56 protein-coding genes (2 of these 56 running past the window's edge) are annotated in these 56,391 nt (G+C 61.2%); 41 read left to right on the top strand and 15 right to left on the bottom strand.

Annotation, left to right across the window (positions count from 1 at the left end; genetic code table 11):
- From ileS to J5J10_RS14120, 3 genes are all read left to right on the top strand, one after another.
- On the top strand, positions 1–1,196 hold the end of the coding sequence (ileS, locus tag J5J10_RS14130) for an isoleucine--tRNA ligase (protein ID WP_211930362.1). Its footprint begins 1,723 nt before the window's first position; 1,196 of the gene's 2,919 nt are visible here — the last part of the coding sequence; its start codon lies off the left edge, out of view; it ends in the stop codon at positions 1,194–1,196.
- A 130-nt stretch (positions 1,197–1,326) separates the two neighbouring features.
- A complete protein-coding gene (locus J5J10_RS14125; RefSeq protein ID WP_208548520.1) occupies positions 1,327–1,959 on the top strand; it encodes a hypothetical protein in 633 nt (210 codons plus the stop codon).
- A 61-nt stretch (positions 1,960–2,020) separates the two neighbouring features.
- Positions 2,021–2,500: a GNAT family N-acetyltransferase gene (locus J5J10_RS14120; protein WP_211930361.1), complete on the top strand. Its 480-nt coding sequence runs from the start codon at positions 2,021–2,023 to the stop codon at positions 2,498–2,500.
- Positions 2,501–2,511: 11 nt separating this feature from the next.
- Here J5J10_RS14120 and J5J10_RS14115 read toward each other — a convergent pair whose 3' ends face one another.
- Both J5J10_RS14115 and J5J10_RS14110 read right to left on the bottom strand, forming a co-directional pair.
- A complete protein-coding gene (locus tag J5J10_RS14115) occupies positions 2,512–2,826 on the bottom strand; it encodes a hypothetical protein (RefSeq protein ID WP_211930360.1) in 315 nt (104 codons plus the stop codon).
- Positions 2,823–3,281 carry a nucleoside deaminase gene (locus J5J10_RS14110; protein WP_211930359.1) on the bottom strand — a complete coding sequence of 153 codons (459 nt, stop codon included), beginning with the start codon at positions 3,279–3,281 and terminating at the stop codon, positions 2,823–2,825. Before J5J10_RS14110 ends, J5J10_RS14115 begins: the two co-directional genes overlap by 4 nt.
- Before the next feature lie 70 nt (positions 3,282–3,351).
- On the opposite strand from J5J10_RS14110, the gene J5J10_RS14105 reads away from it, so the two are divergent.
- Genes J5J10_RS14105 through J5J10_RS14095 form a run of 3 tightly spaced genes read left to right on the top strand, consistent with a single transcriptional unit; the run spans position 3,352 to position 6,624 of the window.
- Complete coding sequence (locus J5J10_RS14105) at positions 3,352–5,145, top strand: pseudouridine synthase (RefSeq protein ID WP_211930358.1); 1,794 nt, start codon at positions 3,352–3,354, stop codon at positions 5,143–5,145.
- Positions 5,146–5,151: 6 nt separating this feature from the next.
- Positions 5,152–5,712, top strand: coding sequence for a 16S rRNA (guanine(966)-N(2))-methyltransferase RsmD (rsmD, locus tag J5J10_RS14100; RefSeq protein WP_211930357.1), 561 nt, complete (start codon positions 5,152–5,154; stop codon positions 5,710–5,712).
- A 39-nt stretch (positions 5,713–5,751) separates the two neighbouring features.
- Positions 5,752–6,624: a patatin-like phospholipase family protein gene (locus J5J10_RS14095; RefSeq protein ID WP_211930356.1), complete on the top strand. Its 873-nt coding sequence runs from the start codon at positions 5,752–5,754 to the stop codon at positions 6,622–6,624.
- Here the strand turns inward: J5J10_RS14095 and J5J10_RS14090 are convergent.
- The gene (locus J5J10_RS14090) at positions 6,621–8,441 is read right to left on the bottom strand and encodes a monovalent cation:proton antiporter-2 (CPA2) family protein (RefSeq protein ID WP_211930355.1); all 1,821 of its coding nucleotides are present in this window, start codon (positions 8,439–8,441) and stop codon (positions 6,621–6,623) included. The genes J5J10_RS14095 and J5J10_RS14090 overlap by 4 nt on opposite strands.
- 124 nt (positions 8,442–8,565) lie before the next feature.
- On the opposite strand from J5J10_RS14090, the gene J5J10_RS14085 reads away from it, so the two are divergent.
- The 6 genes from J5J10_RS14085 (at position 8,566) to lpxK (ending at position 14,385) form a co-directional block, all read left to right on the top strand.
- Positions 8,566–9,912, top strand: a complete 1,347-nt coding sequence (locus J5J10_RS14085) for a TldD/PmbA family protein (RefSeq protein WP_211930354.1) — start codon at positions 8,566–8,568, stop codon at positions 9,910–9,912.
- A gap of 26 nt (positions 9,913–9,938) precedes the next feature.
- Complete coding sequence (locus J5J10_RS14080) at positions 9,939–10,745, top strand: 3'(2'),5'-bisphosphate nucleotidase CysQ (protein ID WP_211930353.1); 807 nt, start codon at positions 9,939–9,941, stop codon at positions 10,743–10,745.
- A 62-nt stretch (positions 10,746–10,807) separates the two neighbouring features.
- A complete protein-coding gene (locus J5J10_RS14075; RefSeq protein ID WP_208548530.1) occupies positions 10,808–11,047 on the top strand; it encodes a DUF4170 domain-containing protein in 240 nt (79 codons plus the stop codon).
- Positions 11,048–11,176: 129 nt separating this feature from the next.
- On the top strand, positions 11,177–12,490 hold the full coding sequence (waaA, locus tag J5J10_RS14070; protein WP_208548531.1) for a lipid IV(A) 3-deoxy-D-manno-octulosonic acid transferase: 1,314 nt from the start codon (positions 11,177–11,179) through the stop codon (positions 12,488–12,490).
- A complete protein-coding gene (locus J5J10_RS14065; protein ID WP_208548532.1) occupies positions 12,490–13,248 on the top strand; it encodes an HAD family hydrolase in 759 nt (252 codons plus the stop codon). The genes waaA and J5J10_RS14065 overlap by 1 nt, the downstream gene beginning before the upstream one ends.
- Before the next feature lie 87 nt (positions 13,249–13,335).
- A complete protein-coding gene (gene lpxK, locus J5J10_RS14060) occupies positions 13,336–14,385 on the top strand; it encodes a tetraacyldisaccharide 4'-kinase (protein ID WP_211930352.1) in 1,050 nt (349 codons plus the stop codon).
- Here the strand turns inward: lpxK and J5J10_RS14055 are convergent, their stop codons facing one another.
- Both J5J10_RS14055 and mutL read right to left on the bottom strand, forming a co-directional pair.
- Complete coding sequence (locus J5J10_RS14055) at positions 14,386–14,616, bottom strand: DUF2093 domain-containing protein (RefSeq protein ID WP_211930351.1); 231 nt, start codon at positions 14,614–14,616, stop codon at positions 14,386–14,388. It lies immediately after the preceding gene.
- 80 nt (positions 14,617–14,696) lie between these two features.
- Positions 14,697–16,502 (bottom strand): DNA mismatch repair endonuclease MutL, encoded by a 1,806-nt coding sequence (mutL, locus tag J5J10_RS14050; protein WP_211930350.1) that lies wholly within the window; start codon positions 16,500–16,502, stop codon positions 14,697–14,699.
- A 276-nt stretch (positions 16,503–16,778) separates the two neighbouring features.
- Between mutL and J5J10_RS14045 the strand changes: the two genes are divergently transcribed.
- Positions 16,779–18,470 carry a response regulator gene (locus tag J5J10_RS14045; RefSeq protein WP_211930349.1) on the top strand — a complete coding sequence of 564 codons (1,692 nt, stop codon included), beginning with the start codon at positions 16,779–16,781 and terminating at the stop codon, positions 18,468–18,470.
- Positions 18,471–18,601: 131 nt separating this feature from the next.
- Positions 18,602–19,957 carry an EAL domain-containing protein gene (locus tag J5J10_RS14040; protein WP_211930348.1) on the top strand — a complete coding sequence of 452 codons (1,356 nt, stop codon included), beginning with the start codon at positions 18,602–18,604 and terminating at the stop codon, positions 19,955–19,957.
- A 23-nt stretch (positions 19,958–19,980) separates the two neighbouring features.
- On the opposite strand, the gene J5J10_RS14035 is transcribed toward J5J10_RS14040, so the two are convergent.
- Positions 19,981–20,892 (bottom strand): LysR substrate-binding domain-containing protein, encoded by a 912-nt coding sequence (locus J5J10_RS14035; protein WP_211930347.1) that lies wholly within the window; start codon positions 20,890–20,892, stop codon positions 19,981–19,983.
- A 96-nt stretch (positions 20,893–20,988) separates the two neighbouring features.
- Between J5J10_RS14035 and J5J10_RS14030 the strand changes: the two genes are divergently transcribed.
- The gene (locus tag J5J10_RS14030) at positions 20,989–22,533 is read left to right on the top strand and encodes a trimethylamine methyltransferase family protein (RefSeq protein WP_211931247.1); all 1,545 of its coding nucleotides are present in this window, start codon (positions 20,989–20,991) and stop codon (positions 22,531–22,533) included.
- A gap of 18 nt (positions 22,534–22,551) precedes the next feature.
- Positions 22,552–24,597, top strand: a complete 2,046-nt coding sequence (locus J5J10_RS14025; RefSeq protein WP_211930346.1) for an NADH:flavin oxidoreductase — start codon at positions 22,552–22,554, stop codon at positions 24,595–24,597.
- Between the two features lie 83 nt (positions 24,598–24,680).
- Here the strand turns inward: J5J10_RS14025 and J5J10_RS14020 are convergent, their stop codons facing one another.
- Together J5J10_RS14020 and J5J10_RS14015 are read right to left on the bottom strand one after the other, a co-directional pair.
- The gene (locus tag J5J10_RS14020) at positions 24,681–25,238 is read right to left on the bottom strand and encodes a PRC-barrel domain-containing protein (protein WP_211930345.1); all 558 of its coding nucleotides are present in this window, start codon (positions 25,236–25,238) and stop codon (positions 24,681–24,683) included.
- Positions 25,239–25,419: 181 nt separating this feature from the next.
- Positions 25,420–26,298 carry an SMP-30/gluconolactonase/LRE family protein gene (locus J5J10_RS14015; protein ID WP_211930344.1) on the bottom strand — a complete coding sequence of 293 codons (879 nt, stop codon included), beginning with the start codon at positions 26,296–26,298 and terminating at the stop codon, positions 25,420–25,422.
- Positions 26,299–26,697: 399 nt separating this feature from the next.
- On the opposite strand from J5J10_RS14015, the gene J5J10_RS14010 reads away from it, so the two are divergent.
- The 11 genes from J5J10_RS14010 (at position 26,698) to J5J10_RS13960 (ending at position 36,831) form a co-directional block, all read left to right on the top strand.
- On the top strand, positions 26,698–27,441 hold the full coding sequence (locus J5J10_RS14010) for an autoinducer binding domain-containing protein (protein WP_208548542.1): 744 nt from the start codon (positions 26,698–26,700) through the stop codon (positions 27,439–27,441).
- 349 nt (positions 27,442–27,790) lie between these two features.
- Positions 27,791–28,927 carry an iron-sulfur cluster carrier protein ApbC gene (gene apbC, locus J5J10_RS14005; RefSeq protein ID WP_211930343.1) on the top strand — a complete coding sequence of 379 codons (1,137 nt, stop codon included), beginning with the start codon at positions 27,791–27,793 and terminating at the stop codon, positions 28,925–28,927.
- A gap of 78 nt (positions 28,928–29,005) precedes the next feature.
- Positions 29,006–29,983, top strand: a complete 978-nt coding sequence (locus J5J10_RS14000; protein ID WP_211930342.1) for a magnesium transporter CorA family protein — start codon at positions 29,006–29,008, stop codon at positions 29,981–29,983.
- A gap of 15 nt (positions 29,984–29,998) precedes the next feature.
- Complete coding sequence (locus J5J10_RS13995; RefSeq protein WP_208548545.1) at positions 29,999–31,900, top strand: potassium transporter Kup; 1,902 nt, start codon at positions 29,999–30,001, stop codon at positions 31,898–31,900.
- A 161-nt stretch (positions 31,901–32,061) separates the two neighbouring features.
- Positions 32,062–33,213, top strand: a complete 1,152-nt coding sequence (locus J5J10_RS13990) for a cell wall hydrolase (RefSeq protein WP_249116742.1) — start codon at positions 32,062–32,064, stop codon at positions 33,211–33,213.
- 300 nt (positions 33,214–33,513) lie between these two features.
- Positions 33,514–33,870, top strand: coding sequence for an AtpZ/AtpI family protein (locus J5J10_RS13985; protein ID WP_208548546.1), 357 nt, complete (start codon positions 33,514–33,516; stop codon positions 33,868–33,870).
- 71 nt (positions 33,871–33,941) lie between these two features.
- Positions 33,942–34,694, top strand: a complete 753-nt coding sequence (locus tag J5J10_RS13980) for a F0F1 ATP synthase subunit A (protein ID WP_208548547.1) — start codon at positions 33,942–33,944, stop codon at positions 34,692–34,694.
- Positions 34,695–34,762: 68 nt separating this feature from the next.
- Entirely contained in the window at positions 34,763–34,990 is a 228-nt protein-coding gene (locus J5J10_RS13975; protein ID WP_028750571.1) for a F0F1 ATP synthase subunit C, read from the top strand.
- Positions 34,991–35,071: 81 nt separating this feature from the next.
- On the top strand, positions 35,072–35,659 hold the full coding sequence (locus J5J10_RS13970) for a F0F1 ATP synthase subunit B (protein WP_208548548.1): 588 nt from the start codon (positions 35,072–35,074) through the stop codon (positions 35,657–35,659).
- 4 nt (positions 35,660–35,663) lie between these two features.
- Positions 35,664–36,149, top strand: a complete 486-nt coding sequence (locus J5J10_RS13965) for a F0F1 ATP synthase subunit B (protein ID WP_208548549.1) — start codon at positions 35,664–35,666, stop codon at positions 36,147–36,149.
- A gap of 82 nt (positions 36,150–36,231) precedes the next feature.
- Positions 36,232–36,831: an SH3 domain-containing protein gene (locus tag J5J10_RS13960; RefSeq protein WP_208548550.1), complete on the top strand. Its 600-nt coding sequence runs from the start codon at positions 36,232–36,234 to the stop codon at positions 36,829–36,831.
- An 11-nt stretch (positions 36,832–36,842) separates the two neighbouring features.
- Here the strand turns inward: J5J10_RS13960 and J5J10_RS13955 are convergent, their stop codons facing one another.
- Entirely contained in the window at positions 36,843–37,496 is a 654-nt protein-coding gene (locus J5J10_RS13955; protein WP_208548551.1) for a ribonuclease HII, read from the bottom strand.
- Positions 37,497–37,661: 165 nt separating this feature from the next.
- On the bottom strand, positions 37,662–38,819 hold the full coding sequence (locus tag J5J10_RS13950; protein WP_211930341.1) for a PA0069 family radical SAM protein: 1,158 nt from the start codon (positions 38,817–38,819) through the stop codon (positions 37,662–37,664).
- Positions 38,820–38,950: 131 nt separating this feature from the next.
- Between J5J10_RS13950 and J5J10_RS13945 the strand changes: the two genes are divergently transcribed.
- A complete protein-coding gene (locus J5J10_RS13945) occupies positions 38,951–39,496 on the top strand; it encodes a glycosyl transferase (protein ID WP_208548553.1) in 546 nt (181 codons plus the stop codon).
- On the opposite strand, the gene J5J10_RS13940 is transcribed toward J5J10_RS13945, so the two are convergent.
- The 5 genes from J5J10_RS13940 to J5J10_RS13920 form a co-directional block, all read right to left on the bottom strand.
- The gene (locus J5J10_RS13940) at positions 39,486–40,532 is read right to left on the bottom strand and encodes a calcium-binding protein (protein ID WP_211930340.1); all 1,047 of its coding nucleotides are present in this window, start codon (positions 40,530–40,532) and stop codon (positions 39,486–39,488) included. The two genes, J5J10_RS13945 and J5J10_RS13940, sit on opposite strands and share 11 nt — an antisense overlap.
- 116 nt (positions 40,533–40,648) lie before the next feature.
- Positions 40,649–41,194, bottom strand: a complete 546-nt coding sequence (gene moaB / locus J5J10_RS13935; RefSeq protein WP_211930339.1) for a molybdenum cofactor biosynthesis protein B — start codon at positions 41,192–41,194, stop codon at positions 40,649–40,651.
- The gene (locus tag J5J10_RS13930) at positions 41,191–42,096 is read right to left on the bottom strand and encodes a 4-(cytidine 5'-diphospho)-2-C-methyl-D-erythritol kinase (RefSeq protein ID WP_211930338.1); all 906 of its coding nucleotides are present in this window, start codon (positions 42,094–42,096) and stop codon (positions 41,191–41,193) included. The genes moaB and J5J10_RS13930 overlap by 4 nt, the downstream gene beginning before the upstream one ends.
- 4 nt (positions 42,097–42,100) lie before the next feature.
- Positions 42,101–43,921: a tetratricopeptide repeat protein gene (locus J5J10_RS13925; RefSeq protein ID WP_211930337.1), complete on the bottom strand. Its 1,821-nt coding sequence runs from the start codon at positions 43,919–43,921 to the stop codon at positions 42,101–42,103.
- Positions 43,922–44,048: 127 nt separating this feature from the next.
- Entirely contained in the window at positions 44,049–45,065 is a 1,017-nt protein-coding gene (locus J5J10_RS13920; RefSeq protein ID WP_208548558.1) for a polyprenyl synthetase family protein, read from the bottom strand.
- Between the two features lie 108 nt (positions 45,066–45,173).
- Between J5J10_RS13920 and J5J10_RS13915 the strand changes: the two genes are divergently transcribed.
- From J5J10_RS13915 to J5J10_RS13855, 13 genes are all read left to right on the top strand, one after another.
- Positions 45,174–45,401: a DUF2007 domain-containing protein gene (locus J5J10_RS13915; protein ID WP_208548559.1), complete on the top strand. Its 228-nt coding sequence runs from the start codon at positions 45,174–45,176 to the stop codon at positions 45,399–45,401.
- Between the two features lie 4 nt (positions 45,402–45,405).
- On the top strand, positions 45,406–46,197 hold the full coding sequence (locus J5J10_RS13910) for a tRNA1(Val) (adenine(37)-N6)-methyltransferase (protein WP_211930336.1): 792 nt from the start codon (positions 45,406–45,408) through the stop codon (positions 46,195–46,197).
- Positions 46,198–46,280: 83 nt separating this feature from the next.
- Positions 46,281–47,138, top strand: a complete 858-nt coding sequence (locus tag J5J10_RS13905) for a S49 family peptidase (RefSeq protein ID WP_211931245.1) — start codon at positions 46,281–46,283, stop codon at positions 47,136–47,138.
- 17 nt (positions 47,139–47,155) lie between these two features.
- A complete protein-coding gene (locus J5J10_RS13900; RefSeq protein ID WP_208548561.1) occupies positions 47,156–47,347 on the top strand; it encodes a hypothetical protein in 192 nt (63 codons plus the stop codon).
- 130 nt (positions 47,348–47,477) lie between these two features.
- Positions 47,478–48,410 (top strand): glycine--tRNA ligase subunit alpha, encoded by a 933-nt coding sequence (locus J5J10_RS13895; RefSeq protein ID WP_211931244.1) that lies wholly within the window; start codon positions 47,478–47,480, stop codon positions 48,408–48,410.
- 10 nt (positions 48,411–48,420) lie between these two features.
- Complete coding sequence (locus J5J10_RS13890) at positions 48,421–49,134, top strand: DUF4328 domain-containing protein (protein WP_211930335.1); 714 nt, start codon at positions 48,421–48,423, stop codon at positions 49,132–49,134.
- 35 nt (positions 49,135–49,169) lie between these two features.
- Complete coding sequence (locus tag J5J10_RS13885; protein WP_208548563.1) at positions 49,170–49,721, top strand: LemA family protein; 552 nt, start codon at positions 49,170–49,172, stop codon at positions 49,719–49,721.
- A 28-nt stretch (positions 49,722–49,749) separates the two neighbouring features.
- Entirely contained in the window at positions 49,750–51,000 is a 1,251-nt protein-coding gene (locus J5J10_RS13880; RefSeq protein ID WP_211930334.1) for a 3-phosphoshikimate 1-carboxyvinyltransferase, read from the top strand.
- Positions 51,001–51,087: 87 nt separating this feature from the next.
- Positions 51,088–51,237, top strand: coding sequence for a hypothetical protein (locus tag J5J10_RS13875; RefSeq protein ID WP_211930333.1), 150 nt, complete (start codon positions 51,088–51,090; stop codon positions 51,235–51,237).
- 112 nt (positions 51,238–51,349) lie between these two features.
- Positions 51,350–53,275 carry a DUF2207 domain-containing protein gene (locus J5J10_RS13870; RefSeq protein WP_211930332.1) on the top strand — a complete coding sequence of 642 codons (1,926 nt, stop codon included), beginning with the start codon at positions 51,350–51,352 and terminating at the stop codon, positions 53,273–53,275.
- A 10-nt stretch (positions 53,276–53,285) separates the two neighbouring features.
- Entirely contained in the window at positions 53,286–53,846 is a 561-nt protein-coding gene (locus J5J10_RS13865) for a hypothetical protein (protein ID WP_211930331.1), read from the top strand.
- Positions 53,847–53,950: 104 nt separating this feature from the next.
- Positions 53,951–56,104, top strand: a complete 2,154-nt coding sequence (gene glyS, locus J5J10_RS13860) for a glycine--tRNA ligase subunit beta (protein ID WP_211930330.1) — start codon at positions 53,951–53,953, stop codon at positions 56,102–56,104.
- Positions 56,105–56,209: 105 nt separating this feature from the next.
- Positions 56,210–56,391 carry the 5' portion of a type II toxin-antitoxin system ParD family antitoxin gene (locus tag J5J10_RS13855; RefSeq protein WP_211930329.1) on the top strand. It continues 70 nt past the right edge of the window, so the window shows 182 of its 252 coding nt (coding positions 1–182); its start codon is at positions 56,210–56,212; its stop codon lies off the right edge, out of view.

Genomic DNA, 56,391 nt, shown 5'->3' with positions numbered 1-56,391 from the left:
TCCTCGATGTCTGGTTCGACTCGGGCTCCACCCACGCCTTCACGCTCGAAGACCGACCGGACCTCAAGTGGCCGGCCGACGTCTATCTCGAAGGCTCCGACCAGCATCGCGGCTGGTTCCATTCGTCCCTGCTCGAAAGCTGCGGCACGCGCGGCCGCGCACCTTACAACGCCGTCATCACCCATGGCTTCACCATGGCGGAAGACGGCCGCAAGATGTCGAAGTCGCTCGGCAACCAGGTCTTCCCGCAGGACGTGATGAAGGAGTCGGGCGCCGATATCCTGCGTCTCTGGGTCATGACCACTGACTACTGGGAAGACCAGCGTCTCGGCAAGTCGATCATCCAGACCAATATCGACGCCTATCGCAAGCTCAGGAACACCATCCGCTGGATGCTCGGTACGCTCGCCCACGACAAAGGCGAGGAGATCGACTATGCCGATATGCCCGAGCTCGAAAAGCTGATGCTGCACCGCCTGTCGGAACTCGACGGCCTGGTGCGTGAAGGTTACGACCAGTTCGATTTCAAGAAGATCACCCGCTCTCTGATCGATTTCTCCAACATCGAGCTGTCGGCCTTCTACTTCGACATCCGCAAGGACGCACTCTATTGTGACGCGCCGTCGTCGCTGCGTCGCCGGGCGAGCCTCGCGGTCATCCGCAAGCTGTTCGATTGCCTGGTGACATGGCTCGCGCCGATGCTTCCCTTCACCATGGAAGAGGCCTGGCTGTCGCGTAATCCTGCCGCCGAGTCCGTTCATCTCGAACAGTTCCCGGCCGTTCCCGCCGAATGGCGCAACGACGCGCTGGAAGCGAAGTGGGCCAAGATCCGCGACGTGCGCTATGTGGTCACCGGCGCTCTCGAAATCGAGCGAAAGGACAAGCGCATCGGTTCCTCGCTGGAAGCCGCCCCGGTCGTCCATGTCGCCGATCCGGAACTGCTTGCAGCGCTCAACGGGCAGGACTTCGCCGAGATCTGCATCACCTCCGCTATCACGGTCGTGGGTGACGAAGGTCCGGCGGATGCTTTCCGCCTGCCGGAGGTGGCCAAGGTCTCGGTCGAGCCGAAGCTTGCCGAAGGCAGGAAGTGCGCCCGCTCTTGGCGGATCACCACCGATGTCGGCTCCGATCCCGATTACCCGGATGTGTCGGCGCGCGATGCGGCGGCACTTCGGGAGCTTGCGGCGCAACGTTAAGGAAAAGTCACCGGATGATTTGCGCTTTCGCGGGTCATCCGGTAAATTTGCCTGAAATTGGCCGGAATTTTCCGTCAGGCGGTGGACAAAGGTCGTCTGTACGGCGGGCCGGCAAGGCTGGAAGGTTTTCATGATCAGGGCAGACGCGTTTCGAGTAACCGCTGGTTTGGCGGGCATTTTGCTGGGTTGCGTGGGGCTGACGGGCTGCGTGGGGAGCCCGACCTACGGCACCGACAAGACGGCAATGGAGCAATTGGTCGATGACCTCGGGTCAGCCGTGTCCGTCGGGGCGTCACCGAACAAGAATGCCAACGTCAAATACAATCCACGTCCCGAACTCGTGATGCCGCCGTCTTCGGCGCAGACCGCGCTCGTGGCGCCGCAGCCCTCGGTCGCCAATCGCGAACTGAACCCGGAATGGCTGGAAACGCCGGAAGAAGCGCGCGAACGTCTTCGCAAGGAAGCGGACGAGAACGCCGACAATCCGAATTACAAGTCACCGCTGCTTGAAGGCTACGGCACCAGAGGAACGATGACCGAGAGCCAGAAATGGGAAGCCTTCCGCGAAGCGCGTCAGATCCAGAAGGGCGCCTATCTCGATCAGCGCCGTTTCCTCGCCGACCCGCCGACGCAGTATCGTACGGCGTCGGACCCGGCCGTTCTCGAGGACCTGGGTGAGCCGGAACTCAAGAAGGAGCGGCGCCGCAAGAAGGAAGCCAAGGCCGCGCAGCAGACCAGCCAGTGGTGGATTCCCTTCCAATAAGCTGAATTCCAAAGGTGCTATCATGGGCAGGCCAATGGCCTGCCTTTTTCTTGAGGTGACCATGAATTTTGAGGTGCGCGACGCCACGCCGGCCGATGTAGGCACGATCCTGCGTTTCATCACCGAACTCGCCAACTATGAGAAGGCGGTCGATCAGGTCGAGGCGACGGTGGAGAGCCTGGCCGCCACCCTTTTCGGGCCCGGCGCGGTCACCAGAGCGATGTTGCTGGAGGCCGATGGTGTTCCGGCCGGCTTTGCAGTCTGGTTCTACAGCTATTCGACGTGGCAGGCCAGAAACGGACTCTATCTGGAGGATCTCTACGTCTCGCCCGACTATCGCGGATCTGGTGCCGGCAAACTGCTGCTGCGCCATCTGGCGAAAGTGGCGGTCGAAAGCGGATGCGGACGGTTCGAGTGGAGCGTCCTCGACTGGAACGAGCCGGCGATCCGCGTATACGAGGCGATCGGCGCAGAGCCGCAAACGGAGTGGATACGCTACCGTCTCGCGGGTGACCAACTCCGCGATTTCGCCGCCGGATAGATATGTCTGGCTCAAGACAGGTTTCGGGTCTGTCGTCCGATCAGCGCAATATGCAGAAGGTGTACGACCGGGCCGACCACCGATAAAATCAGCAGCGCGATGTCGCGCTCGGCAAACTCGGTTTCGAGCGCTATCACAAGCAGCATGATGGCCGAGATCAACAGCGGCGTCAGGGAGAGAGCCACCAGCCGCGGCGCGGTCCAGTTGACCCTGCCCGATACGGACCATTGCATCGGCAACCGTCGCATGCCCGGCGCGACGATGAAGTAGGCTGAAGCCGATATCGCTCCCATGCCAAGCACAGCCAGAATGGCGACCAGGATCATCCCACCTCCCTCTTCTCTAGGAAGAATGAGCGAAGCAGTTCCGCTGCCTCGCTTTCGGCCAGCCCAGAATAGACGTCAGGCGCATGGTGGCAAGTCGTCTGGGTATAGAAGCGCCCCCCATTGTCGACACCGCCGCCCTTCGGATCCTCGGCGCCGTAGTAAAGCCGGCGGATACGGGCAAAGGAAATCGCCGCGGCGCACATCGCGCAGGGTTCGAGCGTGACGTAGAGATCGGCGCCTGACAGTCGCTCCTGACCAAGCAGCGCGCTTGCGGCGCGTATGGCCTCGACCTCGGCATGCGCGGTGACGTCGTTCTTCTCCCGTGTCCTGTTTCCGCCTCGCCCGATTATCGTTCCGTCGAGCACCACGACCGCGCCGACCGGCACTTCGCCCCGCTCTGCGGCTGCCTTTGCCTCCGTCAGCGCGGCCTGCATGAACCCGTGCGATTCCGCCATATGACGAATTCCTCTTAACCCCGGCGTCCTGACCTGATAGGAGACGGACAAAGCTCAAGGCAAATATCAAATGACATCCAAAGACAAGCCCAGAAAATCCGCAACCGGGCCATCCGGTCGCGGCGGAAAAGACGCAACACGCAAGCCCGCGCCGGACAAGGCGAAACGGTCGCCAAAGCCCACCGCAATGGCAGCGGCTGCCACTCCTGCCGCCGATGAGGCAAAGCCGGAACGGATATCGAAGCTGTTGGCCCGTGCCGGCGTCGCATCCCGTCGCGACATCGAACGCATGATCATGGACGGCCGCGTGCGGGTTAACGGAAAGGTCCTGGACACGCCGGTGCTCAATGCCACGTTCGCCGATCGCATCGAAGTGGACGGACAGCCGATCCAAGGCATCGAGCGGACGCGTCTCTGGCTTTATCATAAGCCCGCCGGTCTGGTGACCACCAATTCCGATCCGGAAGGTCGTCCGACCGTATTCGAGAACCTGCCGGAAGACTTGCCGCGCGTCATGTCGATTGGCCGCCTCGATATCAACACCGAGGGACTTCTGCTTCTCACCAATGATGGCGGACTGGCGAGGGTGTTGGAACTTCCGACCACCGGCTGGCTCCGGCGCTACCGTGTCCGGGCCCATGGCGAAATCGACCAGGCGGCGCTCGACGCTCTGAAGGATGGCATTGCCGTTGACGGCGTGCTCTATGGATCCATCGACGCTACGCTCGATCGTTCGCAAGGCCGCAACGTCTGGCTCACCATGGGTCTGCGCGAAGGCAAGAACCGCGAGATCAAGAACGTGCTCGGCGCGCTCGGCCTCGATGTAAACCGTCTGATCCGCATCTCTTATGGTCCGTTCCAGCTCGGTGATCTCGGCGAAGGCAAGGTCGTCGAGGTGCGGGGCCGCATGCTGCGCGACCAGCTTGGGCCACGACTGATCGAGGAGGCCAAGGCCAATTTCGAGGCGCCGCTTCACGACCGCAAGGCCGTCGACGCCGAGGATGAGACCGAAAAGCCCGCCAAACGCGCGAAGCCTGCCCGCGAATGGGGGCGTGACGACCGCGAGGCGGCCCGTGACCGTCTCGACACGCGCAAGCCTGAGGGCCCTCGTGGTGACCGGAAGGCCAAGTCCGAAGGCTTCCGTCGCGATGATCGGGACCAAGGACGTGGCGGCGTTGGCGACCGGCCGAAGCGGACGCCCGCGATGAAGAGCCGTACGAGCAATGTCTGGATGGCGCCTGGCGCCCGCCCCGTCGCGGAAAAAAAAGCCGGCGACGAGTCTGCTTCCGCCAAGGCTCCGCGTCGCGAGGCGGCAGGTCCCGGCAAGCGCTATGGACGGGACAAGGACGGAAAGCCGACAAAGGGAATGACGCGCTTCGATCCCGATCGGAAGAGTTTCGATGACCGCGGTCGTCGCGACGAGGGGCCGCGGGTTCAGGTGAGCCGTGCCCGCGACGAGGATGGCGAATGGATCCGCGCCGAGTCGCCCGCCAGCAATCCGCGAGGCGGCGACGACGGCAAACGCGGTTTCGGCGAACGCGGCCCCCGGCGAGATTTCGGCGATCGGCCGGAGCGAGGCGATCGTCCGAAATTCGATCGCGGCGAACGTTCAGGTGCGCCGCGGGGTGATCGGCCGACATTCGATCGAGGCGACCGCCCGGCTGGCGATCGCGCCGATCGTCCGCGTGGAGCCAAGCCGTTCGGGGACAAGCCGAAGGGTGGAAAATCGTTTGGCGGCAAGCCCGCCGGTAAATCCTTCGGCGGCAAGCCGGGTGGCAAGCCTTCCGCAGGCCGTCCCGGCGGCAAGGGACCTGGCGGCAAGCCGTCGGGCGGCGGCCGTGGTCCCGGTCGTGGTCAGAGGTAAACCGCTGTGAGGATAGTCGGCGGTGAGTTTCGTGGCCGTTCCCTGGCCACGCCGAAGTCCAATGCAATCCGACCCACGACGGACCGGGCGCGGGAAAGCCTCTTCAACATCCTGGCGCACGCCTATCCTGAGGTTCTGGACGGCACGCGGATACTCGATCTGTTTGCCGGCACCGGAGCCGTCGGCATCGAGGCTCTCTCAAGAGGGTGCCGCTCAGCCCTGTTCGTGGAAAACAGTGTCGAGGGACGCGGCCTGATCTGGGAAAACATCGATGCCTTGGGCCTGCATGGCCGTGCGAGGATGTTGCGTCGGGACGCGACATCACTCGGGTCGGTCAGTAACATGGAGCCGTTTCATCTCCTCTTTGCCGATCCGCCCTATGGCAAAGGTCTGGGAGAGAAGGCGCTGAAAGCTGCGTTTCAGGGCGGCTGGCTGTTGCCTGACGCCCTTGTTGTTCTGGAAGAAAGCGCGGATGTGAGCGTCATCCTCGATCCGGTTTTCAGGCTGATCGAGGATCGCGATTTCGGCGATACGCGCATGCATTTCTACCGCTACAAGCCGACCTGATGCCGGAGGCCCATCGGGCCCAATGAGAAAGCTCATTCCGTGACCGATAAAGCCACTCCGTCCTCAAGCACAACGCGTGATCCGACGGTGGCTGTTGCGCTCGGTGCGGGCGGTGCCCGCGGCTTCGCCCACATACCCGTCATAGAGGCGCTCGATGAGATGGGCATTCGTCCCGTCTGCATCGCCGGCGCGTCGATGGGAGCCCTGATCGGCGCCGGCATGGCGGCCGGCATGCGCGGCCGCGAAATCCGCGAATATGTTCTCGAGACCGTCGGGAAACGGTCGACGGTCGCCAATCGGCTCTGGAATCTGGGGCCGGGAACCATGCGGGATGCTCTCGGCGGCTTTCGGCTGGGGCAGTTCAACCTGGAACGTATTCTAGCCGCGTTCCTCCCGCCCGAACTGCCCTCCGACTTTTCCGCGCTGCGCATTCCCCTGAAGGTGGTCACTACCGACTATTACGCACAGAGTGAATCCATCCGCGAGGAAGGAGCGCTGCATCCGGCGCTCGCCGCGTCTGCCGCCATACCGGTGCTCTTCATGCCGGTCGAGATCGATGGACGCATCATGATCGATGGAGGCATCTTCAACCCGGTGCCGTATGAACACCTGCGGCCCCTGGCGGACATTGTGATCGCCATCGACGTCGTCGGCGTCCCGGATGGGGAGGGAGTGCCCAATCGCTTCGACAGCCTGTTCGGCACGTCGCAACTGATGATGCAGTCCATGATCGCGCTCAAACTCAAGCTGTCAAAGCCGGATATCTTCCTGCGTCCGCCCGTCAATGCTTTCCGGGTTCTGGATTTCGTCAAGGCACGCCAAGTGCTGGAGGCGGCGGATGGCGTAAAAGATGACCTAAAACGCAGGATCGAGTCCGCGATCGAGACGCGCCTTCGCGATACAAGCGCTTAGCGACCCATCTCCTCGCCCACTGCATCGGGCAGGCGAGCGGCCGACTCCGAGTCGTCGCTTTGCCGTTTCGGCTTGACGAGGGGTTCCGGGCGTACCGGCCTGTTGTGCAGCATGTGGCGTCCCGCAAGAATGCCTTCGGCAGCCTGGATTTGCAGCCGCTCCTCATCGCGGACGCGAATGTCATCCATGATCGATTGTGCTTCGGTCTCGCTCATGCCGAGCGCCTCCAGCGTCTTGCGGCCAAAAAGCAGACCCGATTCCAGCGTTTCGCGTATCTCGTATTCGACGTCCCTAGACCGAAGCGACAGGCTGTGGATGCGGTCGTACGAGCGGACAAAAAGCCGCGCCTCGGGATACTCTTCCTTCAGAAGGTCGACGATCTTATCTGTGGTTTCCTTCTTCTGCGTACAGATCGCGACGATCTTCGCGCGTTCGATGCCGGCGGCGCGCAGCACGTCGAGCCGCGTTCCGTCGCCAAAGTAGATGCGGAAGCCGAAGGAGGCGGCCTGACGAACACGGTCGACGGAATCGTCGATGATCGTCACGTCCCTTCCGCTCGCAAGCAGGATTTGCGCTGCGATCTGACCGAAGCGGGAGAAGCCCACCATGATGACATCGGCATCGGCGCCTTCGAAATCCTCGTCCATCTTCTCAGCCGCGTCTTCCGTTTGAAGACGCCGCGCAAGGATTGCACCGAGCGGCGTCAAGGCCATCGTAAGTGTCACCATCGAGATGAGCATGGAGGCCGTCGCCCCCGATAGCAGTCCGACGGTGGTCGCGGTGGTGAACAGCACGAACCCGAACTCGCCGCCCTGGGGCAGAAGGAAGGCGACGCGGATCGCGTCGTCACGGCTCGATCCGGTGGCGCGGCAGAGCAGATAGAGGACGATCGCCTTCAGGATCATGATGACCAGTACGCCGCCGACGATCAGAAGGAGATTGTCGAGGATCACGTCGATCTGCATCGACATGCCAACTGCCATGAAGAACAGCGCTAGCAGGATCCCGCGGAACGGCTCGATATCCGCTTCAAGCTCGTGGCGATAAGACGACTCCGCGAGCATTACGCCCGACAGGAAAGCGCCCATGGCCATGGAGAGACCGGCGACCTGCATCAGAGTTGCGGAACCTATCACGACGAGCAACGCCGCTGCGATCATCACCTCTCGCGCGCCTGTCCTGGCGATGACGCCGAACATCGGCGTCAGGATGTAGCGACCGGCAACGAGCATAGCCACGATCGCGCCAACGGCGATTGCCGCTTCCTGGTAGAAGGGGGTCTCCGCCCCCTCTGCCTGGCCTCCGAGAAGGCTGACCATTGCAAGCAGCGGGACGATGGCGAGGTCCTGCAGCAGAAGAATGGAAAAGGCTCGCTGGCCATAGCGCGTGTTTCGGTCGCCCTGGTCGTTCAGAAGCTGGAGCGCGAAGGCCGTGGACGAAAGCGCAAGGCCAAAGCCGATGACGAGGCCACCGCGCCAGTCCACCAGTCCCATCAACACCGGAAGGACGGACAGGATCAGCCCGCTGACGACCACCTGTGCCGTGCCAAGGCCGAAGATATCGGCACGCATGTGCCAGAGGCGCGATGGCTTCAGCTCAAGGCCAATGATGAAGAGCAGAAAGACCACACCCAGCTCGGATACGCTGAGGATTTCCCCCGTCTCCGAAATGAGGTGGGCCAGCGGTCCGATGACCACGCCCGCCGCCAGGTATCCGAGTACCGTGCTGAGACCCAACTGCCGAAACAAGGGCGCTGCCACCACCGCTCCGCCGAGCAACAGGAGCGTTTCGGTGAACATGACGTGCGAGGTGCTCATACCTGGTTGTTCCTATTTGGGTGGCAATCCGGGGGAGATGAACCCTTTTTCCGGTATTCGACGCGGGCGGCCTTGATGACCGTTGTATTGCACAATAAATGGTGCCGGAACGAAAGGCCAAGCCATGTCTTCTGAAATCGACTCCGGAAACCTTCTGTCGCGTGCCGAGCAATTGGTCAACCTGGCGCGTGCCGCCGGCGCCGATGCGGCCGATGCGGTCGTTGTCCGGTCGCGGTCGCGGTCGGTATCTGTCCGCCAGGGCAATGTGGAGTCAACGGACTCCGCTGAAAGTGACGACTTCTCGTTACGGGTTTTTGTCGGCAAGAAGGTTGCCAGCGTGTCCGCCAACCCGGGCTTCGATCTCAAGGCCTTGGCAGAACGAGCCGTGGCCATGGCGCGCGTTTCTCCGGAAGATCCGTTCGCGGGACTGGCGGACGAGACCGATCTTGCCCGAATGCCTCTGGATCTTGAACTCTTCGATTCCACGGAGATGTCGAGCGAAGCCTTGACCGAGGCCGCACTTGCCATGGAAGCGGCCGCTCTGGATGTTTCAGGGGTCAGCAAGTCTGCCGGGGCTGGCGCGTCCGCCGGCATGGGTGGGCTCGTGCTGGTCACCTCACACGGCTTCTCCGGCAGCTACAAGGCCTCACGCTTCGGCCGGTCCGTTGGTGTCATCGCGGGCGAAGGCACGAAAATGGAGCGCGACCATGATTTTGATAGTCGTCTCTACGCCGCCGAACTGGATGCGCCCGAACTGATCGGACGTCGCGCCGGTGAACGGGTGGTGCGGCGCCTGAATGCACGTCAGGCGGATACGGGATCGAACATCACGGTCGTCTTCGATCCGCGTGTTGCACGGGGATTTGTCGGACACATAGCGGGCGCCATCAACGGCGCGGCCGTCGCGCGCAAGACTTCCTTCCTTCGCGATCGAATGGGTGAGCAGGTCTTGAAGACGGGCATCAACATCACCGACGAACCGCTGCGTGTTCGTGGCCCCGCCTCTCGCCCCTTTGATGGCGAAGGTGTGCGGGGAGAGCGATTGGTCATGATCGAAGACGGTGTTCTCAAGCATTGGTTCCTCTCCTCCTCCACAGCACGGGAACTTGGCCTGCGCACCAATGGTCGCGGTGCTCGCGGTGGAACGACGGTCTCCCCTTCATCCACGAACCTCGCATTAGAGCCCGGAGATATGTCACCGGAGGATCTGATCCGGTCGATCGGTACTGGCTTCTATGTAACCGAGCTCATCGGGCATGGCGTGGACATGATCACCGGCGAATACAGTCGGGGCGCCAGCGGTTTCTGGATCGAAAACGGCGAGCTGGCGTATCCCGTATCCGAAGTGACGATCGCATCGAACTTGAAGGATATGTTCATGCGATTGACCGTGGCTAATGATATCGATCGTAAGTTCGGTGTGGCCGCTCCCACGATTGCGATCGAAGGGATGACACTGGCCGGCCGCTGAACCGCCGTAGACTAGGGGTAAGGCCGATGGTGGCCCTCGCACAAACTGACTGGCTCGCCGACCTCGCTTTGATCGGCGAGGCCGCCCGCCGGGCAGGCGAGGTGGCTTTGTCGTATTTCGGGCAATCGCCCGATGTCTGGTTCAAGAACGAGGGCCGTTCACCCGTCAGCGCGGCCGATCTGGCCGCCAACGAGATGCTGGAAACCATGCTCCGTGGTGCGCGACCCGGTTATGGTTGGCTTTCAGAAGAGACGGATGACGACCCCGCCCGGCTCTCCCACGATACCGTATTCGTCGTTGATCCGATCGATGGCACGCGTGCTTTCATTGCAGGTGAAAGAACCTGGTGCGTCAGTGTCGCCGTCGTTCATGCAGGGCGGCCGGTGGCAGCGGCGCTCTATGCTCCGGCGCTGTCCGAGGAATATCTGGCATCAACCGGAGGCGCCGTCCGGAAGAACGGCGAGCCAATCGAGGTCGCGGGGCGCGATGGGCCTCGCCTTCGCGTCGCGACGCCGCAAGACATGCTGAACACGATAGATCCGATGTTTCGCGAGGGACTGGAGCGCGTTGCCCATATTCCCTCGCTCGCTTACCGTATCGCCATGGTGGCGGACGGGCGGATACACGCCACGTTCGTCAAGCGCAACTCTCATGATTGGGATCTCGCCGCTGCCGATCTCATCCTCGAACGCGCCGGCGGTCGTCTCACCGATAGCGCGGGAAGCATCTTGCAGTACAACCGGCCGGAAGTGCGTCACGAGGTGCTTTGTGCCGCAGCTGCCCCGCTGCTGCCATCCCTTCTCGCACAGCTTGCGCCAGCCTCTCGCGGTTGACCTTTGGAGCGAAATCGCGCAGATGAAATGTCGGTGAAATCATACTGGAAAGAACATCGCTTATGACGGAAACCGACGGTAAGAAGCAGCTTCTTCACCTGGTCTTTGGAGGCGAACTGTCGAGCCTTTCGGAGGTACAGTTCCGTGATCTCAATTCGCTGGATATCGTGGGCATTTTCCCGGACTATGCGAGTGCGCTCGCAGCCTGGAAGTCCAAAGCGCAGCAGACCGTGGACAACGCCCATATGCGTTATTTCATCGTCCACATGCATCGCCTGCTGAACCCGGCCGATACGCAGTGAGAAATCCGCGCCCGGAAGCTGTCGCTTCCGGGCGCCTCTATTTTAGCATAGTTATTGCGCATTGGATTTGTATGACAAACGGCAGAACGCCGGCAGACCCCTCCTCGAGAGTGATTGGGTAATCGGAGTATGAGCAGCGGGATGGCATCGGTCGCTCTTGCCGCCTATCGATGGGCCAGCGTCGTCGTCTATCCATTGACGGGGCCGTTTCTGGCCGTGCGCGCTGCCAAGGGCAAGGAAGACCGGGCCCGTCGAGCCGAACGCTACGGGTATGCCAGCCTGCCGCGTCCGGTTGGGCCGCTTGCGTGGGTGCATGCCGCCAGTGTCGGCGAGACGCTTGCCGTGGTGCCGCTATTGAAGGAACTCCGTCGGCGCGAGATAAACGTCTTGCTGACCACAGGCACGGTCACCTCTGCAGAGCTGGTCAAGACGCGCCTGAGCGACGATATCATGCACCAATACGTTCCTCTTGACGTCAAGCCGGCCATCAAGCGGTTCCTGAGATATTGGAGGCCGGATCTGGCAATCTCCGTCGAGTCGGAGATTTGGCCGGTGACAATGATAGAGCTGCAGCGCCGGCACGTGCCGCAGATCCTCGTCAATGCCCGCATTTCGGACAGGTCATTTGAACGTTGGCGCAATCACGCCTCGATTTCGGAGGCTCTGTTCGGGAAGCTTGCCCTGGTCGTCGCGCAGTCTGACCTCGATGCCGAGCGTTATCGCGATCTTGGTGCCTGGCCGGTGACAATCGCAGGCAACATCAAGGTCGATGCCGAGGCGCCTGCTTGTGATGCGGCCCTCGTGGAGCGCTACCGGCAACAGATCGGCCGTCGGAAGAGTTGGGCGGCGATCTCCACCTTTGAGGGTGAGGAAAAGGTGGCTTTGATGGTCCACCGCGCCCTCAAGGCGCACACCGGTCTCCTCACCATTGTCGTTCCACGTCATCCCGAGCGGGCTGACGACCTGGAAAAAATGATGCTGGAAAAAGGCTTCAAGATTGCACGCCGCAGCCGTGGTGACGTCGTGACCGACGATACCGACATCCTGCTGGGCGACACGATCGGTGAAATGGGCCTTTATCTTCGATTGACGGAAGTCGCCTTCGTCGGGCGTTCGCTGACGGCCGAGGGAGGGCAGAACCCGCTTGAACCGGCCATGCTGGGAACCGCCGTCTTGTCCGGCCCCCACGTTCAGAACTTCCGTGACTCCTACCAGAAGCTCGTGCGCTGCGGGGCCGCCCGTATCGTGCGGGACCCTGAAATGCTGGCCAAGGCCGTCCATTTCCTCAATACAAATGATCTGGCGCGCCACAAGATGATGGATGCAGGCACCGAATGCCTGCAGGACATGCGTGGCGCACTCGCCGCGACGATGAAGGGTCTCGAGCCCTTCATAAACCCGCTGACCGTCAAGGCACGGCTACAGCCGAAAGTGGCTTCGTGATGACAATCCTGAAAGATACGGCTTTGCCGCGGGATGAACGCCTGTCCAGTATCGAGGGCATTCTGTTCGACAAGGACGGCACCCTTCTGGATTTCGACGACAGTTGGGGGCCGGTCAACCGCGAAGTCGCGCTGCTCGCGTCCGGTGGCGACGCTGCGCTTGCGAGTACTCTTCTCAGGGCCTGCGGCATGGACCCCGAGACCGGCCACATCGTGCCAGACAGCCTGCTTGCTGCGGGTAACACGCGGGAAATCGCCGCAGGTTTCGTGTCAGCCGGCTCGCTCCTCGACGTGGAATGGCTGGTTCCCCGGATCGATGCCATGTTTGCGGGTGCCGCCGAAAAATCCGTGCCGGTCACCGATCTGGCAGAGCTGTTTGCCACGCTCAGTCGCCGGGGACTAAGGCTGGGCATCGCCTCCAGCGACAACGAACTCTCCATCCGCCGGACGGCGGAGCGTTTCAGTCTTACGCCCTATGTCGATTTCATCGCCGGCTATGACAGCGGCCACGGCGTCAAGCCGCAGCCGGGCATGGTGCTCGGCTTCTGCGCGGCGACCGGCCTTGATCCTGCGCGCGTGGCCGTGGTCGGCGACAACAACCACGATCTACACATGGGCCGCAATGCAGGGGTCGGATTGAAGATCGCGGTGCTTTCAGGCACGGGATCGCGCGATTCACTTTCCGCATGCTGCGACATCATGGTGGACGACGTTTCCCATCTGCCCGGGCTTTTTTCGGTTCAGGCGGGCGAAGTCTGATCTCCTGTGACGGCTGACGCTTGCCGTCGCGTATCAGTTTCGTCTAAGTGGCATCCTTGGCCGGGGGGCACATGGGAGAGGCGAAGGATGATATCGGAAGCACCTCCGTTTTGGTGGACCGAAGCTGACTGGCGTGCAAGGCTCCTCTATCCGATCTCGCTGCTTTATGGTGCGGTTGCGGGATGGCGCATGCGAAACGCCAGTCGCAATGCCGTTTCGGTTCCCGTCATTTGCGTGGGCAATTTTACGGTCGGCGGCGCGGGCAAGACGCCGACCGCCCTCGCGATCGGCCGTGCCGCCAGCGCCAGGGGATTGAAACCCGGTTTTCTCAGCCGGGGATATGGCGGTAGTCTCGACGTGACCACGATTGTTGATCCTGCGCATCACCGCGCTGTCGACACGGGCGACGAACCGCTGCTTCTCGCCCGCGAAGGTGTGACTGTCATTACCCGTCGGCGCATAGCCGGCGCGCGTCTGCTCTTGGAGCAGGGCGTTGATCTGATCATCATGGATGACGGGTTCCAGAGCAACACACTGCTTGCCGATGTCTCGCTCGTCGTCGTCGACAGCTATCGGGGCATTGGCAACGGACATGTCATGCCGGGCGGCCCCGTTCGCGCCCCGATATCCACACAGATGAACCGTCTTTCCGCCATCCTGAAGGTTGGGGACGGTTCTGCCGCCGATGCTCTCGTGCGCAGAGCGTCGCGGGCGGGACGGGCCGTTCACATCGCTTCCGTGAGACCCCGACAGGATGCAGGTCTCGCAGGGGCGCGTGTTCTCGCCTTTGCCGGCATCGCCGACCACGGCAAGTTCTACCGCACGCTGGAATCCTTGGGCGCGACGATCGTCGAGCGGCGCGATTTTGCCGATCATCAGCATCTGGGCGACGACGAGATCGACGATCTGCTGGCAAAGGCCTCGGCGGAAAATCTGCAATTGGTCACGACGGCAAAAGATATCGTCCGGCTTCGCCATCACCATGGCAAGGCCGAGGAACTCGCCACGCGTTGCAAGGTTGTCGAAATCGATATGGTCTTCGATGATCCCTCGGTTCCGGACCGTCTCATCGACGAGGCGATCGCAGCATGCCGCGATCGTCTGCTGAGAGGCGCCAGGGACGAGGCGAAAAGATGATCAGCGCCGCTGGTTCGGCAGTGTCCCGGCTCTTTTTTCCGCCTCGAACGATGCCGTGGCGTCAGCATAGGGTTCCTGACGTCTGACGCTCCAGTACTTGAGCTCGTCGAGGAGGATCGGGCGACCGGTCATTGCACAGACGACATGGGTGCCAGGCGAGAGAATCTGGAAATCGGCATCGAGATAGCGGACCTTGGCTTCCCTGTTGCCGCCGCCTTCGAACCGGTTCATCATCGCTTTTCCTCTACGCTTGCGCCTGGACTGAAATAACGTGCGCAGGAGTTGAATTCCAGAAAAATCGCGCCGTTTCATCAACTGCGTCCGAACAGTCGCTCGATGTCGGAGAGCTTCAGCTCCACATAAGTCGGGCGTCCATGGTTGCACTGGCCGGAGCCCGGTGTTGCCTCCATCTGCCGCAGCAGTGCGTTCATTTCCTCCACACGCAGGACGCGGCCGGACCGGACCGAGCCATGGCACGCCATCGTCGCCGCGACATGGTCCAGCTTTGCCGCGAGTCCGTTGGCCGTGTCCCATTCGGCAACCTCGTCTGCGAGCTGTCGCACCAGGGCAGCAGCATCCACCTCGCCAAGCATTGCCGGTGTTTCCCGCACCGCGATCGCTCCAGGTCCGAAACGCTCGATTGCAAGCCCCAGGCGGTCCAGTTCTTCCGAATGCGCCGCCAGTCTATCGCAATCCTCCTCCGGAAGATCGACGATCTCGGGTATCAACAGGCCTTGCGAAGGTAGCCTCTGACCGCGAAGTGCCTCTCGCAGGCGTTCGAAAACCAGGCGTTCGTGCGCGGCGTGCTGGTCGACGATGACGAGTCCATCCTCCGTCTGGGCCACGATATAGTTGGCATGGACCTGCGCCCGTGCAGCGCCGAGGGGATGAGCCGCCGCCGGCTGCTCTCTCGCCTCGGGCGCGGGGGCGGTCAGTGGCTCGCTTCGTGCGGCAGGGACGGATAATACGTCGAACCGCGCCTGGGATGGCGCCGAGAAGCCGAACGACGAATATGAGGCGGGCCGGGTGGGAGAGGAGTCGGCGTCCCAATTGGCCGCGTTCCGTGGCTCCGGCCGGAAGCCGGGCCGAAAAGCACGTAGCATGCCCTCCGCTCCGGTGGTCGAAGCCCGATCGCCCTCCCGGTGCAACGCCTCGCGAATGGCACCGACGATCAGGCCCCTGACAAGTCCGGGATCGCGGAACCGGACGTCGGACTTCGCCGGATGGACGTTGACGTCGACGAAGGCGGGATCGAGCGTGATGGCAAGCGCGGCGACGGGATAGCGGCCTTGCGGAATGGTCTCCGCATAGGCACCCCGGATGGCCGACAGGATCAGTTTGTCTTGAACAGGCCTTCCATTCACGAACGCATACTGATGCGCCGAGTTGCCGCGATTGAACGTCGGCAGGCCGGCAAAGCCCGTCAGTTGCACATCCTCGCGTTGCGCGTCGAGTTCGATCGCATTGGCCCGAAACTCCACCCCGAGGACCTGGGCGATGCGTGCCAGGTGGTCGTCTCCTGTAGCCGGCAGTTCCAAGGTAGAACGATCGCTGCCCGACAGTGTGAAGCGGACTTTCGGAAAGGCGATCGCCAGCCGTTTCACGGTTTCGGTGATGGCGGCTGCCTCCGCCTTTTCCGTCTTCAGGAATTTCAGCCGGGCCGGCGTGGCGAAAAACAGGTCGCGGACTTCCACCACCGTTCCGGGATTGGCCCCTGTCGGACGGATGGGTGACACCCTGCCACCGACGACGCTGATCTCCGCGCCTTCCCCCATGTCGCCGCGGCGGCTGGTGATCGAAAGCTTCGCCACCGAGCCGATGGAGGGCAGGGCTTCGCCCCGGAATCCGAGGCTGCGAATATCCTCAAGCGAGCCGTCCAGCTTGGATGTGCAGTGCCGCCTCACGGCCAGTTCCAGGTCGCCTGCGTCCATGCCGGAGCCGTTGTCCGTCACGCGCAGGAGGCTCTTGCCGCCGCCAGCGGTCGCGATCTCGATCCGCGTCGCCCCGGCATCGATGGCGTTCTCGACCAGTTCCTTGGCGGCACTTGCCGGCCGTTCGATGACCTCGCCCGCTGCGATCTGGTTGATGAGGGTTTCAGGCAGTTGTTTGATGACCATGCACTATTTTCGCGGATTCGAGCCGTCGAGGAAAGGGCGATGCCGTGACAGCCTGTGCATGACCATGCGGTTCCTTGCAACCGTCCTTTAAGATCGCCTTAAGGGAAGGGTTATAACTTTAATCGTGAATGGTCGATCCGGACCGAGGAGGGGAGTGGCGTGACCGCCGGGTTATCTGAGATGACCGGCGCGAAACGCAATCTCTGCGGTGTGCGACCCCGGCGGCGGCGCGCGGTGATGTCAAAGGGTCAGAGCCCGCGTGAGGGGTATTGAGGCGTGGACTTAAGCGAGTTAGCCAAGGTTTCGGGAAGACAGTCCGATCCGGCTGCCGCGTCCGCGGTGGAACTTCAGGCTGGTTTGCTAGATGCCATGGAGGAGGCGCTTGGCGCCGCCTTCATCGTCTACGACGGTAATGACCATATCGTTCATTCAAGCCGGCAGATCGGACATTTCTTTCCGGTCGCCCCACATTTCCTGAGGCCGGGAACACGCCTGCGCGATTTCCTCGGAGCCGTCTACGACAGGAAAATCGCAACCAATCCTGCACGATCGGCGACGGAAAATGCTGGTCGCGAAGAGTGGATCGCCGAAAGCATAGCGACCCATTGGAAAGAGCGGACCGATTTCCAGCAACAGGATGCGCTGGGACGCTGGCTGCGCTTTTCCAGGCGCAGGCTTCCGAATGGCTACGGTCTTTGCATCGTTACCGACATCAGTGAACAGAAGAAGCGCGAGGAACAGTGGCGAGCCGATATCGAACGGGTCCAGCTGACAGAGGAGATTCTCGACAATCTGCCATATCCTGTCGTGGTTCAGGATCGGAACATGACGGTTGTCGCGGTCAACAAGTCGTTCTGCAGTATGTGGAATGCCAACTATGAAACCGCTCTTGGAAACCCGGTCGCGTCGGTCTTCGACGAGCCCTTGGCCGGTGGGATGGTGGCGGCTTGCCGCCATACGCTTGACACCGGCGTTCCCTCCGTCGTGGCCGAAACGATAGCGTACGAAAGTGGCGAAAGGGATGAGGTCAGGATCCGCAGCCACCGCGTCGGGAAGCCGGGTCGGTACTTCGTGGTCAGCGGGTTCGAGAGCGAGCTTCAACATCAGGACCTTGATGATCGACCCCACAATCCCGCTCCGTCGCGGCAGAATACCCTGAGGCGTGCCGAGGTGTCGGCCGTACGGCCTTCACCCACTGTGCTTGCCGGCCGAAAAGTAGTGATCGTCACAGCCGATTCCGCCTTCGACGCAGCTTGCATGAAGGTCCTGACCGCAATGGGCGCCGAGACGTGCTCCGTGCGAAATGAGCGAGAGGCCGAAGCTCTTTTCGAGGTTGCGGCATCCGTAGCCGTTGTCGTGGATTTCGCCGTCGTGGATACGCAGATGGACCTGCGCTGCCTGGAAATCGCCGATTGCCACGCGCGCGGCGTGATCGCCCTTGATCGCTACCGGATCGATACCGACCTTGCACCGCGTCTGCTGGGGCAAGTCAACGATCAGGCGCCCAGAGCACCTCTCGCCGATGATTGGGAAATCTCGATACCGGAACAAGGACACCCTGTCGCGCATCAGTCGAGTCCCGACGTTCTGGTAGCAGAGGACAACCCGGTCAACCAGATCGTCTTCTCTCAGATCCTGGAGGGGTTGGGTTACCGTTACCGGATCGTCGATACGGGCAACGAGGCCGTCCGCCTCTGGGAAGAATTGCGCCCTGCCATCGTGCTGATGGATCTGACACTGCCTGGGCTGAACGGTATTGAGGCCACCCGCGAAATTCGCCGCCGGGACGAAAGCCTGGGCTATGCGACGCCGATCGTGGGTGTGTTGGTGCAGGCATTCGACAACACCGCCGACGACTGCATCGCCTCGGGAATGAACGACGTCGTGGTGAAACCCGTGAGCCCTGACATGATCGATGCCGTTTTGCGCCGTCTGGCACCGACACTGGCGTCAAAGACGCTTTCCTGATCGCCGGAAGCTGTGTCAATACCCGCGAACGGAGGGTACAAGGCGAGTGTTGATCCGCGGGATCGCTATGATTTTCTTAAGGTTTCCGACGCATTCTCGTTTTCGAAGACTGGGATAACCTGGAAAATCGAATGCCAGAGCCCGACGCAATATTGCCGGTCCCCACTCCAACCGACCTGCATGCAATGGCCTATACGGACTTGTTGACCGGGCTCGGCAACCGCTATCGCTTGCGCGACAAGGTCCGATTGCTTGCCGCCGAGCGGGCGTCAGATCCCGCTCCGTTTGCCGTGGGCATCGTCAATCTGGACGGCTTCAAGCCGATCAACGATCTTTTTGGCTCCCATGCCGGTGATGAAATCCTCTGTCAGGTCGCGCACCGGCTGAAAGCCTGCATCCCTGATGGCGCGACCGTGACGCGTCACGAGGGCGACGAATTCGCGATCGTACTGCCATTGGTCTTCGAGCGTATCAGCGCTGAACGCGTCGGGCAGATGATCAAGGACGTCCTTTCGGCGCCTTATGATCTCGGCGATCGAAACGTTCGTCTCTCCGCCTCCCTCGGCTTTGCCATTCATCCCTTCGCCGGCAGCGATTTCGACGACCTGATGAAGAGTGCGGAGACGGCGCTTTACCGGGCCAAACGCCGGGGACGCGGCAATATTGTCGTCTATTCCAGCGAAATCGCCAACGAAATGAAACGGGCGACGGAACTTGAGCAGGCGCTGCGCAATGCGATCATCAAGGATGCGGTCGACGTTCATTTCCAGCCGATCGTGCAGTTGAAGGGCGGCAACGTCGTCGGCTTCGAGGCGCTGGCGCGATGGAACGATCCGGACCTTGGCTTTGTTTCGCCAGCCGTCTTCGTTCCGCTGGCAGAGGAGCGTGGTTTCATCGACATGTTGTCGGACGCACTTCTGCGCAAGGCGGCCGAAGCCACGCTCGCCTGGCCGCGCGATCTCTTCCTGTCGTTCAACCTATCGTCTGCGCAGTTGACCGATCCGAGGACGGCATCCAACACGCTCTCCATTCTGGCCAGTGTCGGTTTTGACCCGCGTCGGCTCGAGATGGAAATCACCGAAACCGCCGTGATGACGGCACCTGATACGGCCCGCCGCGTGATTGCGGATCTTCGCCAGGCGGGTGTCCGCATCTCGCTCGACGACTTCGGAACGGGGCAGTCGAGCCTCGGACGTCTGCGTGATTTTACCTTCGACAAGGTCAAGATCGATCGTAGTTTCGTTTCCTGCATCATCGACGACAGGGCTTCCGAACATATCGTCAAGGCGGTGATCGCGATGTGCAACGGTCTTGAGCTGGAGGTCGTGGCGGAAGGGATCGAGACGGAAGCGGAAGCCTTGAAGCTTCGTCAGATGGGTTGCGGCATGGGGCAGGGCTATTTCTTCGGCAAGCCTGCCGACGCAACGGCAACCTTGCGCTATCTGCAAAGCCATCATCACGAGTTTACTGTCGTTGACCGCGGTTGAAGCCGTACCGACCGTTCTCGCGTCTACCTGTCACGACCCTGACTGACGAGCCAGTCCCGCACCCGCGCCGCATGCGCATTCAGTTCACGCGCTTTCGGCCAGACGACGTAGAAGGCGAGATCCGAACGAAGCGCGTGGCCTCCCACCTCGATCAGTTGTCCTGACGCGACCTGCCGCTCGATGAGATGCCGCCAGCCGAGCGCCACACCTTCCCCTGCGAGAACCGCCTGGATGACGAGAACGTAGTCGTTGATCGCGAGCCGCCGGCCACTGGGCCGATACGCTATGCCGGCGCTTGCGAACCATTCGGGCCAGCTGCAGGCCTGACGCACAGGTTCCTCCAGCCAGATCAGCCGATGCGTCACGAGATCCTCGGGGCTGGAAGGCATGCCATGGGCGTCGATGTAGCTGGGGCTGGCGACGGCGCTGATCGTCTCCGGCGCGAGAAGTTCGGCGTGGTATTCCGGCCAGTCCGCCGGATCGCCACCCCGCACGCCGAGAGGAATCGCCTCGTCCATGAGGTCGAGATCACGCACGCTGGTCTGGATGCGCAGGTCGATATCAGCGAGATCGGTGCGCAGTTTGCCAAGACGAGGCAGCATCCACATGGACGCAAACGCGGTTGAGGCGGCAAGTGTTACGTTGGCCTGGCGGCCCTTCGCCCTCAATTCCTCCGCCGAACGGCTGATCCGGGAAAGTCCAGCTGAAACGTCGGCGTGAAACCGCTCACCCGCTTCGGTCAGTTTGGCCGCGCGGTGCAGACGAAGGAACAACGGCGTTCCCAACTGATCCTCGAGATTACGAATGGCATACGAGACCGCAGCCTGAGACAGCCCCAGCTCTTCAGCTGTCCGCGTGAAATTTTCATGCCGTCCAGCCGCCTCGAAGATGACGAGGTTGTTGGGAGAGGGCAGTTGCCGACGGACGTTTTCCATAAATTCAGCTTATTGCATTCCTCGATATTTTCCAGCGTCACAAAGATTTTTTCGGCGGATAGCATCAGCCCAAACGAAGGGAGAACTATCATGTCGATGGACATCGTCGAACCGGAACAGAGGGAAAAGCGCAGCCGCGGCGGCCGTTCCAATCGCCGCGAGGCTGGATCGATGGTTTTGAAGGTGCCGTACATCCGCCGCAACATCCCGACCTACGACATTCTCTCCGAGGAAAACCTCATCCGGATCGAAGAAACGGCGGATCGCATTCTCGCCGAGGTCGGGATCGAGTTCCGGGACGATCCGCAGGCGCTGGAGCTTTGGCGCAAGGCCGGAGCCACGATCGATGGGGTCCTCGTTCGGTTCGAACCTGGAATGCTGAAGGAGATCGTCTCATCGGCGCCCGCTACTTTCACGCAGCATGCGCGCAATCCGGTGAACAATGTCCAGATCGGCGGCGACAACGTCGTGTTCTCCCCGGCCTATGGCTCACCCTTCGTCATGGATCTGGATAACGGCCGCCGTTACGGCACGATCGACGACTTCCGCAATCTGATCAAGCTCGCACAGTCGAGCCCCTGGCTGCATCATTCCGGTGGAACGATCTGCGAGCCGGTCGACCTGCCGGTCAACAAGCGCCATCTGGAGATGGTCTACAGCCATATCAAATATTCCGACCGCGCTTTCATGGGCTCGGTGACGGCAGAAGAGCGGGCGGAAGAATCGATCGAGATGGCCCGCATCCTGTTCGGTGCCGACTTCGTCGACAGGAACTGCGTGATCCTCGGCAATGTCAACGTCAACTCGCCGCTTGTCTGGGACGGCACGATGACGAAGGCTCTCCGGGCCTATGCCCGCGCCAACCAGGCGGCGGTGATCGTTCCGTTCATCCTGGGCGGCGCCATGGGCCCAGTTACCAATGCCGGAGCGATCGCGCAGTCCTATGCCGAGACGCTGGCCGGTTGCGCTCTGACCCAGTTGGAGCGCAAGGGTGCGCCGGTGATCTTCGGGAACTTCCTGTCGTCAATGTCGCTGCGATCGGGCTCGCCGACCTTTGGCACACCGGAGCCCGCGATCGGTTCCATGGTTATCGGCCAGCTCGCGCGGCGACTGAAGCTGCCGCTGCGTTGCGCCGGCAATTTCTCGAATTCCAAGCTGCCGGATGCCCAGGCGCTTCAGGAAGGCGTGATGTCGATGATGTCGGCCATCCATTGCGGTGCCAACTTCATTCTGCACTCCGCCGGCTTCGTCGACGGACTGCTGTCGATGTCCTACGAGAAGTTCATGATGGACTGCGATTTCTGCGGTGCGCTCCATTCCTATCTGGCCGGCGTCGTGGTCGACGACAACACGCTCGCCATGGATGCCTTCCTGGAAGTCGGGCCCGGCAGCCACTTCCTCGGCTCCGCGCATACCATGCGCAACTATACCTCGGCATTCTGGGATTCAGCCGTCTCCGATAACGAGCCGTTCGAGAAGTGGAACGAGGCCGGCGGCACGGACATGGCCACGCGCGCCAATCGGCTGTGGAAGAAGACGCTCGCCGAATACGAGGCGCCGCCCTTGGATATCGCCATCGACGAAGCGTTGCGCGACTATATCGAACGTATCAGCCGGGACCGGCCGGATGCGTGGTATTGAACGGGACCCGATTACTGCATGACCAACACCAAGGATCCACTGCTCCAGCCCTTCCGACTGAAGCATCTGACCCTCAAGAACCGCATCATGTCGACAGCGCATGAACCGGCCTATTCGGAAGGCGGCATGCCGACGGATCGATACCGGCTCTACCATGTCGAAAAGGCTAAGGGCGGGATCGCGCTGACGATGACGGCCGGCTCAGCAAGTGTCAGCCGGGATTCGCCGCCCGCTTTCGGCAATCTGCTGGCCTGGAAGGACGAGATCGTCCCGCACCTGAAGCGGCTCGCCGACGACTGTCACGGCTATGGCACTGCGGTCATGATCCAACTCACCCATCTCGGGCGCCGGACAAACTGGAACAAGGGCGACTGGTTGCCGGTGCTTGCGCCATCCCCGATCCGCGAGCCGGCCCACCGGCACTTCCCGAAAGAGATCGAGGACTGGGATATTGAGCGCATCGTCGCCGACTATGCGAGCGCGGCCCACCGCATGCAGGAGGCGGGTCTCGACGGTATCGAGTTCGAGGCCTATGGCCATCTGATGGACAGCTTCTGGTCGCCGGCCACCAACCGGCGGGAGGATGATTTTGGCGGCTCGCTGGAAAACCGAATGCGCTTTTCCAATATGGTCGTTGATGCCGTGCGAAAGGCGGTGGGACCCGACTTCATCGTCGGAATCAGGATGGTTGCCGACGAGGATTGGGACAGGGGTTTGTCGCGTGAGGAGGGCGTGGAGATCGCCCGACGTTTTGCGGCGTCCGGAAAGATCGATTTCCTGAACATTATTCGCGGCCATATCGATCACGATGCGGCGCTCAACGACGTCATTCCGATCCAGGGCATGGCTGCCTCGCCGCACCTCGACTTTGCCGGAGAGGTGCGGGCCGCGACCAAATTTCCCGTCTTCCACGCCGCCCGGATCGCCGATGTCGCGACTGCCCGTCATGCCATCACAGAGGGCAAGCTCGACATGGTCGGCATGACCCGTGCCCATATCGCCGACCCGCATATCGTCAGGAAGATCATAGCGGGTCGCGAACAGCAGATCCGTCCCTGCGTTGGTGCCACCTATTGCCTCGATCGCATCTATGAGGGCGGAGAAGCACTCTGTATCCACAATGCGGCGACCGGCCGCGAGGGGCTGATCGCTCATGAGATCGCGAGAGCGGAAAAGCCACGGAAGGCTGTAGTGATTGGTGCGGGGCCCGCCGGACTGGAGGCAGCCCGCGTGTTGGCCGAACGCGGCCACTCCGTCGAACTGTTCGAGGCGACCGGCAAGGCCGGCGGACAGGTCAATCTCATGATCCGCAATCCGCGCCGCAAGGAGATGATCGGCATTGTCGACTGGCGCCTCGCCGAACTGGAGCGGCTGGGTGTTCCCATCCACTACGACACCTACGCGGGTCCGGAGGATGTGCTGGCGCTTTCGCCGGACCTCGTCGTCGTCGCGACCGGCGGCTTCGCGCAGTCGCCGGAGCTGGAGTCCGGGGAAGATCTGGTCGTCTCTTCATGGGACATCCTAGCCGGCGCCGTGAAGCCGGAAGGACCTGTTCTTCTCTTCGATGACAATGGCGGACATCAGGGTATGAGCGCGGCGGAGGTTATTGCCAATGCCGGGCTTGACCTCGAAGTCGTCTCGCCAGAGCGTTTTTTCGCGCCTGAAATGGGAGGTATGAACCACGTTCCCTATGCCACCCTTTTCGCCGAAAGGGGGGTCCGCGTGACCATCAACACGCGCCTAAAGTCGGTCAGGCGCGAGGGCAATGGCCTCGTTGCGACGCTCGGGTCTGATTTTTCCAAAGGCACGATGGAGGAGCGTCGCGTGGCGCAGGTTGTCGTCGAGCACGGAACGGCCGTAAACGCCGATCTGTATTTCGAACTCAAGCCGCATTCCCGAAATGTTGGTTCAGTCGACTATCCCGCCCTTGTGGCCCGACGTCATCCACTCCCGAAGCGTAACCCGGAAAGCGGGTTCGATCTCATACGCATCGGCGACGCGATCGAGAGCCGCAACATCCACGCATCGATTTACGACGCCTTGAGGTACTGCTCGCTTCTCTAGCAAAAATCGGCATAACAAAATGGATTGATAATGAAAAGGCGGCGCCGAAGCACCGCCTTAAAGGCTACGAACTCGGCTGGGGCTTAGTTGCCCGTCGACGAAGTCGTGGTTTCATCCGTCGGCATCGTCGTGGAGTCCGAAGCGTCTGCCTGCTCGTCGAGGGTCGCGTATTCCGGAGCCGCCTTGAGCGTTTCAGCCGTCTCCATGGTGGTGAGGCGAACGTCCTCGCCATCGCCGTCCTGAGAAATGGTGATCTTGCTCATCGGCAGGGCGACGTTCTTCTCGCCGATTCCGAGGAAGCCGCCGACACCGATCACAGCAGCGGCAACACGGCCATCCTTCTCGATGATCAGATCATTGATGTCACCGATGCTGTCCTCGCCGGTGTAAACAGGGGCACCGATGAACTCGTTGGCGCTAACCTGAGTAGCCGACTGCTCCGTCAGGTAGGTATCCGTCGTTTCGGTCTGCGCGAGCGGCTGTGTTGCAGCACCCGACGACATCGAATCGGTCGACGAAGCAGCCGGAGCTTCGGTAGCCGGAGCGGCAGGCGCCGTTGCGTCCTGGGCCATGGCGACCGGAGCGATGGCGGTGGAACCCAGCAGGGCGGCGGCGGCGATCAGGTTGAGCGACTTTTTCATCTCGGTATCCTTTCCTCTCGGTTGACTGGCGCGGTGTGCGGGAGGAGCACGCCGCGCCGGTTCGGCAGGAAAATGCGCGTAACCGACTGGAGTTCCGAAAAAAAACGCCGGTGGCAAAATTGCTGGCAGGCGGAACCCAATGCTATTTGACGCGTTTGGGCCGCCCTCTCAACCCTTTGACTCAGAGACGGAAATCGGGTTCGGCGCGGCCTTTCACGGCAATGCCGAGATCGAAAGTCTGGCCGTCGCCGTCGGTCGCCGTATCGCCAAGGCCGTCACGGGCGGACGTAACGAGAAGCCGATCCAGTCCGCCACCGATGAAAGCAGGGCAGGTAACCTGTTTCGCCGGCACGGCATAGCTCTCGACGTGGCGTCCCGCGGGATCGTAGCGGTCCACGCATCCCGCCCCCCAACGCGCGTTCCAGATAAATCCATCCGCATCACAGACCGAACCATCGAAGTCCCCGTCTCGGCCCTGTCCATCGACAAGTACCGTAGGCGCGGCGGTTGGCATTCCCGTCGCCGGATCGACGGCCACCGACATCAGTTTGCCGGCTTTGGAGTCGGTGAAATAGGCCGTCGCCCCGTCGGGAGAAAAGCAGATGGAATTGGGGATCGAGACGCGCGGATACAGCAGCGTCACGGACTTGCCGCGGACGTGATATATAGCTCCGGCTTCGTCCTCGCCCGACTTGCCCATGGTCCCGATCCAGAGCGCTCCGCTCTGGTGCATGCGTCCGTCGTTGGAGCGGTTGCCGGGCTTGTCAGCCTCGAGCTCTGCCAAAATGGAAAGTTCTCCGGTCGCGACTTCTCGGACGAACAAGCCGTCTTCGGCGGCGATCAACTGGCGTTCGCCATCAATTCTCGCCAATGCGCTGGCCATGAACGGCAATCCATGAACGGTCTTTCGTCCTGAAGGCAGGTGCAGTTCGTGAAGGGCCTTGCCCTTGATATCGAACCACCACGTCGTCTCACGACCCACGTCATAGGTCGGACCTTCCCCCAAAGTGAGGCCGGCAGCGCAAAGAACCTTTCCACCAAATGGGGTGCTCTCTATCATGGGTAGTCGTCCTTCTTCTCACGAATGGCAGTCACGCCCGATCGGGGAGGTTGACCCGATACCATAAAAGACGCGACTAGACTGCTGCTGGCTTGTAAGGCTATGTTCGCGCGTTGAAAAGAACGAGATTCGAATTTTATCTGACGCATCTGCTCACTACTTCGATGTAACCTGTTTGGTTGTGGGTGGTCTATCTTTCATTTTTACTTTTCGGAGATTTGGATTGTATCGAATCTTTCCATCGAGAATGCGTGATAGATTGGGTTTCGCCTGTTTTTCACATATTCCTACATGTACATTTTTGCAGCGCACATAAATTCCCGAACGCGTTCATGATAACCGAGAGTTTAGTGGCAGTCGTCTAAAGCTTGCCACGGTTCGAGATAAGAAGAGCCGGATATGTCCGAAGTCGAAAGTTATTCCGCACAACGACCCATAGGGGCGTTGATTGACGAATTGATCAGTTACAAAACCCAGTTCGACGTCTTTCGTTTCATGAAACGCGCAACGGAAATTTTCGGCGCGCGAACATTCATGGTGTTCAATCTTCCTGCTCCCACGTCTCTGGATCTCTCCAGCAACTCGATCATCACCAATTGGCCCGCGGAACTGTTGAGTGCGTACGACCAGACCCAACTGCTGAGCGACAGCCCCGTTATTCTGCATTTGCGGACGTCAACCGTGCCTTTTCAGTATGATTTCGACAGGCCTGGCGGACGCTTCACGTACTCGCGCCCATTCGAGGAGCCGCGAGACCTGTTTTGCCGCTTCGGACTGCCGCGCGGCGCGCATTTCCCGGTGCACGATTCGTCCGGAAGCCGCGGCGCCGTCTCCTTTGCGGGAGATCGTCCTCCATTTTCACTCAGTGAGCTCATCGAGCTTAGCTATCTGTCCATGTATGTCTACAATCGTCTCGCGGAGATACGCGACATGGACAATCGCGCTACCGAAATGCTGACCGAGCGCGAGATCGATTGCCTGAACTGGACGGCCGCTGGCAAAACGAGCGTGGAAATCGCCGAAATCCTCGGGCTCTCGGAACACACGATCAACCACTATCTCAACAGGGCCACGAAGAAGCTTGATACGGTCAACCGAACCCAGGCCGTGGCAAAGGCCCTGCGCATAGGCCTCATCAAGTAGCCGTGCCGTCGTCCGACGTACGAAATAGCAGGTATTGCCGATTTTTTAGGCTGTAGCGGCGGCTATGGAGGCGTTGGCCCTATGCAAAAGGCCTAGGACTCGCCGAAAATGGACAAACGGTCGGCTTTTGCCGAGTTGGCACGGTTTCTGCATTCCGTAACGGCAGGTCCAGAGGGGACTGGTACGAGAAGCGCCGCCAGAGGCCGCTCCGATCGGGCCGTCGAACCGGAATGGTTCGGCGGCCCCCAATCTTCGAGAGATCTGTGCGTCACAGCCCAATCCGTTTTTCCAGTTGGCGAAAAACGCCCGCTCCACTATCTACGCAGGAGATCGATGTGGAGTGGCAGGCATGACCGACGTGACCAAGAGCGCAATCCTTGAAAAACTGAGGACCGTTCGCGGGCCAGACCTCGAGGGCAACATCGTCGATCTGGGCATGGTGTCGGACATCTTCATTTCCGACGGTAAGGCGTACTTCTCCCTCAACGTGCCGGCGGCTCGCGCCAGAGAACTTGAGCCGCTGCGTGCCGCGGCGGAGAAAGCCGTCAAAAGTGTCGATGGCGTCAAGGGCGCGCTCGTGACACTGACGGCGGAGAAGAAAGCGGGCGCGGCTACCGAAGCGCCGCCGCCACCGCACTCCCCTGCAGGTCACTCTCATGGCGCAGCTCCCGCCCGCCCTGCCAAGGCCGGCGTTCCAGGCATCAGCACGATCATCGCCGTTGCCTCGGGCAAGGGCGGCGTCGGCAAGTCGACCACGGCTGTCAATCTCGCACTCGCGATGAAAGCCAATGGCCTTCGCGTCGGCATACTTGATGCCGACGTCTACGGACCTTCAATGCCGCGACTGCTTGGAATTTCAGGGCGGCCGAAGCAGATCGAGAACCGCATCATCGTGCCTATGGAAAACTATGGCATCAAGGTGATGTCCATGGGGTTCCTGGTGGACGAGGGAACCGCGATGATCTGGCGTGGCCCCATGGTGCAGTCGGCGCTTATGCAAATGCTGAGGGAAGTCGCCTGGGGGGATCTCGATGTCCTCGTTGTCGACATGCCGCCCGGCACCGGCGATGCACAGCTGACGATGGCGCAACAGGTTCCACTGACCGGAGCTGTCATCGTGTCCACGCCGCAGGATCTCGCGCTCATCGATGCGCGCAAGGGCATCAACATGTTCAAGAAAGTCGAGGTGCCCGTCCTAGGCGTCGTTGAGAACATGAGCTACTTCATCGCTCCCGACACAGGCGTCCGTTACGATATCTTCGGCCATGGTGGGGCAAAGGGCGAGGCGGAGAAGATCGGGGCACCATTCCTTGGCGAAGTTCCACTGACGATCGCCATCCGCGAGACCTCGGATGCCGGTACGCCGGTTGTCGTCTCGGATCCCGATGGTCCGCAGGCCCGTGTCTACCGCGAGATAGCGGCAAAGGTCTGGTCGGCTGCAACGGGAGCCCCCACGCGCGCGGCGCCCGCCATCGTTTTCGAGTGAAAGAGACAAATCGCCTCGTGTGGGAGGCATCGACCAAGTCGTTGAAGCGAGCGGTCGAGCAGGCATGGAGGCCGGATTTTGATCAGAGCCTATCACGTCAATGGGCGGGCGGAGGAGATTTCCCCCGCCAACCCCCAGACTGAACTTGCGAGTGATATCGTCTGGCTAGACCTGATACGCCCGGATCGTGATGAAGAAGCGCTCGCGGAAAATCTTCTCGGCATTCCCCTTCCGACGCGCGACGATCTGAAGGACATCGAACCGTCGAGCCGTCTCTACGTCGAGGATAGTGCTGTCTACATGACGGCATCGCTGATCTGGAAAGTCGAGACGGAACTGCCGGAACTGACGGACATAGCGTTTATCCTGGCCGGGCACCGGCTGGTGACGATCCGTTACGCCGAGCCGCGTGCCTTCGAACTCTTCAGTGCCGGTCTTCTGCGAACGCCCGGCCGCTGCAAGACCGGACCGGAAATGGTCGCCCGTCTGCTCGAGACGATCGTTGATCGGACCGCCGAGATTCTTGAGCTCGCGGTGGCAAGGGTCGACGCGCTTTCCGGAGCGGTTTTCGTCAGCCGCAAGGAGGCAAGACGCCGCCCTCCGAAATTCCTGGAAGACAAGCTTCTCGACATCGCCAGTCACCACCGGCTGGTCAGCAAGGCGCGTGACAGCCTCGTCTCGCTGTCACGCCTCGTGATTTTCCTGCGTTCGCTGCAACTCGTGCACAAGGACCAGGAGGCGGACGCCCTTTGCCGCACGGTTGCCCGGGACATCCAGTCGCTTGCCGAGCATGCCGGCTTCGTTGCCAATAACATCACCTTCATGCTAGATGCGGCCCTCGGTCTCATCAACGTCGAGCAAAACGCCATCATCAAGATCTTTTCGATCGCGTCCGTGGTGTTCTTGCCGCCGACCCTCGTGGCATCGGTCTACGGTATGAATTTTCATTTTATGCCGGAACTCGACTGGAACCTTGGCTACCCCTTTGCCCTTTTCCTGATGCTGATGTCTGCCGTCATCCCCTTCTTGTTATTCCGCTGGAAAGGCTGGCTCTGAAGGCCAGGTCGCCCCATGAATTCAGAACCCGAACTTGCTTCGGCTGAACCTGCCTCGGTGCGCAGGCTGCTCGCGCTCGCGCTCGGTTCCGTCGGTGTCGTCTATGGCGATATCGGCACCAGTCCACTCTATGCCTTCCGTGAGGCGCTTAAGCCGATCGGGCATGATGGAGTTACCCGCGTCGAGATCATTGGCCTGATCTCCCTGATGATCTGGGCGCTCACCATCATCGTCACGATGAAGTATGTTCTTTTCCTCCTGCGTGCCGACAATGACGGCGAGGGGGGAACGCTTTCGCTGTTGGCTCTTCTGTCGAAAAAGGCAAGCCGCCACGCCTCCGCCTTCATGGTACTCGGCCTTATCGGTGCGGCGCTCTTTCTGGGCGATGCCATGATCACGCCTGCGCTCTCGGTACTTTCCGCTGTCGAGGGGCTGAAGCTCGTAGCGCCCGACATGTCCGGCTATGTCCTTCCCATCTCAGCCACGATCCTCGTCCTGCTTTTCGCGGTGCAGTCGCGCGGGACCGAGGCCGTGGCAAATTTCTTCGGGCCGGTTACCGCGCTCTGGTTCTTGGTCATGGCGGCGGGCGGTCTGCTGCATATCTCCGACGACTTCGGCATCATGGCAGCCTTCAATCCCTGGTATGCCGTGAGCTTCATGATCCGCGAAGGCTTTGTCGGTATCGTTGTGCTGGGAGCGGTCTTCCTGACCGTCACAGGCGCCGAAGCACTCTACGCCGATCTCGGACATTTCGGCCGCAAGCCGATCCAGCTGGCCTGGTTCGCTCTGGTGTTCCCGGCCCTCGTGCTGAACTATCTGGGGCAGGGCGCCCTGGTTTTGAAGCATCCCGAACGGGCCAGCGATCCCTTCTTTCTCATGTTTCCGGATTGGGCTTTGCTGCCTGTCGTCATACTCGCCACGGCCGCCACCATCATTGCCAGCCAGGCCGTGATCACCGGTGCCTTTTCCATGGTTCGACAGGCAATCCATCTGGGCTTTCTGCCGCGCATGCAGATTTTTTTCACCTCGGAAACCCATACCGGGCAGATCTACCTACCAGCCGTAAATACCCTGCTTCTGTGCGGGGTCGTCGCGCTCGTCCTCCTCTTCGGAAGCTCCGAGGCGCTTGCAACGGCTTACGGCATATCCGTCACCGGAGCGATGGTCGTTACCACCATCATGGCGTTCCAGTTCGTGAAGACCCGCTGGGCTTGGCCAACTCCGCTGTCGATTGCTGTCCTTTTGCCGCTGCTTCTGCTGGAAATCGTGTTCCTGGGAGCCAACGTGCTCAAGATTCACGATGGCGGTTATGTGCCGGTTGCCTTTGCGGCGTGCTTCACAATTCTGATGTTGACGTGGCGAAGCGGCAGCCGGATTCTGTTCGAGAAGACACGACACGCCGACATCCCGCTTTCGTTCTTCGTCGAAACGATCGAGCGTGGCGGCGAGCACGGGCCAGTGATCGTCCCGGGCACCGCGATTTTCCTCACCAGTGATCCCCAGACTGCTCCGGCCGCTTTGCTCCACAATATCAAGCACAACCATGTCATTCACGAGCGGAACATCATTCTGACCATCAAGACGGTGGGAAGGCCCCGTGCAACGGATGAGCAGCGTTTCGAGGTCGAGACCATTTCCGAGCATTTCTCGCGTGTGGAAATACGGTTCGGTTTCATGGAGACGCAGAATGTCTCGCGGGCGCTTGCAAGCCTGAGACGCGGCGGGCTCAAGTTCGATATCATGTCGACCTCCTTTTACCTCGGTCGTCGAAAGCTGGTTCCCGATGCCAAATCCGGCATGCCCTATTGGCAGGACAGGGTCTTCATCGCCATGGCCAACGCCGCTGCCGACCCGTCCGATTACTTCCGGCTGCCTGCGAACCGCGTGATCGAACTGGGCTCGCAGGTGATTATCTAGAATGTCCGATTCACGGCAATGTTATCGTCGCGGTCAAGGCTTCCGCCCCGGATGGAAGAGCGGCTCCATTAGCGTTAACTGCGCGTCAAGGTTAATGAGGCATTTTCTTCAGGTCTGACCGATGTGCGTATGGAGTTCCGGTTTTGCCTCCGAAGACCCGTTTGACGAGAAGCCTCAAGGCCGCTGCTGCCGACTGGGTATCGCCCGTACTGTTCGGCCTTTCCGCCTGGCTTGCCTTCCCCTCCATGGCCGCGCACGCGGATCTGGCGGCCATGATCGCCGGCTTGGACGGCAATGGCGCGGCCCGCTGGCGCATGGTTTTGACGGAGTCTCCCGCCGGTTCCGTGCACACGGCCGAACTCGTGTTCAAGGATGGTGCGCCAGCCGCTGCGGTTTCCGGTGATGCAGGCATGGTTCTGCCCGACGGCAGGACGATCGCGTTCTCGGAATTGCACAAGCCCACCGTGGAAACCCCGGACGAAGCCCGTGTGACCCGAAGCCTCAAAAAGAGCCGGGTCGTTGCCGTGGAGCCGATGTTGCCGCCGAAGGCGTTTACCGCTGGATCGATCCTGCAGCGCACGTCCTCTCTGATGCAACCGGTGGAGAAACATGGCGAGCAGACGGCCTTCGTCAGGACCAAACCCAAGAATGTCGAAGTGGCGAGCTTCTACCATCGTCAGGACGAGCCCAAGGCCGTCGGCGTTCCGACCATGCTGGCGGACCTCGTGACCAATCGACAGGCGGATGTTCTGGCGACCGCCTATGCTCCGCCCAAGCCGGACTATGCTCGCGTATCACCTTTTGATTCGATTCTGGCCTCTCCGGACTCCGGACGGTTTCGGCCGAAAATCTCGCCGCAGGATCATGCCTGGGCGGCAAATGTGCTGCCGGCGGAGGTGTTTTCCGCCAAGGAGCAACAGTGTCTCGCCTCCGGCATCTATTTCGAGGCCCGCGGGGAAACCGTGAAAGGGCAAGCGGCAGTCGCTCAGGTGATCTTGAACCGTGTGCGTAACCCCGCTTATCCCGATACCATTTGCGGCGTCGTCTACCAGAATGAGGATTGGCGGAACCGCTGCCAGTTTTCCTTTGCCTGCGACAACATCAAGGACCGCGTAAACTCCAAGTATCACTGGAAAATTGCCCGCGAAGTCGCGCTCGCGGTCACCGCGGGCAAGATCTGGTTGAATGAGGTTGGCTCGGCCACCCACTATCATGCCGTCTACGTACGTCCCGGATGGGCTCGCACCATGAAGAAGGTCGGACGCATTGGCTTGCATGTCTTCTACAGAACATATGGTGGCGGCTGGAGCTGACAGGCGCGTGATATCCTGCACGCAAGCTTCGGCAGGGAGTCGCGCCGGTGCTGCGGCGAAGTGGCCTGTTTTGCCGACTGTCATTCGGGTGGAATCTGCGAACTAGGCGTAAGCAATTGATTTAAAACAATATATTTGTTCTAAATCTACCCTTTCGTATGCCTTGACTATAGTGCCTCGCAAAATTATGGTGCGCCCGACTTCAAAACGGGCCGGACGCATATATTTCCGAGCCGTTTGCTTATCCGTTTCGGGCGCTAAATGTGACGCTGTAACGGAAATCGGACGGAGGAAATGGCTATGTCTGGCGACCACGAAGAAAGTCTGGAAGAGCGCCGCAGGCGTCTTGGCACCGAGCTTGCCGGGATACGTGCGGAGGCGAGGGACGAAGAGGCGAACGAAGCAAGGTCCGAGCAGAGCCGCAAGGGTTATGCGCAGGCCATGAAGCTTTCGAGCGAATTCATCTCTGCCATCATCGTCGGTGCGCTTCTCGGCTATCTGTTTGACCGTTTTGTCGGTACGGCGCCCTGGGGACTGGTTGTTCTCCTGCTTCTTGGGTTCTGTGCCGGAGTATTGAATGTTCTTCGCTCCGCCGGCGTCGTGGCCGCGCCCCATCCGGCGGACCGCAAGACAGGAAAAAGACCGGGTGAGGGCTAAGGCGGAAACGCCGGCGTCCGAACCAAGATCGAGAGAATTCCGCTTCGGCGGCAAAGCGAGAGAGCAACACGGTGGCAAACGATCCGACTCATCAGTTCCTGGTCCAGAAGATTGTACCGATCGAAATCGGCGGAATTGATTTCTCGTTTACCAATGCTTCGCTGTTCATGGTCGCGACTGTCGGTGCTGCCTCGGCGTTTCTCTACTTTTCCACCGCAAGCCGCGGCCTGATTCCGAACCGCATGCAGTCGGTTGCGGAGATGTCCTACGAGTTTATCGCATCCATGCTGAGGGAAGGCGCAGGAAGCGCGGGAATGAAATTCTTCCCGATGGTCTTCTCGCTCTTCATGTTCGTTTTGACCGCGAACCTGCTCGGCATGGTGCCGTATTTCTTCACCGTCACCAGTCAGATCATCGTCACCTTCGCGCTGGCGCTGTTCGTCATTGGCACGGTTTTGGTCTATGGCTTCTACAAGCACGGCCTCCACTTCCTGCAGTTGTTCGTTCCATCGGGCGTTCCCGGCGCGCTTCTGCCGCTTGTCGTGGCGATCGAGGTTATTTCGTTCCTGTCGCGCCCGATCTCGCTGTCGGTTCGTCTGTTCGCCAACATGCTGGCGGGTCACATCACGCTCAAGGTGTTCGCGGGCTTCGTTGCCTCGCTTGGAACCATGGGCGCACTGGGCATCGGCGGAGCCGTACTTCCCCTTATCATGACGGTCGCCCTGACCGGTCTCGAGTTCCTCGTCGCCTTCCTGCAGGCTTATGTCTTTGCGGTACTCACCTGCATGTACCTCAACGACGCGATCCATCCTGGCGGGCACTAAGGATAACGACATTGGCGTCCTGAGGCGTCAGTCATCAGCCGCAACAACCCATTCGAAGGAGTTTTCACATGGAAGCGGAAGCAGCAAAGTTCATCGGCGCGGGTCTGGCTTGCTTTGGCATGGCCGGTACGGCTCTCGGCCTCGGCAATATCTTCGGCAGCTACCTCTCGGGCGCCCTGCGGAACCCGTCTGCCGCTGACAGCCAGTTCGGCCGCCTCGTATTCGGCTTCGCCGTTACGGAAGCTCTGGGCATCTTCTCGCTGCTCATCGCTCTCCTCCTCCTGTTCGCCGTCTAATAACGGCCGGGATCGGGATCACGGCAGGCGCTGACGCGTCCGCCGTGATCTCACGCTTTTGAAGTACACCTGGAGGTGAGCATGCTCGTGACCCCCGCCTTTGCCCAGGAAACTCCTGCAGAAGGCCAGCTTCACACGGAAACCGGTGTTGCCCATGACGAGGGCCACGGTGGCGGCGTATTCCCGCCGTTCGACCAGTCGACGTACGCCTCCCAGCTTCTGTGGCTGGTGATTACGTTCGGCCTTTTCTACATGCTCATGCAGAAGGTCATCGTCCCGCGCGTCGGTGGCATCCTTGAAAACCGTCACGACCGGATAGCCCAGGATCTCGACGAGGCTGCGCGCCTGAAGTCTGAGGCCGACGCCGCCATCGAGACCTATGAAAGAGAATTGAGCGCCGCGCGCGCCAAGGCTGGTCAGATCGCCGCAACCGCGCGCGATGAAGCCAAGGCCAAGGCCGACGCTGAGCGTGCGGCCGTCGAGGCCGAACTGAATGCGAAGCTGACGTCTGCGGAAGCCCGCATCGCCGAGATCAAGACCAAGGCATTCGCAGAGGTCGATGAAATCGCCAGTGACACGGTCACAGCCATCGTCGATCAGTTGATCGGCGCCAAGGTCACCAAGGCTGACGTGAAATCGGCCCTGACCGCATCCGGCAAGGAGGCCTGATCCTATGCATTTCGATGCAACCTTCTTCGCCTTTGTCGGCCTCATCCTTTTCTTTGCTCTGATCGTCTACCTGAAGGTGCCGGGTATGGTGACCAAGTCGCTCGATGAGCGCTCGGACCGCATCCGTGACGAACTGGCGGAAGCCAAGCGCCTCCGCGAGGAAGCGCAGCATGTGCTTGCCGAATACCAGCGCAAGCGCAAGGAAGCTGAAGCCGAAGCCGCTGGCATCGTCGCTGCTGCAGAACGCGAGGCAGCCATGTTGGCAGCTGAGGCCAAGCAGAAGACTGAGGAATTCGTGGCACGGCGCACGGCTCTCTCCGAGCAGAAGATCAAGCAGGCAGAGACGGACGCCGTAAACGCCGTACGCGCCGCCGCCGTCGACCTGGCAATTGCCGCCGCCGAAAAGGTGCTTGCCAAGAAGACGGATGACGCCGTCAGGGCTGACCTGTTCAAGTCCGCCATCGGTGAGGTAAAGTCTCGGTTGAACTGATCGTGGCCTGAACGCCGTCGCGTTGAAATTCAGGGAGCCTCGGATCGTTCGATCCGGGGCTCTTTTTCGTTGGAGGATCTGCATGCTGGAGAATCTGCGATTGACCGGATTTGGTCTCATAAGCGCTTGCGCAATAGCCGTCCCGCTCCTGACAGTCGGACCAGCCACCGCTGCGCAGAGCGTCGACGGCGACGCCTGCGACATCTGGGCGTGGTCGATTGATGATGATCCAAAGGGTCTCAACGTCCGGAGCGGCCCCTCAACGGCTCATGGCGTGATAGCGGTCCTGCCGCCGCCAAAGCGGAAAGAGGGTTACGTCTTCCGGACGGAAGTCGAGGTCAAGGAGAGCCAGGCCGGTTGGTTCCGGATTACCCAGGCTGTCGTTCCCGACTATTTGGATGAGGGTGGCGACCAGACGGTCTTCGAAGGGGAAGGATGGGTATCCGGCGGCGGTCTTGGATTGCTGCTCAACCGTATCAAACTATACGAAGCGCCATCCACCGAAGCGACGGTGGTCGCAGAACTTCTTGATGGAAATGTGGATGGTCCTGATAGCTTTACCGTCGAACGGCTATACGCCTGTACCGGCTGGTGGGTTGAGGTGGAGGCGACGCTCGGGGAACGGCGGCACCGGGGCTGGGCGAGTGGGACATGTTCAAACCAGGTGACGACCTGTCCCTGACGCGCGGGACTCTAGTCCTTGCGCAACGGCCGGAAGCTCATGCGATGCAGGACGCAGGCGCCGTGGACGACGATCGCGTCACGATGCGTGACGGTCGCATATCCGGCATGGGTTTCGAAACCGTAGGCCGGGAATACGCGACTTGCTCTGGCCATCATCCTGTCGCGCGATACCTTTGCGACGATCGATGCCGCAGCGATGGAATAGGAGCGGCCATCTCCCTGAACAAGGGCGTCGGCGCCGCAAGGGAGGCCTGGCGGTATGTCCCGGCCGTCTGCCAGAACATGCGCAGGCGGCACGGGTAGGCCAGCCACTGCACGTCGCATGGCGTCCAGGCTCGCCTTGCGGATGTCGATCCTGTCGATGAGTTCGGCGCTGGAGGAGGCGATGCTCACAGTGGCGCGCAGAAGGATTTCATCGAACAATTCGTCCCGTCGCGCTGCCGTCAGCTTCTTCGAATCGTCCAGCCCGTCCGGGATATCGTCGGGATCGAGGATGACGGCTGCGGCCACGACCGGACCCGCAAGCGGGCCGCGACCCGCTTCATCGGTGCCCGCGACCGGCCATATGCCCCTTCTGTGCAAACGCATTTCCGTCGAGAAATCCGGTCCCTTTGGAAGGCTCTCGAATAAAGGCGGAGAATCGGGCGGCGTGCGAAACTTCATGCGGCAGAAGTTGCACGCCGCCCGACCACCTGCAAGCCCCCGGTTCGGCGGTGCCAGGGAACTGACCATCCGCCGAGGCGGCGTCCAGGGGCTCGACCGGCGCTGGGCGGGGATGGGCGCGCCGGTAAGGGAATGAACATGCGACGCGGCGTCTTCCGCCGCGCTCTAAAGCAGTGACAGTTGCACGCCACTGCCAGTGGGCGGCACGAAGAGATCATCGCGCATCTGAATGCCACGACGAATGAGGCCGAGGCGCTTGGTCGCCATCTCGAACCTGCGGCTGATCTGCCAGGCATAGGGACCGGCTCCCTTCATGCGCTTGCCGAACTCCGCATCGTAGTCCTTTCCGTCCCGCATCGACCGAACGAGCGACATGACGTGGCGGTAGCGATCCGGATAGTTCTGCAGCAGCCAGTCGCGAAACAGAGGGCTAACCTCAAGCGGCAGGCGAAGCAGCACATAGCTTGCCTCGCTTGCGCCGGCGGCCTTGCCCGAATCCAGAATGCGCTCGATCTCGTGATCGTTGAGCGCCGGGATAACAGGAGCGACCATGATGGCAGTCGGGATGCCCGCTTCCGAAAGCGCCTTCACAGCCTCAAGCCGGCGCGTCGGTGTTGACGCGCGTGGCTCCATCGTCCGTGCCAGCTTGCGGTCCAGTGTCGTCACCGAAATCCCAACCTTGGCGAGACCGCGTGCCGCCATGGAGGAGAGGATATCGATATCGCGCATCACCAGCGCGGATTTCGTCACGATCGCAACCGGATGATTGGCGCGGTCCAGCACTTCCAGGATTTGCCGCATGATTCGCCATTCCCGTTCGACCGGCTGGTAGGGATCGGTATTGGTGCCGATTGCGATTGTCCGCGGCTTGTAGCCAGGCTTTGAAAGTTCACGCTCCAGAAGCTTTGCGGCATCCGGCTTGGCAAACAGTTTCGTTTCGAAATCGAGACCCGCCGACAAGCCCATGTAGCTGTGTGTTGGTCGTGCAAAGCAGTATATGCAGCCATGTTCGCAACCCCGGTAGGGATTGATCGAGCGATCAAAGGGAATATCCGGCGATTCGTTCCGCGTGATAACGGTCTTTGGGCGCTCCACCTGCACTTCGGTGCGCAGGGCCGGCATGTCCTCGAAGCTCTGCCAGCCGTCATCAACTGCCACCCGCTCGGTAGGTTCAAAACGTCCAGCAGGGTTGAGACCCGCCGCCCGCCCGCGACGTCGCGACAAGTCGACCCGCAAGCCGGAAGCGTTGACCAGTGCATCGGCAATATCCGCCGTATTCGCAGGCTGGAAGGCAGCCTGCGCCATCGAAGTCAGTTCGCTCATCGTTAAATCTCCCGCGGGATGTCAGTCCCGTGTCAGTGACTTTATTCCTAATGCGGAAAGGAGAACAATGCAAGAACAAAATTGAAAATCTCGGTGTGGCAATTCTTTGTGCAATGCGATAACAATGGGCAATGCTGACAGTGATTATGGAATGCCGCGATCATGAACCTGAGCTTGCGCAAACGCTTGCGGGCTTGGTGGCCGGAGCTGTCGAGGGTTTGGTCAGCGATGTCGTGATTTTGGATCACGGCTCCACGGACGGTTCTTCTCGTGTTGCGGAGGCGGCCGGCTGCCGCTTTTATGAGCAATGGGACATGCAAGAGGTTGTGCGCGCCGCGCGTGGCGAATGGCTTTTGGTGGTGGAGCCCGGTGCTCGTCCAGCCGGTAGCTGGATAGACGAGATCTGCGAGTACATAGCGCTGAACACGGCGCCTGCGCAGTTTTCTCCTTCACGCAATCATCGCCTTCCGCTGCTGCGTCGCCTTGGACGAAAAGCCTCTCCCCTTGAGGACGGACTTCTTCTGTCAAAACGACAGGCCATGGACCTTGTCAAAAGCGGGACAAAACTTTGCGAACTGCCGCGCGGGTTGCGGATGCGCTCGCTGTCAGCGGAACTCGTGCCGGCACGCGTTGCACGTCAAACCCGTGCCGGCTTGCAGCAGGCGCTCAGAGGATGAAGTCGCCGCGCGAGATGCTGGCCAGGCCGTTCATGTCGATCTGAAAGTCCGCCACGCCATCACCGTTCGTATCGCCACTGACAAACCCATTGGCAAAGCGCAGTTGGCCTGCGGCTGAGAAGGCGTCGTTGCCGATAAAGTTGAAAGCCTGATTGCCGCTGCGCGTTGTGTTGGCGTCGATACCCGAAAGATCGATCCTGTCGCCCTGCGCGCGGCTGAAGTCGGTAATGATGTCCCGGTTCGTGGTGCTGGTCGCCGATTCGTTTCGTGCGTTGAAGTCGAAGCGGTCGGCGCCTGAACCACCGGTAAGAACGTCTCGTCCGAGCCCGCCGACAAGCACGTCATTGCCGCTGCCACCATGAAGCTCGTCGTTGCCGCGACCGCCAAAGAGTTGGTCATTGCCGCCGAGACCGAGCAGCAGATCGTTGCCATTCAGACCCTCAAGCTTGTTGGCCCCGTTCGTGCCGTTGATTGCGTCGTTCGCATTGGTTCCGGCTGCATCCTCGATGCTGATCAGGGTCTCGAAGCGGTTGTTGCCGGTCTGCGCCAGTCCCGTGGCAAGATCGATCGTGACGCCGGAGCCACCCAGAGTGGAGGAATCGTCCCGCGGTTCATAGGTAATACGGTCGCGCCCGGAGCCGCCGTTGAAGACGTTCTGCCACCCTTCGGAGGCGAACTTGTCGTTTCCGGCGTCGCCGAAATAGCGGCTCTTGAACGTGCTGACGGCGATAAAGTCGTTGCCGTCACCGCCGCGGACCACGTCGCCGATATCGCTGCCAAAGGAGCCGAAGCCGGTCCCGACATAGGTGTCATTGCCGGAACCGAGACGGATGTCGTTGCCGGCTTCCTTCGCATTGGTCACGCGGTCGTTTCCAGACCCCGCATCGACGAAATTGCCACCGCCCAAATCGTCGCTTCTGTTGATGATGATCGTATCGTTACCGCCGAGGGTAAAGAGCCGGAACTCGATCGTGCTGGAAGTATTGCCCTGTACGAAACGGTCTGCGCCCGAGGTGCCGCGAAAAGTCTGTCCCATGAACGTGTCTCCCTTTGCTCTGGATCACGTTCTATCGTTTTTTTGCCCGCGCTAGGTGTCGCGCGTCACACCCTCGCCGACTGCCAGAAAAGGTCCGCCAACGAGAAGCTTCTACATCATCCCCGCCGCCGCAGGTGTTCGTCGAGACGCGGCATGATCTCCACGAAGTTGCAGGGCAGGTGGCGATAGTCGAGTTGCCATTTCAGGATACCGTCCCAGGCATCCTTGCAGGCGCCCGGAGATCCAGGCAGAACGAAGATGAAGGTGGCGTTTGCAACGCCGCCTGTCGCACGAGACTGTATCGTCGATGTTCCGATCTTGTCGTAGGAAATTCGGTGGAAGACTTCCGAAAAGCCATCCATGCGTTTTTCGAACAGGGGCTCCACCGCCTCGGGCGTCACGTCTCTGCCTGTAAATCCGGTTCCGCCCGTGGTGATCACCACGTCGATCTCGTCGGAAAGTGTCCAGGCATGGACGCGCGCTGCAATCCGCTCCTTGTCGTCGGGAACGATGGCCCGGTCGACAAGACGGTGACCCGCGTCCGTGATTCTTGCTGCCAGTGTGTCACCGGATTTGTCATCGGACAGCGTACGCGTGTCCGAGACGGTCAGGACAGCGATTCCGATCGGCAGAAAAGGCCGGGTGTCATCAATGCGCGTCATGGTCTGGTCCCTGCAATAGTGCGCGTCAGCAGCACATACCAGTCCGGTTTGAAAGCGGAAAGGGCAAGGGCGGCCTTGAGTGCCGCCGCGTCGTCGCCGTAAAGACCGAAGCAGGTTGCTCCCGAGCCGGACATCCGCACCAGTTGCGCCTCACTTTGCCGAAGAAGGTCTCTCGCCTCCGCGATTTCTTGGACAAGTGCTACCGCGGGCGTTTCCAGGTCGTTTCTCAGGGTCGAGAGCGCGGATATCCAGCGCCCGCCCTCTTGACCGTTCGGAAGCTCTCCAATCGGCAAATTGTCCCGCCGATCCAGCCCTCGGAATACCTCTGGTGTCGAAACCGCTTTCAGCGGATTGACGAGAACCATAGGGAAGGATGGCATGGCGACGGGCTCCAGCGTCTCTCCGATGCCACGTGCCCGCAGTGGAACCGAGGCAAGACACATTGGAACGTCCGCGCCCAGCCGCAAGGCGATGCCAGTCAGGGTGGCATCGTCCAGTCTGGCGTTCCAGAGACGCATCAGTCCGCGCAGCGTGGCCGCGGCATCCGCTGACCCGCCGCCGATGCCGGAAGCAACCGGAAGCATCTTTTCAAGCGCGATCATCACCGGCGTGTATGGCTGACCGGTGTCATCAAGCGTGGCACGTAGCATATCGCGCGCTTTGACCACCAGATTGTCGCGATGCCCCGCGCCTTGCAGAGATAGCACCCCCCCAAAGCGGCCTTCCAGTCTGAGGCCATCCTCGTCGCTTTCCTGAAAGACCAGTTCGTCGCCGTCCTCCGCGAACGTGACGATGCTGTCCAGCAGGTGATAACCATCCGCACGCCTGCCGGTCACATGGAGCGCAAGATTCACCTTTGCGGACGCGGTTTCGCGGATTGCGCCCTGTTCACTGAGGTGCATGAGATCAAGACTTCTTGTCGACCTCGGTCGTCGCGGCCGGCGTCTCCACCGGCTTTTCCGCTGTTTCGCCAGCCTTGTCGAGAGGCGGCAGGCCGTTGGCGATCTTGGCTTCGATCTTCGGGATTTCTGCCGCTTCGGGAGATGACGCCAGCGCCCGCTTCCACTGGTAGACGGCTTCCAGCGTTCGTCCCACACGCCAATAGGCGTCGCCCAGATGGTCGTTGATCGTTGAATCGCCGGCTCTGAGCTCAACCGCCCGTTCAAGCTCGGAAACAGCCTCTTCGAAACGCCCAAGGCGATAATAGGCCCATCCAAGCGAGTCGACGATGTACCCGTCGTCCGGCTTCAGCTCCACCGCTTTGCGGATCATGTCGAGGCCTTCTTCCAGGTTATCGTTCATGTCGACCCAGGAATAGCCAAGATAATTGAGCACCTGCGGCTGGTCGGGGTTCAATTCGAGCGCCTTGCGGAAATTGGGTTCCGCCTGCGGCCACTTCTTCAGGCGCTCATACGCGATGCCTCTTTGGAAAAAGATCGGCCAATGCCCCCGTGTCGGGGTCGGCCCGATCATCGCCGCGGCCTTGTCATAGGTTTCCGCCATAGCCTCGTAGTTCTTTGCGTCGGAAAACACGCTGCCAAGCGCGAGATAACTGCGGAAATCGGATGGATCTGCATCGATCAGCGACTGCAGGTGCTGCGTTGCTTCATCGGTCTTGCCTGTCTGCGCGAGCGCGAGACCCAGCTGCATTTCCGAAAGCCGCCGCATCGGTGAGTCTTCCGGTACAGAACTGTAGTAAGCGATCGCGGCGTCCGTTTTATCCGCTTCCTCGGCAATGCCACCGAGCATGATCAGCGTGTCCGCCGACTTTTGATCGAGAGCCCGGGCAAACTGCAGATAAAGCATCACGGTGTCTTCCGCTCCGGGGCGGTTGAGGGCACCGGCGATCGAGAACAGAACACCGGAAGCACCCTCCGAGGCGTTCGTCACGACTGGATCGAGTTTCTTGCCAGCATTGATACGGTCACGAAGCGCCTTGAAGGGAGCGTAGTCGTTGAGCAGCGCGTCTCCGGCCGAGACAGCATCGAGCGCCTTCTGCTTGTTGCCCTGATTGGCCTCGACGGTTGCCAGGGCAATCACGGCGCGTACGAAGAGATCGGTTGCCGTTGCGGCACCTTCACGGTCGGTTACAGCACTCGTCAGATGCTTGCGCGCGGTATCCGCATCCCCAAGCATCGCTGCCGCTACACCCGCGTTGTAGTTCTTGAAGATGGCATACCAGGGTGGGCCATCCAGCGCAGCCATCTGGGCGACGGCTTCTTTCCCCTTGCCTGCACCGAGGCGAGCCCATCCGCTCAAGAGCGAGTTGATCAGCCGGTCTAGATCGTTCGGACCCTTGTAGGAGAGGATTTTCTCGGCCGTGTTGTATTCACGGTTCCGGATGGCGTGGAGGCTTCGTGCTACCGTCGTCACCCGTTCGACCGAAGCATCGTTCTTCAGGTCGTTGGCATAGCGGATTGCGGCGTCGAAGTCGCCATGCATGAAGAGCGCCAGCATCAGCCGTTCGCGAATCTCCACATTGCCCGGCTCTGATTCGAGAGCTTTCTTGTAAAGCGCGACCGCATTCTCATAGTCCCTGTCCGCATCGGCGGTTCGCGCCGCCAGGAAAGCGCCTGCGAAGGTATCCACTTCGGCGGGATTGAATGCCGTCTCCGTCTTCTCCTCAACGGCGGGTGTCGGGGCGGCTGTTGCCGACAGTCCGGCGAGGGATATCAGTGCGGCGAACGCGACGCTGGAGAACAGACGGGTGGCAAGATTTTGCCGCATGAACAGAGCCTTTCAACGAGCGACGCCGGCTGTTGCCGGCAACAAAAGCGATCCGGGATGCGCGAAACGATTCCCGAACACCATGGCTTTTTTGAAGCGGGGTCGCAAGGCAGCGCCGGTTTTCGCCTCAGTTCACGCGTTCGATACAGAAGTCGATCACTTCCAGCAGCGCTTTCTTCCATGGACCTTCCGGCAACGGCGCGAGCGCGTCGCGTGCGATCGTGCCATAGTGCACCGCGCGGGCGATCGTGTCGCCGAGGCTACCGTATTTGTTGATCAGGCCGAGCGCCTTCTCGAGCTGCTCGTCGTCCGACTGGCCACCCTCGATGGCATCGCGCCAGAATTGCCGCTCCTCCTGCGTGCCGCGTCGATAGGCAAGAATCACCGGCAAGGTGATCTTGCCCTCGCGGAAATCGTCGCCGACGTTCTTGCCGAGATCGGCCGCCTTGCCACCGTAATCGAGCACGTCATCCACGAGCTGGAATGCCAGGCCGAGGTTCATGCCGTAGGATTTCAGCGCGTTCCGCCCGGCCTTGTCCGTGCCCGCGATGATGGGTCCCACTTCCGCCGCCGCCGCAAAAAGAGCTGCTGTCTTGGCCCTGATCACCTGCAGATAATCGTCTTCCGTCGTCTCCATGTTCTTGGCGACGGAAAGCTGCAGAACTTCGCCCTCGGCGATGACGGAGGCTGCCGTGGAAAGCACGTCCAACGCCTCGAGAGACCCCACCTCCACCATCATTCGAAACGCCTGACCGAGAAGGAAGTCGCCCACCAGCACGCTTGCCTGGTTGCCCCATATCATCCGGGCTGTCGACTTTCCGCGGCGCATGTCGCTCTCGTCGACCACATCGTCATGCAGAAGTGTTGCGGTGTGCATGAACTCCACGCTTGTCGCGAGCTTCACGTCACCGTCGCCCTCGTAGCCGTAGAGCGCGGCCGAAGCGAGTGTCAGCATCGGCCGCAGCCTTTTGCCACCTGACGAAATCAGGTGGTTCGCGACCTCCGGGATCATCTGGACGTCGGATCCGGCCTTGGAAAGGATCAGCTGATTGACGCGCTCCATCCCCGGGCGGGTCAGATCCACCAGTGGTTTGACCGAAGCCAGTTTGTTTTTGTTTTCGCCGAGCGGTATGACTACACCCACCGGAACGCACTCCTGTTCACACGTGGGGCAGACAATAGTAAACGGGTTACGCCGACGGCAAGAGGCGAATTGTCTCGTCTGGTCCAAATCACGGGAGTTTTAGAGGAAATGAGGGAGCTGATCCGCACGAACGATCCTGTTGTCTTGAGTTTTGCGGAAAGTTTGATGCGGGATGCTGGAATTCATTGCCTGATCGCCGATCAGGCAATGAGCATCATGGAGGGTTCGCTGGGCATGCTTCCGCGGCGCTTTCTCGTTGAGAACGACAGGGAGAGCCAGGCGCGCCGGATTCTATCCGAAGCCGGTCTCGGCGCCGAATTGCGCGACGATGGGTAAGGATATGGTAGTGCCGGCCCCGGCCATCGCCGAAACCGTCGATGCTTTCCATCGCGGCCGCTTCTATCTGGTGCAGCCGTCAGGGCGTGGGCATCGGGCCGGCATGGACGCAATGTTGCTGGCATCCCTCGTCGACGCTTCCGGACCCATCCGCGTCGCCGATCTCGGCGCAGGCGCTGGGGCAGCGGGCCTTGCCGTTGTGTCCCGGCTATCTTCGGCTAGCGCCGTTCTGTTTGAGCGCTCGCCGGAGATGGCCGAATTCGCGCGCAAATCTCTGGTTCTGCCGGAAAACGCCGGGCTTGCCGACCGCGCCTCGGTGATCGAAGCCGACGTGACACTGACCGGCAAGGCCCGCAACGATGCTGGTCTTGTCGACGACAGCTTTCACCACGTCATCATGAATCCGCCGTTCAACGACGCGGCGGACCGTGCCGCACCCGACCGGCTGAGGGCGGAAGCGCACGCGATGACAGGTGATCTTTTCGAAAGCTGGATACGGACGGCGGGCGCGATCATGATCCCCGGTGGTCAGCTTTCGCTGATTGCCCGTCCGCAATCGATCGCGGAAATCCTCGGCGCCTGCGCTCGGCGCTTCGGCGGGATCGAGATCACGCCACTACATCCGCGTCCAGGCGAAAACGCGGTTCGCATCCTCCTGACCGCGATCAAGGGATCGCGCGCTCGCCTGCAACTGCGTCCGCCGCTCGTCATGCATGATGATCCGAGCTCGCATTCCTTCTCCGCTTTTGTAGACGACCTCAATAACGGGCGCGCCGCTTATCCGCGCAAATCCTGACGATTTTCAGGGCCGTGTATTGAGTTCGACCCTGCTGACATTACATGTCCCTCACAATGTGATTGCAGGAAGTACGGAGCATGATGGAGCGTTTTAAGAGTTTGTTGCCGGCCCGGTTCAGGAAGAAGAAGACCGTCATCCCGGTTGTTCGCCTCGAAGGCGCGATCATGACCGGAGGCAGCAAGTTCAAGCCGGCACTCAACCTTGCAAGTGTCGCTCCAATGCTCGAGAAGGCGTTTTCGAAGAAAGATGCTCCGGCCGTTGCGATCGCGATCAATTCGCCTGGCGGCTCGCCCGTGCAGTCTCGCCTGATCTTCGAACGCATCCGCGCTTTGGCGGATGAAAAGAAGAAGACGGTTCTCGTCTTCGTCGAGGATGTCGCGGCCTCGGGCGGCTATATGATCGCGCTCGCCGGTGACGAGATTCACGCCGACCCGACGTCGATCGTCGGTTCGATTGGTGTTGTCTCCGGCGGCTTCGGTTTCCCGGAAATGCTGAAGAAGATCGGCGTCGAACGCCGCGTCTACACAGCCGGTGAAAACAAGGTGATCCTCGATCCCTTCCAGCCCGAGAAGGAAAGCGACATCGAATATCTGAAGTCGTTGCAGGTCGAAATCCACCAGGTGTTCATCGATATGGTGAAATCTCGTCGCGGTGCACGTCTCGCGGACGATTCGACGCTGTTTTCCGGCCTGTTCTGGACGGGGATAAAGGGCTTTGAGCTCGGTCTTGTGGATGGTCTTGGTCATATGCGCCAGATTGTTCGCGAGCGCTATGGCAAGGAGGCGAAACTCGAACTCGTCACCGGGGCCCGCGATTTCTTCGGCCGCCGCACGCCGGGTGTCTCCGGTTTGTCGGCGGAACGCATCGCTGCTGCTGCTGCTACCGGCCTTGCCGAGACTGTTGAGGAAAGGGCATTGTGGAGCCGTTTCGGGCTTTGATCGGCTGAGGGGGATTTATGCCGCAACTCGTATTCCTGCTTTTGCTCGTCGGTGGCGCGCTTCTGCTCTATCGCCGGTTCGTCGCCGACGCGCAGAAGCTGCAGAAGCGGTCCCAGGAGATGCAGAAGGAGCAGGAAAACGGCGCAATCGGCACGTTGGTGAAGGACGAGAAAACGGGCGAGTATCGCGTGAAGCGCGATGATGAGTGATTTGAGCTCGATAGCGCGTGCCCGTCGCATCCCTTGACCCATGAACGCCATCGTGGCACCAGTCGGGCTAATATCCAGACCCAGTTGCCGGACCGAAAATTCAATGACCGATACCAGCCTCGCCCCGCACATGGACCCGAAGCGATCATTCCAGGCGCTGATCTTGACGCTGCACAACTACTGGGCAGACAAGGGCTGCGCCGTTCTGCAACCGTACGACATGGAGGTCGGCGCCGGCACCTTCCACCCGGCTACCACGTTGCGCGCACTCGGTCCCAAGCCGTGGAAGGCCGCCTATGTGCAGCCGTCCCGACGCCCGTCCGACGGCCGCTACGGGGAAAACCCGAACCGTCTGCAGCACTATTACCAGTATCAGGTCATCCTGAAGCCGAACCCGTCGAACCTCCAGGAACTCTACCTCGGCTCGCTGAAGGCCATCGGTCTCGACCCGCTGCTGCATGACATCCGCTTTGTCGAGGACGACTGGGAAAGCCCGACGCTCGGCGCCTGGGGGCTCGGCTGGGAGTGCTGGTGCGATGGTATGGAAGTCTCGCAGTTCACCTATTTCCAGCAGGTCTGCGGCATCGAGTGCTCGCCGGTAGCAGGCGAACTGACATACGGTCTCGAGCGCCTCGCAATGTATGTCCAGGGTGTCGACAACGTCTACGACCTGAATTTCAACGGTCGCGAGGGCGAGGAAAAGATCTCGTATGGCGAAGTCTTCCTGCAGGCAGAGCAGGAATATTCCCGGCACAATTTCGAGTTCGCCAACACCGAGATGTTGCATCGTCATTTCATCGATGCCGAGGAGGAATGCCAGGCGCTTCTTGCCGCCGGCGCGCCCGCTGACAGCGAGAACCAGCGCCTGCACAAGTGCGTGTTCCCCGCCTATGACCAGTGCATCAAGGCATCTCACATCTTCAACCTGCTCGATGCCCGTGGCGTGATTTCCGTGACGGAGAGGCAGAGCTATATCGGCCGCGTGCGCGCGCTCGCCAAGGAATGCGGAGAAGCCTTCCTGTTGACCGATGCGGGTGGTGTAAACTGGGGCAGGGCGGCCTGAGGCGAAACCGATGCCGCTGGAGAGACTGCGTCGACGTCTGAGGATCGCGGTCTTGTTCTGGCGGCTGTCGGCGGTCGTCACCGGTATCCTTCTTGTCATCGGCGGTGCCGGAGCGCTCTATCTCTCTGCCCTGAATCACCAACTCGCGATCGGAAGCTGGATCGAGCGCGCGCTATTCGATCGCGGTCCGGTTGCAGCAATCGTGGTCTGGTTGCCGCTGTTCGACCTCTGCCTCATCGGACTCTCCATCTTCACGATCTATTTCTGGCTGCGCTGGATCGCTGTTGCCGTGAGGGCCGCCCGGTCGGTCGAGAGCGGGTCGGTGCGTTATTCGCCTGCCGTCGCGGTCTTGGGCTTTTTGGTGCCGGTAGTGAATCTCTGGATGCCGCTCTACACGCTGTTGGACCTTGAGCACTTCGCCGCATCTGTGAACGGCGAAAAGGCGAGCCCCTTCGTCGTGAGGCCTACGATGGTGGTTTTGCTTGGCTTGTTGGCTTTAGGGCTCATCCGCTCCGTTGGCCTTCACGCGGTCGATGACTTCTCGATGCCGGAGGAGGGGCGCTGGATGATGCTCGGCGTAGCGCTTGCCGCGATCATGGCGCTCATTCTGCTGATGGTCCTCGCCTCCATCATGAGCGATTTCAATCGAGCCGCGGACAGGGTGCTTGTCGACGGGCCGGAGGCAAGCGTATTAACGCATGACTTTGGTACGGCGAGCGGCTAGTTTCCGCCCCATCACAGGTTGGGAGGGGTTCCTTCATGTATGTCACGCTTGCAATTCTGGTCGCAATCGCGCTCTACGCCATCGTCATCTACAACGGATTGGTGAAATCCAGGCAGATGGTCGAGGAAGCCTGGTCTGGTATCGACGTTCAACTGAAGCGTCGCGCCGATCTCATTCCGAATCTGATCGAGACCGTGAAGGGTTATGCTACCCACGAGAAGACGACGCTTGAGGAGGTTGTCGCCCTTCGCAACAAGGCGCAGTCGGTTCCGACCGGCGATGTCGAAGGTCGAGCCCAGGCTGAGGGGCTGCTCGGCCAGGCATTGGGCCGGGTGATAGCACTCGCCGAAGCCTATCCGGATCTGAAGGCCAACGAGAACTTCCTCGAATTGCAGCGCTCTCTTGAAACGGTCGAGGGCGAAATCCAGATGTCGCGTCGCTACTACAATGGAGCCGCACGCGATCTCAATGTCAGGGTCGAGAGCTTCCCGTCCAATCTGGTCGCTGGCCAGTTCGGCTTTTCCAAAAAGCCGTATTTCGAGATCACCAACGAGGCGGACCGCGCTGTGCCCGCCGTGAAATTCTAATTGCGGGATATCCGCTTCGAGACCACGCATGAAAACTGACAAGCTGACCATTGTTCCGCCCGGCGGCCCTCTCACCGGGCGTGTGAGCCCGCCCGGGTCCAAGTCGATCACCAATCGCGCCCTGTTGCTGGCCGGTCTTGCGAAAGGGACGAGTCGGCTGACGGGCGCGCTGAAGAGCGACGATACCCGCTATATGGCGGAAGCCCTGCGCGCGATGGGTGTGATTGTCGACGAGCCGGATGCCACGACCTTGGTCGTCACCAGCATGGGTGAACTGAAGCCCCCGGCCGGACCGCTTTTCCTTGGAAATGCCGGCACGGCCACCCGCTTTCTGACGGCAGCGTTAGCGCTGGGCAACGGACGCTACGTCGTCGATGGAGACGAACACATGCGCAAGCGGCCGATCAAGCCGCTGGTCGATGCTCTGAAATCGCTTGGTGTGGCGATCGATGCGCCCACCGGTTGCCCGCCTGTGACGATCGAGGCGACGGGTGCTTTCACCAGCAACCATGTGGTCATCGACGGTGGGCTCTCCAGCCAGTACGTTTCCGCCCTGCAGATGGCTGCCGCCTGCGGATCGGAACCCTTCACCATCGAACTTGCCGGCGCGGATATCGGCGCGCGTGGTTATATCGACCTAACGCTCGCCGCCATGCGGGCCTTCGGTGCGAAGGTCTCCCAGCCGACGCCCGCCTCGTGGCGCATAGAACCAACAGGCTATACGGCGACAGATTTCCACATCGAGCCCGACGCCTCGGCCGCGACCTATCTCTGGGGCGCCGAAGTCATGACCGGCGGCACGATTGACATCGGTACGCCTGCCGAGGCATTCACCCAGCCCGACGCGAAGGCCCATGCGGTGATCGCCGCCTTTCCGCATATGCCTGCTGTCATCGACGGCTCGCAGATGCAGGATGCCATTCCGACCATCGCGGTGCTCGCCGCCTTCAACGAGACGCCGGTGCGTTTCGTCGGAATCGCCAACCTGCGGGTCAAGGAATGCGACCGCATCCGCGCGCTATCGACCGGCCTCAATAACATCCGGCCGGGCCTTGCAACGGAGGAGGGGGATGACCTTATCGTCGCCTCCGACCCGGCGCTCGTGGGTCAGACCCTCCCTGCCGAGATCGACACCTTTGCCGATCATCGCATCGCCATGAGCTTCGCGCTCGCCGGCCTGAAAATCTCCGGCATCACGATCCTTGATCCCGGCTGCGTTGCCAAAACATACCCTGCGTACTGGGATGCCCTGTCCTCGCTTGGCGTCAAATATTCCTGATGTGTCGGGGAACATTCTGATCGTAAAGGCATTTTCCGCTGGCCTCGGCGCGCAAAGGCGTGCGCCGCATTTCAGGGGAGTATGTTCATGAGCCGCACCAACGGTCTTTATCTCGTCATCGGCGCTCTGGTCGTTGCCGTCATCGGCCTCGGCGCTTACGTCTATCAGGAAGAGACCGAGCCGAAGGGCGTCGAACTCAGCATCGGCAAGAACGGCATTTCCGTTGAGGAAAACTGACGGACGAGAAGGCGGGCCGCAACTCGCGGCCCAGCCTCTTTGAGGGTCTCGGTGGATGTTCCATCGCGCGACCCTCTCCCGTATAAGAAGACCTCCATCACGGAGGCATTTCATGAGAACGCTTTTCGGTCTGGTTCTGGCGCTCGCCGTCAGTCTTCTTCTGTCGCAGCAACCTGCGCTCGCCGAGGAATATATCCAGTCCTATCATTCCGACATTGCCATCAAGGATGATGCCTCGCTCACCGTGACCGAGACCATAACGGTCAACGCGGAGGGAAACGACATACGCCGGGGCATCTTCCGTGACTTTCCCTTGCGCACGAGAACGCAGGACGGCCGGCTGATCGATGCGGATTTCGAGCTGATTTCGGTCGAACGGGACGACGAGCCGGAAGCCTATCACACAGAAACGATCTCCGGCGGCATTCGCATCTACGCAGGCTCGGCGGACATCCTGCTCGAACCGGGCCTTCACACCTATCGCATCACCTACACCACCGACAGATGGATACTGCGCTACCATGACCAAGATGAACTCTACTGGAACGTCAACGGCACTGGCTGGCAGTTCCCGGTAAGGCGGGTTTCGGCGACCGTGACGCTGCCCGATGGTGCTCGTCCGACAGAAACCGATTATTTCACAGGAGGTTACGGCGAGGAGGGCAAGGGCGCCCGCGCGCGCAGCGAGGGAAATATCGCCCGCTTCGAGACGACGCGGCCGCTTGGGGCCAATGAAGGTTTGACGATTCTGGTGGGCATTCCCAAGGGTGTGCTGGCGGAGCCCTCGGATGCGCAGCAGCTGCGCTGGTTCTGGCGCGACTACGCGGCCGCCTTCATCGGCTTCGGCGGTCTCGCCGTTGTATTCTTCTATTATCTCCGATCCTGGATGTTCGTGGGACGCGATCCCGCCTCCGGTGTCATCGTTCCACGCTGGGACGCTCCGGATGGCCTCTCGCCGGCGCTGGTCAACTACGTCGACAACAAGGGCTTCTCCGGCGCCGGCTGGACCGCCTTCTCCGCCTCTGCCATCGATCTTGCAGTGAAGGGGTATGTTGAATTGGATGACCTCGACAGGGAGGTCACCATCAGGCGAACCACGAAACCGGTCCCCGGCGACCTTCCGGCAGGACAGCGTGCGCTGCTCAAGGAGGTCGACGCTGCCGGCGGTATCTTCATGATCGACAAGGAAAACGGCCCGGCGGTCCAGAAGGCCGGCAAGCGGTTCCGTGACGCGATCGAGCGCGAACATCGCGGCAAGTACTACAAGCACAATGCCGGCTATGTGTTCGGCGGCGTGGCGATCAGCGTCGTCTTCCTCGTCGCGCTGTTCTTCTTCGGCAATATTCCGGAGGATTCCGTACCGCTTATGGTCCTCCCGATCTTCTTCTCCGCCTTCTTTGGTTTCTTCTCGATCAATGTCGGTCAGAGTTTTCGCCGTGGACGATCGCTTGCCTCCCGTATCGTCTCGGTTCTCATGATCGCCTTTTTCGGGTTCGCGGCGATCTCCACCGCTGGGACGATCGTCCTGACTGTTATCTTCGAGGTCATTGAGGCAGGCGGGCTTGCAGCGCCGATCGCGGTCGCTGGCATCGTGCTGTTGAATGTCGTCTTCTACTTCCTGATGGGCGCTCCCACCCCGCTTGGGCGCAAGCTGATGGACGGGATCGAAGGGTTGCGCACCTATCTGACGCTGGCCGAGAAGGACCGGCTGAACATGGCCGGCGCGCCGACCATGTCGCCGCAGCACTTCGAGACGCTCCTGCCCTATGCGGTGGCTCTCGGCGTCGAGAAGCCATGGACGAAAGCCTTCGAGGCCTGGCTCGCGACAGCTGCTGCCGGTGCCGCGGCCGCCACCGCCTACAGCCCCGCGTGGTATCACGGCGGCTCCATGGGCGATTTTTCAGACCGTATCGGCGGTTTTTCCTCCTCCATGGCGTCGACCATCGCGTCCACCATCCCGCAGCCGAAGTCGAGTTCCGGCGGTGGCGGCAGTTTCTCGGGCGGCGGTGGCGGCGGCGGCGGCGGTGGCGGCTGGTAGGCCAGCGGACATGATTATGACGAAGCGGGCCGATCGTGTTCTGGCTGTGATCGCGTTACTGGCGATCTTCATGCTGTTGGCGGCGTTCTTCAGCAGCGACCGCTTTTTCGAATGGGCGTTCGAGCGGCACCAGAACACGGCATCCTGGGCCGTTCGTCCGCTGCTTTTGCTGCCGCTTTGCTACAGCGCGTGGCATCGGTCGATGGCGGGCGTCATGCTGAGTGTCCTGGCGATCCTGTCATCCATGTTCTGGTTTCCGACACCGGATGAGGTACGGCCGGATGTCGAGACGTTCCTTGCGATGGAAAGAGCGGTGTTGCGAAATGGCTGGACGTCGTCCTCGATGGCCGGTTTGGCCGCGATCCTCCTCTATGCCACCGCGTTGATTGCCGCCTTCTGGCGTCGGTCATGGCGTCTGGGACTTGCGGTGGCGCTTCTCGGAGCTGCCGGCAAGATAGGGTGGAGCGTGGCCGCTAGCCCAGGGGCGGGCAGCGCGGTCGTCCCCTTCGCGCTCGTCGGTGTCACAGCCCTGGTGGCCGGCCTCCTGCTTTGGCGTAGGCTTTTGAACTAGCGGCCATCCGCCAGTCGCTGCGCATCCCCTCAGTTTCCCTTGGCTTTTCCCCCACGGCTTGCTAAGTCCGCCGCAACCCCAAGCAACCGACGAAGCTGTTTCCCATGCCCGATCTTCTGCTCGAACTCCGCTCCGAGGAAATTCCCGCCCGCATGCAGCGCAAGGCGGCCGGCGACCTGAAGAAGCTCGTCACCGACGCGCTGGTCGAGGCCGGTCTGCATTACGAGGGCGCCCGCGAATACTGGACGCCGCGTCGGCTGACGCTCGATATTCGCGGCCTTTCCGCCCGCTCGGCCGATGTCCGCGAGGAAAAGAAGGGCCCGAGCGTCAGCGCGCCGCAGCAGGCGATCGAAGGCTTCCTGCGCGGTGCAGGCCTTTCATCCATCGATCAGGCCGTGGTGAAGACCGACCCGAAGAAGGGCGATTTCTACGTCGCCTATCTCGACAAGCCGGGCCGCGCGGCGGAAGAAATCGTCGCCGAGGTCATGCCCGGTATCATCCGCACCTTCCCCTGGCCGAAGTCGATGCGCTCCGGCGCGGCCTCCATGCCGAAGGGCTCCAGTTACGCCGGGATTGAAGGCAAGGGTTCGGAAAGCCTGCGCTGGGTCCGCCCGCTGCAGTCGATTGTCTGCACCTTCGGCACCGAGCACGACGAAACCCAGGTCATCCCCTTCGAGATCGATAGCATCGTGGCCGGCAACGTCACCTACGGCCATCGCTTCCACGCGCCGGAGGCGATCACCGTGCGCCGCTTCGACGATTACGTCTCGAGCCTCGAAAAGGCGAAGGTCGTGCTCGACGCAGAGCGCCGCAAGCAGATCATTGCGCAGGATGCCGCGAACCTTGCTTTCGCCAACGGCCTGGACCTCGTCGAGGACGAGGGCCTGCTGGAGGAAGTGTCCGGTCTCGTGGAGTACCCGCACGTGCTGCTCGGCACATTCGAGAGCGACTTCCTGTCGATCCCGGCCGAGATCATCCGCCTGACGATCAAGACCAACCAGAAGTGCTTCGTCACCCGGCCGAACGGCGAGACGGACGGGCTCTCCAACCACTTCATCCTCGTCTCCAACATCGAGGCGAAGGACGGCGGCAAGGAGATCATGCACGGCAACGGCAAGGTCGTGCGTGCCCGTCTCTCCGACGCGCTGCATTTCTGGAAGCGGGACCAGGGCGACCTGCCGGACCTCGACACGCTGAAGCCCGCGGCCGCCAAGTTCGGCCTCGACCTCAAGAAGCCGCTCGACCAGCGCATGGCCAAGCTCGACGCGCTCAACGTCACCTTCCACGCGAAGCTCGGCACCCAAGGGCAGCGCGTTGAGCGCATCCGGGCTTTGGCGAGGGAGCTCGCCCCGATCCTCGGAGCCGACGCCGCGCTTGTCGACCGTGCCGTGGTACTCGCCAAGGCCGACCTGCGTACCGAGGCCGTCGGCGAATTCCCCGAACTTCAAGGCGCCATGGGCCGCAAGTACGCGCTGCTTCAGGGTGAGAACCCCTCCGTCGCCGCCGCGATCGAGGACCACTGGAAGCCGAACGGCCCGTCGGATCGCCTCCCGGAAGACAAGGTGGGGCTGACGGTGGCGCTGGCGGATAAGCTGGACACGCTCGTGGGTTTCTGGGCGATCGACGAAAAGCCGACCGGCTCAAAGGATCCGTATGCGCTGCGTCGTGCGGCGTTGGGCGTCGTGCGGATGGTCTTGGAACGCGGCATTCGCATAGGTCTGTCTTCTGTCGCAAAGGATCCCGACCTCCTCTCCTTCTTCCACGACCGCCTCAAGGTCTACCTCCGCGATCAGGGCGCCCGCCACGACATCATCGATGCGGTGCTCACCCACGAGGCCGATGACCTGCTGATGGTCGCCCGGAAGGCCGAGGCGCTCACCGCCTTCATCACCTCCGAAGATGGCATCAACCTGCTCGCCGGCACCAAGCGCGCCACGCAGCTTCTCGCCGCCGAGGAGAAGAAGGGGACGGTCGTCGCGGATGCCGTCTCCGAGGCGCTGCTGAAGCTCGACGCGGAAAAGGCGCTGTACGCGGCGATCAAGGTGGCGACCACGGAAGCGGCCGACGCTGTTGCGAAGGAAGACTTCCGCTCCGCCATGCAGGCGCTGTCGAAGCTGCGCGGCCCGGTCGATACCTTCTTCAACGATGTTCTGGTCAACGACGAGGACGCCGCCATCCGCGCCAACCGCCTAGCCCTCCTGAAGGCCATCCGCGAGGCGACCGGAACAGTCGCGGACTTCTCGAAGATAGCAGGCTAAGCATTCCAGGCCCCGCTTCGGTGGGGTCTTTCACGACCTGACAACCGTTTCGCGACACCGGCGACCTGTGATATCGTTCGGCCTCAGGCAGACGGAGACATCCGCATGAACAAGCCCGTTCAGGTCACCATCGCAGAACCTTACGACAGCTTCATCGACGCCCAGCTCGAAAGCGGGCGCTTCAGCTCGGCCGAAGAGGTGGTCGAGGCCGGCCTCCGACTTCTCAAGGAGGAGGAGGCCCGCGTGGAATGGCTGCGCAACGCGCTGATCGAAGGGGAGAACAGCGG

Origin of the sequence: Ciceribacter sp. L1K23, assembly GCF_018122705.1 — a bacterium.
Lineage (GTDB): Bacteria > Pseudomonadota > Alphaproteobacteria > Rhizobiales > Rhizobiaceae > Allorhizobium.
This window is presented reverse-complemented; position numbering and strand designations above follow the sequence as displayed.

What these genes read in the sequence shown, in the direction of transcription:
- J5J10_RS14125 (WP_208548520.1), top strand. Translation starts at nt 1,327, where the DNA reads ATGATCAGGGCAGACGCGTTTCGAGTAACCGCTGGTTTGGCGGGCATT.
- J5J10_RS14120 (WP_211930361.1), top strand. Translation starts at nt 2,021, where the DNA reads ATGAATTTTGAGGTGCGCGACGCCACGCCGGCCGATGTAGGCACGATC.
- J5J10_RS14115 (WP_211930360.1), bottom strand. Translation starts at nt 2,826, where the DNA reads ATGATCCTGGTCGCCATTCTGGCTGTGCTTGGCATGGGAGCGATATCG.
- J5J10_RS14110 (WP_211930359.1), bottom strand. Translation starts at nt 3,281, where the DNA reads ATGGCGGAATCGCACGGGTTCATGCAGGCCGCGCTGACGGAGGCAAAG.
- J5J10_RS14105 (WP_211930358.1), top strand. Translation starts at nt 3,352, where the DNA reads ATGACATCCAAAGACAAGCCCAGAAAATCCGCAACCGGGCCATCCGGT.
- J5J10_RS14090 (WP_211930355.1), bottom strand. Translation starts at nt 8,441, where the DNA reads ATGAGCACCTCGCACGTCATGTTCACCGAAACGCTCCTGTTGCTCGGC.
- J5J10_RS14085 (WP_211930354.1), top strand. Translation starts at nt 8,566, where the DNA reads ATGTCTTCTGAAATCGACTCCGGAAACCTTCTGTCGCGTGCCGAGCAA.
- J5J10_RS14080 (WP_211930353.1), top strand. Translation starts at nt 9,939, where the DNA reads ATGGTGGCCCTCGCACAAACTGACTGGCTCGCCGACCTCGCTTTGATC.
- J5J10_RS14075 (WP_208548530.1), top strand. Translation starts at nt 10,808, where the DNA reads ATGACGGAAACCGACGGTAAGAAGCAGCTTCTTCACCTGGTCTTTGGA.
- waaA (WP_208548531.1), top strand. Translation starts at nt 11,177, where the DNA reads ATGAGCAGCGGGATGGCATCGGTCGCTCTTGCCGCCTATCGATGGGCC.
- J5J10_RS14065 (WP_208548532.1), top strand. Translation starts at nt 12,490, where the DNA reads ATGACAATCCTGAAAGATACGGCTTTGCCGCGGGATGAACGCCTGTCC.
- lpxK (WP_211930352.1), top strand. Translation starts at nt 13,336, where the DNA reads ATGATATCGGAAGCACCTCCGTTTTGGTGGACCGAAGCTGACTGGCGT.
- J5J10_RS14055 (WP_211930351.1), bottom strand. Translation starts at nt 14,616, where the DNA reads ATGAACCGGTTCGAAGGCGGCGGCAACAGGGAAGCCAAGGTCCGCTAT.
- mutL (WP_211930350.1), bottom strand. Translation starts at nt 16,502, where the DNA reads ATGGTCATCAAACAACTGCCTGAAACCCTCATCAACCAGATCGCAGCG.
- J5J10_RS14040 (WP_211930348.1), top strand. Translation starts at nt 18,602, where the DNA reads ATGCCAGAGCCCGACGCAATATTGCCGGTCCCCACTCCAACCGACCTG.
- J5J10_RS14035 (WP_211930347.1), bottom strand. Translation starts at nt 20,892, where the DNA reads ATGGAAAACGTCCGTCGGCAACTGCCCTCTCCCAACAACCTCGTCATC.
- J5J10_RS14030 (WP_211931247.1), top strand. Translation starts at nt 20,989, where the DNA reads ATGGACATCGTCGAACCGGAACAGAGGGAAAAGCGCAGCCGCGGCGGC.
- J5J10_RS14025 (WP_211930346.1), top strand. Translation starts at nt 22,552, where the DNA reads ATGACCAACACCAAGGATCCACTGCTCCAGCCCTTCCGACTGAAGCAT.
- J5J10_RS14020 (WP_211930345.1), bottom strand. Translation starts at nt 25,238, where the DNA reads ATGAAAAAGTCGCTCAACCTGATCGCCGCCGCCGCCCTGCTGGGTTCC.
- J5J10_RS14015 (WP_211930344.1), bottom strand. Translation starts at nt 26,298, where the DNA reads ATGATAGAGAGCACCCCATTTGGTGGAAAGGTTCTTTGCGCTGCCGGC.
- J5J10_RS14010 (WP_208548542.1), top strand. Translation starts at nt 26,698, where the DNA reads ATGTCCGAAGTCGAAAGTTATTCCGCACAACGACCCATAGGGGCGTTG.
- apbC (WP_211930343.1), top strand. Translation starts at nt 27,791, where the DNA reads ATGACCGACGTGACCAAGAGCGCAATCCTTGAAAAACTGAGGACCGTT.
- J5J10_RS13995 (WP_208548545.1), top strand. Translation starts at nt 29,999, where the DNA reads ATGAATTCAGAACCCGAACTTGCTTCGGCTGAACCTGCCTCGGTGCGC.
- J5J10_RS13985 (WP_208548546.1), top strand. Translation starts at nt 33,514, where the DNA reads ATGTCTGGCGACCACGAAGAAAGTCTGGAAGAGCGCCGCAGGCGTCTT.
- J5J10_RS13975 (WP_028750571.1), top strand. Translation starts at nt 34,763, where the DNA reads ATGGAAGCGGAAGCAGCAAAGTTCATCGGCGCGGGTCTGGCTTGCTTT.
- J5J10_RS13970 (WP_208548548.1), top strand. Translation starts at nt 35,072, where the DNA reads ATGCTCGTGACCCCCGCCTTTGCCCAGGAAACTCCTGCAGAAGGCCAG.
- J5J10_RS13965 (WP_208548549.1), top strand. Translation starts at nt 35,664, where the DNA reads ATGCATTTCGATGCAACCTTCTTCGCCTTTGTCGGCCTCATCCTTTTC.
- J5J10_RS13960 (WP_208548550.1), top strand. Translation starts at nt 36,232, where the DNA reads ATGCTGGAGAATCTGCGATTGACCGGATTTGGTCTCATAAGCGCTTGC.
- J5J10_RS13955 (WP_208548551.1), bottom strand. Translation starts at nt 37,496, where the DNA reads ATGAAGTTTCGCACGCCGCCCGATTCTCCGCCTTTATTCGAGAGCCTT.
- J5J10_RS13950 (WP_211930341.1), bottom strand. Translation starts at nt 38,819, where the DNA reads ATGAGCGAACTGACTTCGATGGCGCAGGCTGCCTTCCAGCCTGCGAAT.
- J5J10_RS13945 (WP_208548553.1), top strand. Translation starts at nt 38,951, where the DNA reads ATGCTGACAGTGATTATGGAATGCCGCGATCATGAACCTGAGCTTGCG.
- J5J10_RS13940 (WP_211930340.1), bottom strand. Translation starts at nt 40,532, where the DNA reads ATGGGACAGACTTTTCGCGGCACCTCGGGCGCAGACCGTTTCGTACAG.
- moaB (WP_211930339.1), bottom strand. Translation starts at nt 41,194, where the DNA reads ATGACGCGCATTGATGACACCCGGCCTTTTCTGCCGATCGGAATCGCT.
- J5J10_RS13930 (WP_211930338.1), bottom strand. Translation starts at nt 42,096, where the DNA reads ATGCACCTCAGTGAACAGGGCGCAATCCGCGAAACCGCGTCCGCAAAG.
- J5J10_RS13925 (WP_211930337.1), bottom strand. Translation starts at nt 43,921, where the DNA reads ATGCGGCAAAATCTTGCCACCCGTCTGTTCTCCAGCGTCGCGTTCGCC.
- J5J10_RS13915 (WP_208548559.1), top strand. Translation starts at nt 45,174, where the DNA reads ATGAGGGAGCTGATCCGCACGAACGATCCTGTTGTCTTGAGTTTTGCG.
- J5J10_RS13910 (WP_211930336.1), top strand. Translation starts at nt 45,406, where the DNA reads ATGGTAGTGCCGGCCCCGGCCATCGCCGAAACCGTCGATGCTTTCCAT.
- J5J10_RS13905 (WP_211931245.1), top strand. Translation starts at nt 46,281, where the DNA reads ATGGAGCGTTTTAAGAGTTTGTTGCCGGCCCGGTTCAGGAAGAAGAAG.
- J5J10_RS13900 (WP_208548561.1), top strand. Translation starts at nt 47,156, where the DNA reads ATGCCGCAACTCGTATTCCTGCTTTTGCTCGTCGGTGGCGCGCTTCTG.
- J5J10_RS13895 (WP_211931244.1), top strand. Translation starts at nt 47,478, where the DNA reads ATGGACCCGAAGCGATCATTCCAGGCGCTGATCTTGACGCTGCACAAC.
- J5J10_RS13890 (WP_211930335.1), top strand. Translation starts at nt 48,421, where the DNA reads ATGCCGCTGGAGAGACTGCGTCGACGTCTGAGGATCGCGGTCTTGTTC.
- J5J10_RS13885 (WP_208548563.1), top strand. Translation starts at nt 49,170, where the DNA reads ATGTATGTCACGCTTGCAATTCTGGTCGCAATCGCGCTCTACGCCATC.
- J5J10_RS13880 (WP_211930334.1), top strand. Translation starts at nt 49,750, where the DNA reads ATGAAAACTGACAAGCTGACCATTGTTCCGCCCGGCGGCCCTCTCACC.
- J5J10_RS13875 (WP_211930333.1), top strand. Translation starts at nt 51,088, where the DNA reads ATGAGCCGCACCAACGGTCTTTATCTCGTCATCGGCGCTCTGGTCGTT.
- J5J10_RS13870 (WP_211930332.1), top strand. Translation starts at nt 51,350, where the DNA reads ATGAGAACGCTTTTCGGTCTGGTTCTGGCGCTCGCCGTCAGTCTTCTT.
- J5J10_RS13865 (WP_211930331.1), top strand. Translation starts at nt 53,286, where the DNA reads ATGATTATGACGAAGCGGGCCGATCGTGTTCTGGCTGTGATCGCGTTA.
- glyS (WP_211930330.1), top strand. Translation starts at nt 53,951, where the DNA reads ATGCCCGATCTTCTGCTCGAACTCCGCTCCGAGGAAATTCCCGCCCGC.